We start from the raw sequence: 57,671 nt of genomic DNA on the forward strand, positions 1-57,671 counted from the left end.
ACACTAACACCTGAAGCTAGCGCGTCTACCAATTCCGCCACCTTCGCATACCATCAATTCTTAAAAAAGAATTGCTACCACGGAGGCGCATTCTAGTGGTTTTCAGTTTTTCGTCAATAGTTAATTGTCGCCTGATGTGTGATTGCTGGAAAAATGGCCATCAGTGGATTGTGGATAATTCGTTTGTCGGTCAGATCAGGCGTTCACGTCGCATCCGACATGGCTTGTGGCTGTATATGCCAGATGCGACGCTGACGCGTCTTATCTGGCCTACGGAGGGCTAACGTACAGGTTTTGTTGGTTGGATAAGGCGTTTACGCCGCATCCGACACGGCATGCGGCGACAGGTGCCAGAGACTTAACCTTTCTTCGCCTGGCGGGTCATAATGGCGCGATACACCTTGAAACGCCCGGTTTGTGCGATGACTTCATGGAAGCCAAATGTTTCATCCAGCAGATCCGGATAAGGCAGGAACGCATTCGCTACAATCCGCAACTCGCCGCCGCTATTAAGATGACGTACCGCGCCGCGAATCAACGTTTGCGCAGCATCAAGGCTGGTTTGCATTCCATCGTGGAACGGTGGGTTGGAGATAATCATGTCAAAACGACCTTTCACCTCGGAAAAGACGTTGCTGGCAAAGACTTCACCTTCAACACCGTTAGCGGAAAGTGTCGCGCGACTGGCTTCTACTGCCGGTGCGGAGACATCGCACAAGGTGAGGCGAATTTTCGGTGAATGGTGCGCAAAAGCAACCGAAAGCACGCCTGCACCGCAGCCGACATCCAGCACTTTGCCTTTCGTGTGCGGAGTAAATGTCGAAAGCAGCAACTGGCTACCGACATCCAGGCCGTCACGACTAAACACGCCCGGCAACGTTTTGACCGTCAGGCCATCAACGTTGTATTCGCCCCAGAATTTATCAGCATCAAACTCCGGCTGCTTTTCCAGACGACCAAAATAGAGGCCGCAGCGGCGGGCGCTGTCTACCTTATTCAGTGGTGCGTAGTCCGCCAACATCTGCTCGGCGCTGCGCACACCGCTGCGGTTTTCGCCCACGACGAAAATATCTGTCCCTACCGGCAGCAGTGACAGTAGGTTCATCAGTTGGAATTGCGCTTCTGGTTTGTTCTTCGGCCAGTAGTAGATCAGCGTATCGCAATCTGCGACGTCGTCCGCCGTAGCGATCAGGCTAAAACGGGCGTTATCACCCATCTGGCGACTTAACACCTGCCAATGGTGGAATTGCTGGGTATGAGCACGACTGGCCGCGGTATCTAAACGCGCGGGCAGGTCATCCTGTAAGTCACCGGCAAACAGAATACGGCTTTGTTCGAAATCATCACTGTGGCGCAGCAAGACTTCACTTGCCGGGGTAAATGCAGACATGGAATGCTCCTCAATTGATACTGGCGGCGATTATAGCCATATGTTGGCGCGGTATCGACGAATTTGCTATATTTGCGCCCCTGACAACAGGAGCGATTCGCTATGACATCCCGACGAGACTGGCAGTTACAGCAACTGGGCATTACCCAGTGGTCGCTGCGTCGCCCTGGCGCGTTGCAGGGAGAGGTAGCCATTGCGATCCCGGCACACGTTCGTCTGGTGATGGTGGCAAACGATATTCCCGCCCTGACCGATCCGCTGGTGAGTGACGTTTTGCGCGCATTAACCGTTAGCCCCGAGCAGGTACTGCAATTGACGCCCGAAAGGATCGCGATGCTACCGCAAGGTAGTCGCTGCAACAGTTGGCGGCTGGGCACTGATGAACCGCTGTCACTGGAAGGTGCCCAGATAGCATCCCCGACGCTCACTGAATTACGGGCAAACCCAACGGCACGCGCCGCGTTATGGCAACAAATTTGCACATATGAACACGATTTCTTCCCTCGAAACGACTGATTTACCAGCGGCTTTTAACATTGAACAACGCGCCCACGCCTTTCCGTGGAGCGAAAAAACCTTTGCCAGCAACCAGGGCGAACGCTATCTCAACTTTCAGTTAACGCAAAACGGCAAAATGGCGGCGTTTGCGATTACGCAAGTGGTGCTGGATGAAGCTACATTGTTCAATATTGCTGTCGATCCCGACTATCAGCGTCAGGGATTGGGAAGGGCGCTACTGGAGCATCTGATCGACGAACTGGAAAAACGCGGCGTGGCAACGCTATGGCTGGAGGTCCGCGCCTCAAACGCTGCCGCCATTGCCCTGTATGAAAGTTTAGGTTTTAACGAGGCGACGATTCGCCGCAATTACTACCCCACCACGGACGGTCGCGAAGACGCCATCATCATGGCGTTGCCAATCAGTATGTAAGACAAGGTGGAATAATGAAGTGGGACTGGATTTTCTTTGATGCCGATGAAACGCTGTTTACTTTTGACTCGTTCACCGGCCTGCAGCGGATGTTTCTTGACTACAGCGTCACCTTTACCGCTGAAGATTTTCAGGACTATCAGGCCGTTAACAAGCCACTGTGGGTGGATTATCAAAACGGCGCGATCACTTCATTACAGCTTCAGCACGGGCGTTTTGAAAGCTGGGCCGAACGACTGAACGTCGAGCCAGGTAAACTCAACGAGGCCTTTATAAATGCGATGGCGGAAATCTGCACGCCGCTGCCGGGCGCGGTTTCCCTGCTTAACGCCATTCGCGGCAACGCCAAAATCGGTATCATCACCAACGGCTTTAGCGCCTTGCAGCAGGTGCGTCTGGAACGCACGGGCCTGCGTGATTATTTCGATTTGCTAGTGATTTCCGAAGAAGTTGGTGTCGCCAAGCCGAATAAGAAAATTTTCGATTATGCCCTGGAACAGGCGGGCAATCCTGACCGTTCACGAGTGCTGATGGTCGGTGATACTGCTGAGTCCGATATTCTCGGTGGTATCAATGCCGGGCTTGCGACCTGCTGGCTGAATGCGCACAACCGTGAGCAACCAGAAGGTATCGCACCCACCTGGACCGTTTCATCGTTGCATGAACTGGAGCAACTCCTGTGTAAACACTGATTGCCTCCCCCCCGTTGATGGGTAAAATAGCCGCAATTTTTCGTTTTCAACAAGCGCGGCGCGATGCCGCTTACTCAAGAAGAAAGAATTATGACGTTGTCTCCTTATTTGCAAGAGGTGGCGAAGCGCCGCACTTTTGCCATTATTTCTCACCCGGACGCAGGTAAGACCACTATTACCGAGAAGGTGTTGCTGTTCGGACAGGCCATTCAGACCGCCGGTACAGTAAAAGGCCGTGGCTCTAACCAGCACGCGAAGTCGGACTGGATGGAGATGGAAAAGCAGCGTGGTATCTCTATTACCACTTCTGTGATGCAGTTCCCTTATAAGGATTGCCTGGTTAACCTGCTCGACACCCCGGGGCACGAAGACTTCTCGGAAGATACCTATCGTACACTGACTGCAGTGGACTGCTGCCTGATGGTGATCGACGCCGCAAAAGGTGTAGAAGATCGTACCCGCAAGCTGATGGAAGTTACCCGTCTGCGCGATACGCCGATCCTCACCTTTATGAACAAACTTGACCGTGATATCCGCGACCCGATGGAATTGCTCGATGAAGTTGAAAACGAGCTGAAAATCGGTTGTGCGCCGATCACCTGGCCGATTGGCTGCGGCAAGCTGTTTAAAGGCGTTTACCATCTTTATAAAGATGAAACGTATCTCTATCAGAGCGGTAAAGGTCACACCATTCAGGAAGTGCGCATTGTTAAAGGGCTGAACAACCCGGATCTCGATGCTGCTGTTGGTGAAGATCTGGCACAACAACTGCGTGATGAACTGGAACTGGTGAAAGGCGCATCTAACGAGTTCGACAAAGAGCTGTTCCTTGCAGGTGAAATCACCCCGGTATTTTTTGGTACTGCGCTGGGTAACTTCGGCGTGGATCATATGCTGGACGGGCTGGTGGAGTGGGCGCCTGCGCCGATGTCGCGTCAGACAGATACTCGCACTGTAGAGGCGAGCGAAGACAAATTTACCGGCTTCGTATTTAAAATTCAGGCCAACATGGACCCGAAACACCGCGACCGCGTGGCGTTTATGCGAGTCGTGTCCGGTAAATATGAAAAAGGCATGAAACTGCGCCAGGTGCGTACCGCGAAAGACGTGGTGATTTCCGACGCATTGACCTTTATGGCGGGCGACCGTTCGCACGTTGAAGAAGCTTATCCGGGCGATATCCTTGGTCTGCACAACCACGGCACTATTCAGATTGGCGACACCTTTACCCAGGGCGAGATGATGAAGTTCACCGGTATTCCGAACTTCGCACCAGAACTGTTCCGCCGTATCCGCCTGAAAGATCCGCTGAAGCAAAAACAACTGCTCAAAGGGCTGGTACAGCTTTCCGAAGAGGGCGCGGTACAGGTGTTCCGTCCGCTCTCCAACAACGACCTGATCGTAGGTGCGGTTGGTGTGCTGCAGTTTGATGTGGTGGTATCGCGCCTGAAGAGCGAATACAACGTTGAAGCCGTGTACGAGTCGGTCAACGTTGCCACCGCCCGTTGGGTAGAATGTGCGGACGCGAAGAAATTCGAAGAGTTCAAGCGTAAGAACGAAAGCCAACTGGCGCTTGATGGCGGCGACAACCTCGCTTACATCGCTACCAGCATGGTGAACTTGCGCTTAGCGCAAGAGCGTTACCCGGATGTTCAGTTCCACCAGACTCGCGAACATTAATTCTTGCCTCAAGGGCGCGGCAACCGCTGCGCCCTGTCACTTTCCCTTCCTTATTAGCCGCTTGCGGAATGTTCTTAAAACATTCGCTTTTGCTTATGTTTGCGCGTTTTTTAGCCGATGTGGCGAGCGGTTTCAAAATTGTGATCTATATTTAACAAAGTGATGACATTTGTGACGGCTTTAAATACCGTTCAATTCGTGGATATCAGTATTTAAAACCGTTAAATGTCATTCGATTGATATTAATAACTGATCCAGAGGCTGTGATGGTCGTTATTCATCACTCATCGCTTTTGTGATGGCGACCATTGACTTCTGTACAGGGTGAAGTCTCTCCCTTTCAGCAATGCAACCTCGTGTTGCCAGGCTCAAATTATGAGCAAACATACAGGAATACATCGATGACTATGACAAAACTGAAGATTTCGAAAACGCTGCTGGCCGTAATGTTGACCTCTGCCGTGGCGACAGGCTCTGCTTTTGCGGAAAACAACGCGCAGACCACCAACGAAACCGCAGGGCAAAAAGTCGATAGCTCTATGAATAAAGTCGGTAATTTCATGGATGACAGCGCTATCACTGCGAAAGTGAAGGCGGCTCTGGTGGATCATGACAACATCAAAAGCACCGATATCTCTGTTAAAACCGATCAAAAAGTCGTGACTCTGAGCGGATTTGTTGAAAGCCAGGCACAGGCTGAAGAGGCCGTGAAAGTGGCTAAAGGAGTTGAGGGTGTGGCCTCTGTCAGCGACAAACTGCACGTTCGCGACGCTAAAGAAGGCTCTGTGAAGGGTTACGCAGGTGATACCGCCACCACCAGTGAAATCAAAGCCAAACTGCTGGCAGACGATATCGTCCCTTCCCGTCATGTGAAAGTTGAAACCACCGACGGCGTGGTTCAGCTCTCCGGTACTGTTGATTCCCAGGCACAAAGCGACCGTGCTGAAAGTATCGCTAAAGCGGTAGATGGTGTGAAAAGCGTTAAAAATGATCTGAAAACTAAGTAATTCGTCGTAATTCGTCCTCCCGAACTTTGTCGGGAGGCGCGATGTGCACCACACTAAAAATATCGCATTGAGTGATTTGCACGCTCATATCAAGCGGTGACATTAACTATGGTAAAGGAGACGCTTATGTTTCGTTGGGGCATCATATTTCTGGTTATCGCGTTAATCGCCGCCGCACTTGGGTTTGGTGGTCTGGCCGGTACTGCTGCAGGTGCAGCAAAAATTGTCTTTGTCGTCGGGATTATTCTGTTCCTGGTGAGTTTGTTCATGGGCCGAAAACGACCTTAGATTTCAGACCATTAAGAAAATTTTATACAAAGCCAGTCCAGCGGACTGGCTTTTACGGTTTTAGCGAATAATAAATTGCGTTACTTTGTCAGTCTTTCACATTAAAAAAACAGGAAGGCAGAGGTGGGGCAGCGAATACCTGTAACGCTTGGTAATATTGCGCCGTTGTCGCTAAGGCCGTTCCAGCCCGGGCGTATTGCGCTGGTGTGCGAAGGCGGTGGGCAACGCGGAATCTTCACGGCTGGCGTGCTGGATGAGTTTATGCGCGCGCAGTTTAATCCTTTCGATCTTTATTTTGGCACGTCTGCCGGGGCGCAGAACCTTTCGGCGTATATTTGTAACCAGCCTGGTTACGCCCGCAAAGTCATCATGCGCTATACCACAAAACGCGAATTTTTCGATCCAGTGCGTTTTGTGCGTGGCGGAAATCTTATCGATCTGGACTGGCTGATAGAGGCGACGGCCAGCCAGATGCCGTTGCAGATGGATACCGCCGCGCGGCTGTTTGAGAGCGGCAAATCGTTTTATATGTGTGCCTGTCGTCAGGACGATTACACGCCGAACTACTTTTTGCCGACCAAACAAAACTGGCTGGATTTGATTCGCGCCTCAAGTGCGATTCCTGGTTTTTATCGCACCGGAGTTTCACTTGATGGAATTAACTATTTTGATGGTGGCGTCAGCGATGCGATCCCGGTTAAGGAAGCGGCAAGACAAGGAGCGAAAACGCTGGTGGTGATCCGCACTGTGCCGTCGCAAATGTATTACACACCGCAGTGGTTTAAACGCATGGAACGCTGGCTGGGCGACAGTAGCCTGCAACCGCTGGTGAATTTGGTGCAGCACCATGAAACCAGTTATCGTGACATCCAGCAATTTATTGAAAAACCACCGGGCAAGCTGCGGATATTCGAAATTTATCCGCCGAAGCCGCTGCATAGTATCGCCCTGGGAAGTCGGCTTCCGGCGCTGCGCGATGACTATAAACTCGGGCGTTTATGCGGTCGTTATTTTCTGGCAACCGTCGGTAAAATGCTAACCGAAAAAGCGCCGCTTACCCGCCATCTGGTGCCCGCGGCGACGCCTGAATCGATCGTCATTCCGCCTGCGCCAGTCGCCAACGATACGCTGGTTGCCGGGGTGAGTGACGCTCCGCAGGCGAATGACCCGACATTTAATAATGAGGATCTGGCTTGATTTGCCGTTTTATCGATACCCACTGTCATTTTGATTTTCCGCCGTTTCGTGGCGATGAAGAGTCCAGCCTGCAACGCGCGGCACAAGCGGGCGTAGGCAAGATCATTGTTCCGGCAACCGAGGCGGCAAACTTTGCCCGCGTGTTGGCGCTGGCGGAAAATTATCAACCGCTGTACGCCGCGTTAGGGCTACACCCAGGGATGTTGGATCAACACACCGATGAGTCGCTGGAACAGTTACAGCAGGCGCTGGAAAGACGTCCCGCAAAGGTGGTGGCAGTGGGGGAGATCGGTCTGGATCTCTTTGGCGATGATCCACAATTCGATCACCAACAGTGGTTGCTCGACGAACAACTGAAACTGGCGAAACGCTATGATCTGCCGGTGATCCTCCATTCGCGCCGTACTCATGACAAACTGGCGATGCACCTTAAACGCCACGATTTGCCACGCACTGGCGTAGTCCACGGTTTTTCCGGCAGCCTGCAACAGGCCGAACGGTTTGTACAATTGAACTACAAAATCGGTGTAGGCGGCACCATCACTTATCCACGCGCCAGTAAAACTCGCGATGTAATAGCGAAACTGCCACTGGCGTCGTTGTTACTGGAAACCGACGCGCCGGATATGCCGCTCAACGGTTTTCAGGGGCAGCCCAACCGCCCGGAACAGGCCGCCCGGGTGTTTGCCGTGCTGTGCGAGTTACGTCCGGAAGCAGAAGATGAGATTGCTGAAGCGTTGCGTAATAACACATATGCGATGTTTAACGTGCCGTAGGACGGGTAAGGCGTTCACGCCGTATCTGGCAGTTGGCGCACAATGCCGGATGCGACGCTGACGCGTCTTGTCATGCCTACTGGCCTGTGCCACCGGCATGTCACAAATACAGCGCCGGAAATATCAATCGACTCACCTCACGCTCCTTTAACGCGCCAGCCAACTGCTCAACATCTTCCGGCGTGGCGCTCGGCCAGTTTTGCGCTTCTCCATACACACCGTGCGCATGAAACGCGTTCAGCCGTACAGGAACGTCACCAAGTTGCCTGATAAACGCTGCCAATTCATCAATATGCTGCAAATAATCCACCTGATTGGGGATTACCAGCAAACGCAGTTCCGCCAGTTTACCGCGCTCTGCAAGCAAACAGATGCTGTGCTTAATCTGTTGATTATCGCGTCCGGTTAACTGTTGATGGCAGGCGCTATCCCACGCTTTAAGATCGAGCATCGCGCCGTCGCACACCGGGAGTAATTTTTCCCAGCCGGTTTCGCTCAACATGCCGTTGCTGTCCACCAGACAGGTAAGGTGGTGCAGTTGTGGATCGCTTTTGATGGCAGTAAACAGTGCCACCACAAACGGGAGCTGGGTCGTGGCTTCGCCGCCGCTCACCGTTATCCCTTCGATAAACAGCACCACTTTGCGGATATGACTAAGCACTTCGTCCACACTCATCGATTGTGCCATCGGCGTGGCGTGTTGTGGGCACATCTTCAGGCAGGTATCGCACTGCTCACAGACCGCAACGCTCCACACCACTTTGCTGTCGACAATCTGCAACGCCTGATGTGGACACTGCGGCACGCACTCCCCGCAATCATTACAGCGCCCCATCGTCCACGGATTGTGGCAATTTTTGCAGCGCAGATTACAGCCCTGTAAAAACAGAGCCAGACGACTGCCTGGCCCGTCAACGCAGGAGAAGGGGATGATCTTACTGACTAAAGCGCATCTGCTGTTCATGGCTTATCACGCGCGGTTGGCGTTCCAGAATACGAGTGTTACGTGCAGCTTCTTCGCCCAGCCATGTGGTGTTGGTACGTGAGCCTTCGGCGCGATATTTTTCTAAATCTGACAAACGCACCATATAACCGGTAACACGAACCAAATCGTTACCGCTGACGTTGGCAGTAAATTCGCGCATTCCGGCTTTAAAGGCACCGAGGCAAAGCTGCACCAGTGCCTGCGGATTACGCTTGATGGTTTCGTCGAGCGTCAGAATGTCGCTGATCCCGGAGTAGTAATATGCATGATGTGGAGCGACGGTTTGCAGATGGGTGATCGGATCTGGCTCATCGCCATACGGCAAGCGCGCCCCCGGTGTGGTGCCGACATCAGAACTGATCCCCGACTGTGCGTGTAACATGGCGCGTTTTTGCCAGCCATATTTTACGGGAGTATTGGCGACAAACTCCGCCAGTTGCGCGCTGATGCGATAACCCACTTCATTTGCGGCGGCTTCTTTACCGTAGCGCGCGGCAATCCCTTCTTTCTCGCACAGCAAGTTAACCGCTTCTGCCAGCCCGTACATGCCAAACATCGGCACAAAACGTTCAGGATCAATCAACCCTTCTTTCACCAGGAAGCTATTCTCAAAGAAGTGTGATTGTTGATAGAGGAATTCACACCGCGCATCGATGATGGCGATCTGCTGCTGGCAGTAGTGCGGTAGAGTGCGCGTAAAAAAGTCATCCAGCGACTCACTACGTTCAGCAATGGCCTTCAGGTTAAGGCGCACCAGCGTGCTGCCACCACCGGCCAGCGGCAGTGAGTTGTAGCAGCTCACAATCCCGTAGCCCCCTTTTGTGAAAATTTTATCATGTACCGGACCGTTGGCGATGTGCGGTTTGCTACATTCACAGATGTTCTTCGCCACTTCCAGCAGCAGGTCATCAGGAGTGATTTCGGGATCGTAGATAAAGGTCAGATTCGGTGAAACCTGCTTCAAATCGGCATCTGCGCGCAGTATTGCACGAGTGATGGGGGAATCGAACGGGCCGATATTGGCGTGCATAAAGGCGTCTGGCAGGGTTCTGTCGAGATAACGCCAGAAACGTTTTATTCGAATATCAATCTCGTCCTGTGTTAGAATTTTCACATATGGTTGCAACAACGCATCCAATTGCCCAAGGTAGACCGGCATCGATGTGACTGACGGGACATGGTGATAAAGAATGGTCAGCAGGGAGAGCGCATCATCAAGATCTTTGGCGCCTTCCAGCTCCAGCCATTCAGAACCGTTGGCCAGAAAACGGGCGTAATCGGGTAAGACATAGCGCGGTTTGTACGGCGCATGACCTTCAAACATATCGCAGATTATACCTTCATCCAGCGCACGGCGGGCTTCGGCAGGCAGCTCCGGGTAAGGCAGATTGTTTTCTGCTTCCAGCGCCAGAAAATGGCGCTTCTGCTCCGGGCTAAGTACCGGGCTGGTGACAATTTGCTGGCAACGTTGTTGCAGTGCAATTTCATGAGAAGTGGGCATCTTCTTTTCCTTTTATGCCGAAGGTGATGCGCCATTGTAAGAAGTTTCGTGATGTTCACTTTGATCCTGATGCGTTTGCCGCCACTGACGCATTCATTTGAAAGTGAATTATTTGAACCAGATCGCATTACCGTAATGCAAATTTGTAAGTAGATTTTCTTAATTGTGATGTATATCGAAGTGCGTTGCGAAGTCGATGTTAGAATACTAACAAACTCGCAAGGTGAATTTTATTGGCGACAAGCCAGGAGAATGAAATGACTGATCTGAAAGCAAGCAGCCTGCGTGCACTGAAATTGATGGACCTGACTACCCTGAATGACGACGACACCGACGAGAAAGTGATCGCCCTGTGTCATCAGGCCAAAACTCCGGTCGGCAATACCGCCGCTATCTGTATCTATCCTCGCTTTATCCCAATTGCTCGCAAAACGCTGAAAGAGCAGGGTACCCCGGAAATCCGTATTGCTACGGTAACCAACTTCCCACACGGTAACGACGACATCGAAATCGCACTGGCAGAAACCCGTGCGGCAATTGCTTACGGTGCCGATGAAGTTGACGTGGTGTTCCCGTACCGCGCGCTGATGGCGGGTAACGAGCAGGTTGGTTTTGACCTGGTGAAAGCCTGTAAAGAGGCTTGCGCAGCGGCGAATGTGCTGCTGAAAGTGATCATCGAAACCGGTGAACTGAAAGACGAAGCGCTGATCCGCAAAGCGTCTGAAATCTCCATTAAAGCGGGTGCTGACTTCATCAAAACCTCTACCGGTAAAGTGGCAGTGAACGCGACGCCGGAAAGCGCGCGCATCATGATGGAAGTGATCCGTGATATGGGCGTAGAGAAAACCGTTGGTTTCAAACCGGCGGGCGGCGTGCGTACTGCGGAAGATGCGCAGAAATATCTCGCGATTGCCGATGAACTGTTCGGTGCTGACTGGGCAGATGCGCGTCACTATCGCTTTGGCGCTTCCAGCCTGCTGGCAAGCCTGCTGAAAGCGCTGGGTCACGGCGACGGTAAGAGCGCCAGCAGCTACTAAGCTGCCTTGTGCCAGAGAGTGGATGCCGGATGCCCCTGTAGGCCTGATAAGACGCGTCAGCGTCGCATCAGGCTGTCAGCAGTGATGCCGGATGCGGCGTGAACGCCTTATCCGGCCTACGGGGCGAGTGCCATGCAGGCTTGATAAGAAGCTGCCAGCATCAGGCAATAACAACATCCACCATCTGGCAACAACGCCTTCAAACTTATTCCACGGGAGGTTACCTTGTTTCTCGCACAAGAAATTATTCGTAAAAAACGTGATGGTCATGCGCTGAGCGATGAAGAAATTCGTTTCTTTATCAACGGCATTCGCGACAACACTATCTCCGAAGGGCAGATTGCCGCCCTCGCGATGACCATTTTCTTCCACGATATGACAATGCCGGAGCGTGTCTCGCTGACCATGGCGATGCGAGATTCAGGAACCGTTCTCGACTGGAAAAGCCTGCATCTGAATGGCCCGATTGTTGATAAACACTCCACCGGTGGCGTCGGTGATGTCACTTCGCTGATGCTTGGGCCAATGGTCGCTGCCTGCGGCGGCTACATTCCGATGATCTCCGGTCGTGGCCTCGGTCATACTGGCGGCACGCTCGACAAACTGGAGTCAATCCCTGGCTTCGATATCTTCCCGGATGACAACCGTTTCCGCGAAATCATTAAAGATGTTGGCGTAGCAATTATCGGCCAGACCAGCTCACTGGCTCCGGCGGATAAACGTTTCTACGCGACCCGCGACATTACCGCTACTGTTGACTCAATCCCGCTGATCACTGCCTCGATCCTGGCGAAGAAACTGGCGGAAGGTCTGGACGCACTGGTGATGGACGTGAAAGTGGGTAGCGGCGCGTTTATGCCGACCTATGAACTCTCTGAAGCCCTTGCCGAAGCGATTGTTGGCGTGGCAAATGGCGCAGGCGTACGCACCACCGCGCTGCTGACCGACATGAACCAGGTGCTGGCATCCAGCGCTGGTAACGCGGTCGAAGTGCGTGAAGCGGTACAGTTCCTGACAGGTGAATACCGTAACCCGCGACTGTTTGACGTCACAATGGCGCTGTGCGTGGAGATGCTTACCTCCGGCAAACTGGCGAAAGATGATGCCGAAGCGCGCGCGAAATTGCAGGCTGTGCTGGACAACGGTAAAGCGGCAGAAGTCTTCGGACGTATGGTAGCGGCACAAAAAGGCCCGACCGACTTCGTTGAGAACTACGCGAAGTATCTGCCGACAGCGATGCTGACGAAAGCAGTCTATGCTGATACCGAAGGTTTTGTCAGTGAAATGGATACCCGTGCGCTGGGGATGGCAGTGGTTGCGATGGGCGGTGGCCGCCGTCAGGCATCTGACACCATTGATTACAGCGTCGGCTTTACTGATATGGCGCGTCTGGGCGACCAGGTTGACGGTCAGCGCCCACTGGCGGTGATCCACGCGAAAGACGAAACCACCTGGCAGGAAGCGGCGAAAGCGGTGAAAGCGGCAATTAAACTTGCCGATAAAGCCCCGGAAAGCACTCCAACTGTCTATCGTCGTATCAGTGAATAACGGTATACTGATCTGATCATTTAAATTTGAAGCACTGAGTACGGAGAACATATGAAACGTGCATTTATTATGGTGCTGGACTCATTCGGCATCGGCGCTACAGAAGATGCAGAACGCTTTGGTGACGTCGGGGCTGACACCCTGGGTCATATCGCAGAAGCTTGTGCCAAAGGCGAAGCTGACCACGGTCGTAAAGGTCCGCTCAATCTGCCAAATCTGACCCGTCTGGGGCTGGCGAAAGCACACGAAGGTTCTACCGGTTTCATTCCGGCAGGAATGGACGGCAACGCTGAAGTTATTGGCGCGTATGCATGGGCGCACGAAATGTCATCCGGTAAAGATACCCCGTCGGGGCACTGGGAAATCGCCGGTGTACCGGTTCTGTTTGAGTGGGGATACTTCTCCGATCACGAAAACAGCTTCCCGCAAGAACTGCTGGATAAACTGGTTGAACGCGCTAACCTGCCGGGTTACCTCGGTAACTGCCACTCTTCTGGTACGGTCATTCTGGATCAACTGGGCGAAGAGCACATGAAAACCGGCAAGCCGATTTTCTATACCTCCGCTGACTCAGTGTTCCAGATTGCCTGCCACGAAGAAACGTTTGGTCTGGATAAACTCTACGAACTGTGCGAAATCGCCCGTGAAGAGCTGACCAACGGCGGCTACAACATCGGTCGCGTTATTGCCCGTCCGTTTATCGGTGACAAAGCCGGTAACTTCCAGCGTACTGGCAACCGCCACGACCTGGCAGTTGAACCGCCAGCACCGACCGTGCTGCAAAAACTGGTTGATGAAAAACACGGCCAGGTTGTTTCTGTGGGTAAAATTGCTGACATCTACGCTAACTGCGGTATCACCAAGAAAGTGAAAGCGACCGGCCTGGATGCGCTGTTTGACGCCACCATCAAAGAGATGAAGGAAGCGGGTGATAACACCATCGTCTTCACCAACTTTGTTGACTTTGACTCTTCCTGGGGCCACCGTCGCGACGTCGCAGGCTATGCCGCGGGTCTGGAACTGTTCGACCGCCGTCTGCCGGAACTGATGTCTCTGCTGCGCGACGACGACATCCTGATCCTCACCGCCGACCACGGTTGTGACCCGACCTGGACTGGTACTGACCACACGCGTGAACACATTCCGGTACTGGTTTACGGCCCGAAAGTGAAACCGGGTTCGCTGGGGCACCGCGAAACCTTCGCAGATATCGGTCAGACTCTGGCAAAATATTTTGGTACTTCTGATATGGAATATGGCAAAGCCATGTTCTGATGGATTTGGGCGGAGCAGTGACTCCGCCTTTAATATGTCACAAAAAGGATAAAACGATGGCTACTCCACACATTAATGCAGAAATGGGCGATTTTGCTGACGTAGTTTTGATGCCCGGCGACCCGCTGCGTGCGAAGTATATTGCTGAAACTTTCCTTGAAGATGCCCGTGAAGTGAACAACGTTCGCGGTATGCTGGGCTTCACCGGTACTTACAAAGGCCGCAAAATTTCCGTAATGGGACACGGTATGGGTATCCCGTCCTGCTCCATCTACACCAAAGAACTGATCACCGATTTCGGCGTGAAGAAAATTATCCGCGTAGGTTCCTGTGGTGCAGTTCTGCCGCACGTAAAACTGCGTGATGTAGTTATCGGTATGGGTGCCTGCACCGATTCCAAAGTTAACCGCATCCGTTTTAAAGACCATGATTTTGCAGCTATCGCTGATTTCGACATGGTGCGTAACGCAGTAGACGCAGCTAAAGCACTGGGCGTTGATGCACGTGTTGGTAACCTGTTCTCCGCTGACCTGTTCTACTCTCCGGACGGCGAAATGTTCGACGTGATGGAAAAATACGGCATCCTCGGCGTGGAAATGGAAGCGGCTGGTATCTACGGCGTGGCTGCAGAGTTTGGTGCCAAAGCACTGGCTATCTGCACCGTGTCTGACCACATCCGCACTCACGAGCAGACCACTGCCGAAGAGCGTCAGACCACCTTCAACGACATGATCAAAATCGCGCTGGAATCTGTTCTTCTGGGCGATAAAGAGTAATTGTGTTTTGCTGAAAGGCGATTGTCGTGTGAAGCCGGAGTGGGAGACTGCTCCGGCTTTTTAGTATTTATTCATCAATAGCAACTGATTTATAGATTTACTATTATTTTTCATATGGATAGAAAATAAAATCCATTCAAGTATCTATTCACGAATCTATTCATTTATGTTCAGCCGTCATCCAGGAAGGGCATATCAGCAACTCTGGTGGACAACCATAAATTCCTGCCATTTTGCTTTTGATGTTTGAACTAAGCCGTTCCGTCTTTTCGATCTGTTTTAGAGAATTAATGGAGATACCTAACATTTTACTTACTTCAGCAAGTGATAGTTTATGCCTGATACGCACGGCGGTTAGCCAGGATATACCCTGGCTGAACATTAAATTGATAATCTCCCGTTCCTGGTTTTCCAGATCGATCATATTTCCTTCCCTGGATATTTTAATCAGCGAGTTACCTTACCGCCCCTGCCATCCACGCTGACAACTCCCGTAGCTCTTTTTCCTGTTCCGGGAAGTCAACCAGCAGCGCTTCGCACTCCTGTTGCAGCATATCCGCGCGGTACAGACAGCCTTGCAGTCGCCCGGCGAGGGCTTCCAGCGGCGCAGGGTTGAGGCTGTCGGTAAACACCTGGGCACGGGTGATATGGCCTTTTTCGACGTCGAAGTGCAGTTCCACGCCGCCCCAGGTGAAGCGTTCATCCAGCAGATGCGAAAACGCCGGAGCCTGACCGAAGTTCCACTCCCAGCTACTCTGGCGGGCAAAGGTTTCGATGAAGTTTGGCAAGTCTGGCGTTTTGTCCGGGGAGATGATTTCCGCTGCTACGCGCTCGCCATAATGGGCGAAAAAGGCCTCGGTTATGGCCTCGCAAACATGCTCATGGGTAATTCCCGGTAGCAATTCGGTCAGATTGGTCACGCGGGAACGTACCGATGTGATGCCTTTCGCCGCCAGTTTCTTTTTATCCGGGTTGAGGTAGTTTGCCAGGCGACTCAGGTCGGCATTGAGCAGCAAAGTGCCGTGGTGGAAGCCGCGATCTTTGGTTTCGCGATAGGCCGAGCCAGAGACTTTACGGTCTCCCTCGGTTGTTTTCACCACCAGATCGTTACGTCCGGAGGCTTCGGCGCTGACGCCGAGCGCGTTCAGTGCATTGAGTACAATTGACGTAGAGATGGTTTTATCGTACTCCGGCTTGCCAGCCATAAAGGTAAAGCAGGTATTACCGAGATCGTGGAACACCGCGCCGCCGCCACTACTGCGCCGCGCCAGGCGGACATTATCTTCTTCCATCCGCCGGGTATTACACTCTTTCCACGGGTTTTGTGCGCGGCCAATCACTACCGTGTCGGCGTTACGCCAGAGAAACAGAACGCGCTGCGTGGCGGGCATCTGGCGAAAAATACACTCTTCCACCGCCAGGTTAAACCACGGGTCGTAAGAGTCAGAGATAAGCAGGCGTAATGTATTCATAACGATTTCCTTTCTTGTTGTAATGGGTCACTCTTTTTTCTCGCCTTCTTCCTCTTCCGGCACCGGTTTGCTGGCGGTTAGCAGGAAGGGCGATTGTTGCCAGCGGGTGCGTTTACCCTGTAATAGCGTGCGGGTCAGCACCACGCCGATTGCCAGCGAGAGCAGCAGCATCAGGCGTAAAATGTTGGTGGTGTTATCCACCTGTTTGGCTTCGGTGGCGAGTGTGTGGGTGTCGAGCGTCAGGCGCAGATAGCCGAGCGGACCATTTTTCCCCGCAATGGGTTCGACAATTTGCTGGTTAAAATAGCCACCTGCTTTTTTACCGTCGAGTGCCAGACGGTCGCGTACTTCTACGCTTTCGCCTGCGCGGGCAATAAGATCGCCTTGTTCGTCATATACGCCTGCGTCAAGGATGCGGCTTTCATCTGTTAACTGGTTGAGTATTGACTGAATGCGCTTTTCATCCGGCGAGTCGGTACGCATCAGCGGCGCAACGTTCAGCGTCACCTGACGTGCCAGGGTGCGGGCCAGCTCTTCAAGCTGCGGATTACGCTGGCGCTGGTGGTTTTGACTGAACCAGGAAGCACCTTGCATCAACGCGACCAACAAAGCGAGACAGAACAGGACAATCACTGCCCGATGCAGCCGGAATTTTAGTTTTGTGCGAGCCATATTCCACCCGTTGAAAATTTGAGACTTAATGTTGCCAGAAGCAATGGATACAAGGTAGCCTCATGCGTTATTTTCCCTGCTTCGAACGATTTTACAGGAGCCTTAATGCCTAACATTACCTGGTGCGACCTGCCTGAAGATGTCTCTTTATGGCCAGGTCTGCCTCTTTCATTAAGTGGTGATGAAGTGATGCCACTGGATTACCACGCAGGTCGTAGCGGCTGGCTGCTGTATGGTCGTGGGCTGGATAAACAACGACTGACCCAGTATCAGAGCAAACTGGGCGCGGCGATGGTGATTGTTGCCGCCTGGTGCGTGGAAGATTATCAGGTGATTCGTCTGGCAGGTTCGCTCACCGCGCGTGCTACGCGCCTGGCCCATGAAGCACAACTGGATGTCGCGCCACTGGGGAAAATTCCACATTTGCGTACGCCGGGGCTGCTGGTAATGGACATGGACTCTACAGCCATCCAGATTGAATGTATTGATGAGATCGCCAAACTGGCCGGGACAGGTGAGATGGTGGCGGAAGTGACCGAACGGGCGATGCGCGGAGAACTCGATTTTACCGCCAGCCTGCGTAGCCGCGTGGCGACGCTGAAAGGCGCTGATGCGAACATTTTGCTTCAGGTTCGGGAAAATCTGCCGTTGATGCCAGGCTTAACGCAACTGGTGCTGAAGCTGGAAACGCTGGGCTGGAAAGTGGCAATTGCCTCCGGTGGCTTTACCTTCTTTGCCGAATATCTGCGTGACAAACTGCGACTCACTGCCGTGGTAGCCAATGAACTGGAGATCATGGACGGTAAATTTACCGGCAATGTGATCGGTGACATCGTCGATGCACAGTACAAAGCGAAAACCCTGACCCGTCTGGCGCAGGAGTATGAAATCCCACTGGCGCAGACCGTGGCGATTGGCGATGGTGCCAACGACCTGCCGATGATCAAAGCGGCAGGGCTGGGGATTGCCTACCATGCCAAACCAAAAGTGAATGAAAAGACGGAAGTCACCATCCGTCACGCTGATCTGATGGGAGTGTTCTGCATCCTCTCTGGCAGCCTGAATCAGAAGTAATTGCCCGCCCGTCATCCTGCGGGCGGCACAGCATTAACGAGGTACACCGTGGCAAAAGCTCCAAAACGCGCCTTTGTTTGTAATGAATGCGGGGCCGATTATCCGCGCTGGCAGGGGCAGTGCAGTGCCTGTCATGCCTGGAACACCATCACCGAGGTGCGTCTTGCTGCGTCGCCAACGGTGGCGCGTAACGAGCGTCTCAGTGGCTATGCCGGTAGCGCCGGGGTGGCAAAAGTCCAGAAACTCTCCGATATCAGCCTTGAAGAGCTGCCGCGTTTTTCAACCGGATTTAAAGAGTTTGACCGCGTATTAGGCGGCGGCGTGGTGCCGGGAAGCGCCATTCTGATTGGCGGTAACCCAGGTGCCGGGAAATCCACGCTGTTGCTGCAAACGCTGTGCAAACTGGCCCAGCAGATGAAAACGCTGTATGTCACCGGCGAAGAGTCGCTGCAACAGGTGGCAATGCGCGCTCATCGCCTTGGCCTGCCGACTGACAATCTCAATATGTTGTCGGAAACCAGCATCGAGCAGATCTGCCTGATTGCCGAAGAAGAGCAACCGAAGCTGATGGTAATTGACTCCATCCAGGTGATGCATATGGCGGATGTACAGTCATCGCCTGGCAGCGTGGCGCAGGTGCGTGAAACGGCAGCTTACCTGACGCGCTTCGCCAAAACGCGCGGGGTGGCAATCGTCATGGTTGGTCACGTAACCAAAGATGGTTCGCTGGCTGGCCCTAAAGTGCTGGAACACTGTATTGACTGTTCGGTGCTGCTGGACGGCGATGCTGATTCCCGTTTTCGCACCTTACGCAGCCATAAAAACCGCTTCGGCGCGGTAAATGAGCTGGGCGTATTCGCGATGACTGAACAGGGGCTACGCGAAGTCAGCAACCCTTCAGCAATCTTCTTAAGTCGTGGCGATGAAGTGACGTCCGGCAGTTCAGTGATGGTTGTGTGGGAAGGAACGCGTCCGCTGCTGGTGGAGATTCAGGCGCTGGTCGATCACTCGATGATGGCGAATCCACGCCGCGTGGCGGTGGGGCTGGAACAAAACCGTCTGGCAATCCTGCTGGCGGTGCTGCACCGTCACGGTGGTCTGCAAATGGCCGATCAGGATGTGTTTGTAAACGTGGTCGGCGGCGTGAAGGTGACTGAAACCAGCGCCGACTTAGCGTTACTGCTGGCGATGGTTTCCAGCCTGCGTGACAGACCGCTGCCGCAGGATCTGGTTGTGTTTGGTGAAGTTGGGCTGGCAGGAGAGATCCGCCCGGTGCCCAGCGGTCAGGAGCGAATTTCAGAAGCGGCGAAACACGGCTTTCGGCGGGCGATTGTACCGGCGGCCAACGTACCGAAAAAAGTGCCGGAAGGGATGCAGATTTTTGGCGTTAAAAAACTCTCCGACGCGCTTAGCGTGTTCGACGACTTATAATGAGAGATACGGAGGGAGATATGTCGTCATTTGATTACCTGAAAACTGCCATCAAGCAACAGGGCTGCACGCTACAGCAGGTGGCCGATGCCAGCGGTATGACCAAAGGGTATTTAAGCCAGTTACTGAATGCCAAAATTAAAAGCCCCAGCGCGCAAAAGCTGGAGGCGTTGCACCGTTTCCTCGGGCTGGAATTTCCCCGGCAGAAGAAAACCATCGGTGTCGTATTCGGTAAATTTTATCCGCTACATACCGGACATATCTATCTTATCCAGCGTGCCTGTAGTCAGGTTGATGAGCTGCATATCATTATGGGGTTTGACGACACCCGTGACCGCGCGTTGTTTGAAGATAGCGCCATGTCGCAGCAACCAACGGTGCCGGATCGTCTGCGCTGGTTATTGCAGACTTTTAAATATCAGAAAAATATCCGCATTCATTCCTTCAATGAAGAGGGCATGGAACCGTATCCGCACGGATGGGATGTGTGGAGCAACGGCATCAAAAAGTTTATGGCCGAAAAGGGCATTCAGCCGGATCTGATCTACACCTCGGAAGAAGCCGACGCGCCGCAGTATATGGAACATCTGGGGATCGAAACGGTGCTGATCGATCCGAAACGCACCTTTATGAGTATCAGTGGTGCGCAGATCCGCGAAAACCCGTTCCGCTACTGGGAATATATTCCTACCGAAGTGAAGCCGTTCTTTGTGCGTACTGTAGCGATCCTCGGTGGCGAGTCGAGCGGTAAATCCACTCTGGTAAATAAACTCGCTAACATTTTCAACACCACCAGTGCGTGGGAGTTTGGTCGTGATTATGTTTTTTCGCATCTTGGCGGTGACGAGATTGCGTTACAGTATTCTGACTACGATAAAATCGCGCTGGGACACGCACAATATATTGATTTTGCAGTAAAATACGCCAATAAAGTGGCGTTTATCGACACCGATTTTGTCACTACTCAGGCGTTCTGCAAAAAGTACGAAGGGCGTGAGCATCCGTTCGTGCAGGCGCTGATTGATGAATACCGTTTTGATCTGGTGATCCTGCTTGAGAATAACACCCCGTGGGTGGCGGATGGTTTACGTAGCCTTGGCAGTTCGGTGGATCGCAAAGAGTTCCAGAACCTGCTGGTGGAGATGCTTGAAGAGAACAATATCGAATTCGTGCGGGTCGAAGAGGACGATTACGACAGCCGTTTCCTGCGCTGTGTGGAGCTGGTGCGGGAGATGATGGGGGAGCAGGGATAAGACCCAATGCCTGATGAGACGCTTACCGCGTCTTATCAGGCCTGGAGTTTCACAACGTATTGAAATCGCTGTGTTTGTAGGCCGGATAAGGCGTTCACGCCGCACCCGGCATTTTACGCATTACTTCGCAATACGCTTGTACTTGATACGCTTCGGCTCCAGCGCGTCTGCGCCCAGCGTGCGTTTCTTGTACTCTTCGTACTCGGTAAAGTTACCTTCGAAGAACTCAACCTTACCTTCATCCTGGTAATCCAGAATGTGCGTGGCAATACGGTCGAGGAACCAACGGTCGTGCGAGATAACCATCGCGCAGCCAGGGAACTCCAGCAGGGCGTTTTCCAGCGCGCGCAGGGTTTCGATATCCAGATCGTTGGTCGGTTCGTCGAGCAGCAACATGTTGCCGCCAACCTGCAGCAGCTTCGCCAGATGCAGACGACCACGCTCACCGCCAGAGAGTTCGCCAACACGTTTACCCTGATCAACCCCTTTAAAGTTAAAGCGGCCAACGTAGGCGCGGCTTGGCATCTCGGTGTTACCGATCTTCATGATATCCAGCCCGCCGGAAACTTCTTCCCAAACGGTTTTGCTGTTATCCATTGAGTCACGGAACTGATCAACCGACGCCAGTTTCACCGTTTCACCTAAAGTGATGGTGCCGCTGTCCGGCTGTTCCTGACCGGAGATCATGCGGAACAGGGTCGATTTACCCGCGCCGTTCGGCCCGATGATCCCGACGATCGCCCCTTTCGGGATCGAGAAGGTCAGATCATCAATCAGCAGGCGATCGCCGTAGGATTTACGCAGATTGCTGACTTCCAACACTTTATCGCCCAGACGTGGTCCAGGTGGAATAAACAGTTCGTTGGTTTCGTTACGTTTCTGGTATTCGGTGCTGTTCAGCTCTTCAAAGCGTGCCAGACGTGCTTTACCTTTCGACTGACGGCCTTTCGTGCCCTGACGTACCCACTCCAGCTCTTTTTCAATCGACTTACGACGCGCCGCTTCTTGCGAAGCTTCCTGCGCCAGACGCTGATCTTTTTGCTCCAGCCAGGAGGAGTAGTTACCTTCCCACGGAATACCTTCACCGCGGTCAAGTTCGAGGATCCAGCCCGCGACGTTATCGAGGAAGTAACGGTCGTGGGTAATCGCCACAACGGTCCCTTCGAAGTCATGCAGGAAGCGTTCCAGCCACGCTACGGATTCCGCATCCAGGTGGTTGGTCGGTTCGTCGAGCAGCAGCATGTCTGGTTTTTCCAGCAGCAGGCGGCACAACGCTACGCGACGACGCTCACCACCGGAGAGGTTAGCAATTTTCGCGTCCCAGTCCGGCAGACGCAGCGCATCCGCCGCACGCTCCAACTGAACATTCAGGTTGTGACCGTCGTGAGCCTGGATGATCTCTTCCAGACGGCCTTGCTCTGCGGCCAGCTTGTCAAAGTCTGCATCTGGATCGGCGTACAGCGCATACACTTCGTCCAGACGTTTCAGGGCATTAACTACTTCGGAAACCGCTTCTTCAACGGACTCACGTACAGTGTGTTCCGGGTTTAGCTGCGGTTCCTGCGGCAGATAGCCAATCTTGATATCTGGTTGTGGACGCGCTTCACCTTCGATGTCTTTATCAATGCCCGCCATAATGCGTAGCAGGGTAGACTTACCCGCGCCGTTCAGACCCAGAACGCCGATTTTTGCCCCGGGGAAGAAACTCAGAGAGATGTTTTTCAAAATATGACGTTTCGGCGGAACAACTTTGCCGACACGATGCATGGTATAAACGAATTGAGCCACGTTGGACTTCGCCTCTATGTTTATCGTGATGATGAGTTTTCAAAGGCGAAGTGTAGCCTGTTTCCCTGCCTAATCCCAGCCGGTCGATCACCCTCGCAGTAAAAGTAAAAAAGTGTCCATAACGTGGCGGAAACGGCAATGACTGGTTAGCATAAATCTATTACGCGGCATGACGCTGCATTGATGTATTTACACTTAGAGGAAGCGCTTGTGGAAAAAGCCAAACACGTTACCTGGCGGCTGTTGGCTGCCGGTGTCTGTCTGCTGACGGTCAGCAGCGTGGCGCGAGCCGACTCACTGGATGAGCAGCGTAGCCGCTACGCGCAAATCAAGCAGGCCTGGGATAATCGACAAATGGATGTGGTTGAGCAGATGATGCCATCCCTGAAGGATTATCCTCTTTATCCCTACCTGGAATACCGCCAGATTACCGATGACCTGATGAATCAACCGGCGGTCACGGTCACTAACTTTGTTCGCGCTAACCCCACGCTTCCTCCGGCTCGCACGCTGCAATCTCGTTTCGTCAATGAACTGGCGCGACGTGAAGACTGGCGCGGCCTGTTAGCTTTTAGTCCGGAAAAGCCAGGCACAACCGAAGCGCAATGTAATTACTACTATGCAAAATGGAATACCGGGCAGAGCGAAGAAGCCTGGCAGGGGGCGAAAGAGCTGTGGCTGACAGGAAAGAGCCAGCCTAACGCTTGTGACAAGTTATTTAGCGTCTGGCGCGCGTCCGGCAAACAAGATCCGCGGGCGTATTTAGAGCGTATCCGCCTGGCGATGAAGGCGGGTAATACCGGCCTGGTGACGGTGCTGGCAGGGCAGATGCCCGCCGATTACCAGACTATTTCTACGGCAATTATTTCACTGGCAAACAATCCCAATACGGTGCTGACTTTTGCACGAACGACCGGCGCGACTGATTTTACCCGTCAGATGGCCGCGGTGGCGTTTGCCAGTGTGGCGCGGCAGGATGTAGAAAACGCACGACTGATGATCCCTTCACTTGCCCAGGCACAACAGCTTAATGAAGATCAGATTCAGGAGCTACGTGATATCGTTGCCTGGCGTTTGATGGGCAACGATGTCACCGACGAACAGGCGAAGTGGCGTGATGATGCAATTATGCGTTCGCAATCCACGTCGTTGATTGAACGCCGTATAAGGATGGCGCTTGGCACCGGCGACCGTTCGGGGCTGAATACATGGCTAGCGCGCTTGCCGATGGAAGCGAAAGAGAAAGATGAATGGCGCTACTGGCAGGCGGATTTGCTGCTGGAACGTGGGCGTGAAGCTGAAGCAAAAGAGATTTTGCATCAACTCATGCAACAGCGTGGCTTCTACCCAATGGTTGCTGCGCAGCGCATAGGCGAAGAGTATCAACTGAAGATTGATAAAGTGCCGCAGAACGTCGATAGCGCCCTGACTCAGGGGGCGGAAATGGCGCGCGTGCGCGAGTTGATGTACTGGAACCTCGATAATACCGCCCGTAGCGAGTGGGCCAATCTGGTGAAGAGCAAGTCGAAAGCAGAGCAAGCGCAACTGGCGCGTTATGCTTTTAACAACCACTGGTGGGATCTCAGCGTTCAGGCGACGATTGCCGGGAAACTTTGGGATCATCTGGAAGAACGATTCCCACTGGCCTATAACGATCTCTTCGCACGTTACACTAACGACAAAGATATCCCGCAAAGCTATGCAATGGCGATTGCCCGTCAGGAGAGTGCCTGGAATCCGAAAGTGAAATCACCGGTAGGGGCCAGCGGGCTGATGCAGATTATGCCTGGTACGGCGACTCATACGGTGAAGATGTTCTCTATTCCTGGTTACAGCAGCCCGGCACAATTGCTTGATCCGGAAACGAACATCAACATTGGCACCAGCTATCTGCAATATGTTTATCAACAGTTCGGCAATAACCGTATTTTCTCATCCGCAGCATACAACGCCGGGCCGGGGCGGGTGCGCACCTGGCTTGGTAACAGCGCCGGGCGTATCGATGCGGTGGCATTTGTCGAGAGTATCCCATTCTCCGAGACGCGTGGTTATGTGAAGAACGTATTGGCTTATGACGCGTACTATCGCTATTTCATGGGCGATAAACCGACGTTGATGAGCGCCACGGAATGGGGGCGTCGTTACTGAACTGATCTGCACGTTTATGATATGCTATCGTACTCTTTAGCGAGTACAACCGGGGGAGGCATCAGGCTTCCCCCGCTAACAATGGCGACACACTATGGCCCAACAATCACCCTATTCAGCAGCGATGGCAGAACAGCGTCACCAGGAGTGGTTACGTTTTGTCGACCTGCTTAAGAATGCCTACGAAAACGATCTCCATTTACCGTTGTTAAACCTGATGCTGACGCCGGATGAGCGCGAAGCGTTAGGGACTCGTGTGCGTATTGTCGAAGAGTTATTGCGCGGTGAAATGAGTCAGCGCGAGTTAAAAAATGAACTCGGTGCGGGCATCGCGACGATTACGCGTGGATCTAACAGCCTGAAAGCGGCACCCGTCGAGCTACGTCAGTGGCTGGAAGGCGTGTTGCTGAAAAGCGATTGATTTTGTAGGCCTGATAAGACGCATCAGCGTCGCATCAGGCATCGTGCACCGAATGCCGGATGCGGCGTGAACGCCTTATCCGTCCTGCAATGGCTGATACACGGCATTATGAAACGGACTTAGCGCCAGGATCACCGCCTGGTGATAGACACTGGCGCGGGTGAGTTTCCCGGCGGTAAACACGCCGATCGCCCCTTCTTTACGACCAATCTCATCAATGCCGGTATAGCGCGACATTACTGGCCCAAGCGCCTCGCCCTCACGCACTTTTTCCAGAATCACCTCAGGCAACGGCAAGGTTGCCGAACGTGCTTCACCACGCTGGCTGGCGTTTTCAATTACCACCCAACTGAAGGTGCTGTCACCATCTATACCCGCTTCAATGGCCACCCAAAAATCAGCCTCTGGACGTAAACGGCGGGCATTTGCTACCCGATTTCGTGCGCCAGCGCGCGTTTCCTCACTACCAAAAGGCTGTTCCGGTACGCCGCTCTCGACGACAACGGATTCAATATGGCAGGATCCTTCGTCGAAGATCTCGTGAAATGCCTGCAAAATGGCCTGAATCTTAGCGGGGTTAGTGGTCGCACAGACAACATGGTGCATAATCAGGATTACTCAAAAAATTAACGTTAAAGCAGTATACGGAAAAAAAGCATGTTACAGGTATACCTTGTCCGCCACGGCGAAACGCAGTGGAACGCCGAGCGGCGTATTCAGGGCCAGTCTGACAGCCCGCTAACCGCAAAAGGTGAGCAACAGGCAATGCAGGTGGCGAACCGTGCCAAAGAACTTGGCATCACCCACATTATCAGTAGCGATTTAGGTCGCACCCGGCGTACAGCGGAAATCATCGCCCAGGCTTGCGGTTGTGACATCATCCTTGATCCCCGCCTGCGTGAGTTAAATATGGGGGTGCTGGAAAAAAGACATATTGATTCTCTGACCGAAGAAGAAGAGAACTGGCGTCGCCAGTTAGTGAATGGCACCGTTGACGGGCGTATTCCTGAAGGCGAGTCAATGCAGGAACTGAGCGATCGCGTCAATGCCGCACTGGAATCTTGTCGGGATTTACCGCAGGGAAGTCGACCGCTGCTGGTGAGTCACGGTATCGCGCTGGGGTGTCTGGTGAGTACCATTCTGGGCTTACCGGCGTGGGCAGAACGCCGTTTACGCCTGCGTAACTGTTCTATTTCGCGCGTGGATTATCAGGAAAGCCTGTGGCTGGCGTCTGGCTGGGTTGTTGAAACTGCAGGGGACATCTCGCATCTGGACGCCCCTGCATTAGATGAGTTACAGCGTTAACGACGCACTGGAATCAGCAGTTCGCAGCGCAGATTAATTGGGCGATCTCCCGCTTTGGCATCTTCTGCCGGGTAGTATCGCTCAATATCCTGACCTTTACGGCGTGTCAGGTTGAGCATTGGCATGCATGTTCCGTATACCGTCAGGATAAACTCCTGCACGCCTGTTCCCAGACCTTCGTAGGTAAACATCACATATTCGCCGCCTTGCAACATCACTGGATGCCCGGTTAATACATAGCCGTCAGCCTGATCCTGGGCTAACGCAGTGGTGTAGAACACCTCTTGTTCGTCGTCTTTATCCTGGCTTGGGCGCGTTTCATTCAGACCGTAAAGTACTGGCGGAATAGAAGGCGAGTTGCCGAGAAAATCATGCCAGAACTGGTAGCGCATTTCGTGGCGGAAATCAGAGATTTGCTCCAGCGAGCAGGAGTAGCTCTGGGTAACACCAATCAGCGGCGTATCTTCCAGGGTGACAAATTTGTGTTCTGGCATAGTGAATTCACCCAGACGTAGCGGTGGGCGAATGCCAAAAGCACTCCATTCCGGGGAACGACGGTACAGCGCAGGTGTTTGAGCAAATTGCTTTTTAAATGCGCGGGTAAATGTCTGTTGAGAGTCGAAGCGGTACTGCAGCGCAATATCCAGAATCGGGCGCGCGGTCAGGCGTAGTGCTACCGCTGATTTCGACAAACGACGAGCACGAATATACGCGCCAATAGCATGGCCAGTGACATCTTTAAACATTCTCTGTAAGTGCCACTTGGAATAACCTGCTTTCGCCGCTACATTGTCGAGCGACAGGGGCTGATCCAGATGACCTTCCAGCCAGATTAAAAGGTCGCGAATAATGCCGGCCTGATCCATAAAATTTCCTCATCCTTTCAACAACGAGCACCTGACATCAGGTAATTGGATAATAGCATTTTTTGTTGTTTTAGCATTCAGTGTTTTTTTCTTAGTAGAGTATGTTTCAGGTCTTTACGGGAATAAAAGTATTGAGATTTTGTTCTTAATCAATATGTTATTTACCGTGACGAACTAATTGCTTAATGTAACTTATAAAAATGGTAACAATATGAAATACAAGCATTTGATCCTATCTTTAAGCCTGATAATGCTGGGGCCGTTGGCACATGCGGAAGAAATTGGTTCGGTTGATACCGTATTTAAAATGATCGGCCCGGATCACAAAATTGTCGTAGAAGCCTTCGACGATCCCGATGTAAAAAATGTCACCTGCTATGTGAGCCGGGCGAAAACGGGCGGTATTAAAGGCGGATTGGGGCTGGCGGAAGATACTTCCGACGCGGCTATTTCCTGCCAGCAAGTCGGACCGATTGAACTGTCAGAACGCATTAAAAACGGCAAAGCCCAGGGCGAAGTGGTATTCAAGAAACGTACATCGCTGGTCTTTAAGTCGTTACAGGTCGTGCGCTTCTATGATGCCAAACGCAATGCGCTCGCCTATCTGGCTTACTCCGACAAAGTTGTCGATGGTTCACCGAAAAATGCCATCAGCGCCGTCCCTGTCATGCCGTGGCGACAATAACAGAGGCGATTTATGCAACGGGAAACGGTCTGGTTAGTAGAAGACGAGCAAGGGATAGCCGACACGCTGGTCTACATGTTGCAGCAGGAAGGTTTTGCCGTCGACGTTTTTGAGCGGGGCTTGCCGGTGCTCGATAAAGCGCGCCAGCGGGTTCCCGACGTTATTATTCTCGATGTTGGTCTGCCTGATATCAGCGGCTTTGAATTATGCCGCCAGTTGCTGGCGATCCATCCGGCGTTGCCTGTGCTGTTCCTGACGGCCCGTAGTGAAGAGGTCGATCGTCTGCTTGGGCTGGAAATTGGTGCTGACGACTACGTGGCTAAACCGTTTTCACCTCGCGAAGTGTGCGCCAGAGTGCGCACCTTGCTGCGTCGGGTGAAGAAATTTTCTACGCCGCCTCCCGTCATCCGTATTGGTCATTTTGAACTGAATGAACCTGCGGCGCAGATAAGCTGGTTTGACACGCCATTAACGCTGACGCGATACGAGTTTTTATTGCTGAAAACGTTACTCAAGTCGCCAGGCCGCGTCTGGTCACGCCAGCAATTGATGGATAGTGTCTGGGAAGACGCGCAGGACACTTACGATCGCACCGTCGATACCCACATTAAAACGCTGCGTGCCAAGCTGCGCTGCATCAATCCCGAGCTTTCACCGATTAATACCCACCGCGGCATGGGATACAGCCTGAGGAGTCTGTAATGCGCATCGGCATGCGACTGTTGCTGGGCTATTTTTTACTGGTAGCAGTGGCTGCCTGGTTCGTGCTGGCTATTTTTGTCAAAGAAGTTAAACCGGGCGTGCGAAGGGCGACGGAAGGGACGTTGATCGACACCGCAACGTTGCTGGCGGAGCTGGCGCGCCCTGATTTGCTCTCTGGCGATCCTGCGCATGGGCAATTGGCACAGGCGTTTGACCAACTACAAAATCGCCCGTTTCGCGCCAATATCGGCGGCATTCACAAAGTGCGCAACGAATACCATGTTTATATGACTGATGCACAGGGCAAAGTTTTGTTCGACTCGGCAAATAAAGCCGTTGGGCAGGATTACTCACGCTGGAATGATGTCTGGCTAACGTTGCGCGGTCAGTATGGCGCGCGCAGTACGTTGCAAAATCCCGCCGATCCCGAAAGTTCTGTGATGTATGTTGCTGCTCCCATTATGGACGGCTCGCGGCTTATTGGTGTTTTGAGCGTAGGCAAACCGAACGCGGCGATGGCGCCAGTGATTAAACGCAGCGAGCGGCGAATATTATGGGCGAGCGGCATTTTGCTGGGAATTGCACTGGTGATTGGTGCCGGAATGGTTTGGTGGATCAACCGCTCCATTGCCCGACTCACCCGTTATGCTGATTCCGTCACCGATAATAAACCCGTTCCGCTCCCTGATCTTGGCAGCAGCGAGTTGCGTAAGTTAGCGCAGGCGTTGGAAAGTATGCGCGTGAAGCTGGAAGGGAAAAACTATATTGAGCAGTATGTCTACGCGTTAACCCATGAGCTGAAAAGTCCGTTGGCAGCAATTCGTGGCGCGGCGGAAATCTTACGCGAAGGACCGCCACCGGAAGTGGTAGCCCGTTTTACCGACAATATTTTGACACAAAACGCGAGAATGCAGGCGCTGGTTGAAACGCTACTACGCCAGGCAAGACTGGAAAATCGTCAGGAGGTCGTTCTTTCTGCGGTTGATGTGGCGGCATTATTTCTCCGCGTCAGCGAAGCGCGCACCGTACAGTTGGCAGAAAAAAATATCACTCTGAATGTTATGCCCATCGAGGTTAACGTTGTTGCTGAACCGGCGTTGCTGGAACAGGCGCTGGGGAATTTACTGGATAACGCCATCGATTTTACCCCCGAGCATGGCTGTATAACGCTTAGTGCTGGGGTGGATCAGGAGCAAGTTACGCTTAACGTGCAGGATACCGGTAGCGGCATTCCTGACTACGCGCTGTCGCGTATTTTTGAACGCTTTTACTCTTTGCCGCGCGAGAATGGACAAAAAAGCAGTGGGTTGGGACTGGCGTTTGTCAGCGAAGTTGCCCGTTTGCTTAATGGTGAAGTCACACTGCGCAACGTGCCGCAAGGCGGCGTGCTGGCCTCGCTCCGACTTCACCTGCACTTCACATAACTTCAAATTCTTCCCACATAGTCTTCATACACTGCAGCCATTGCAAAGGAGAAGACTATGTTGAAATCCCCCCTGTTCTGGAAAATGGCCACTTTGTTTGGTGCCGTGTTGCTGCTGTTAATTCCATTAATGTTGATTCGGCAGGTGATTGTCGAACGTGCCGATTACCGTAGTGATGTTGAGGATGCAATTCGTCAAAGCACCAGTGGGTCGCAAAAGTTGGTCGGGCCGCTCATCGCTATCCCTGTAACTGAGCTTTATACGGTGCAGGAAGAAGAAAAAACCGTGGAGCGGAAACGAAGTTTTATCCATTTCTGGTTACCTGAGTCGTTGATGGTTGATGGCAATCAGAACGTGGAAGAACGGAAGATAGGCATTTATACCGGTCAGGTCTGGCACAGTGATTTAACGCTAAAAGCCGATTTTGACGTTTCGCGTCTTAGCGAACTCAACGCGCCCAATATCACCTTAGGCAAGCCGTTTATTGTGATTAGTGTAGGTGATGCGCGTGGTATTGGGGTGGTGAAAGCACCTGAACTTAACGGAACGACGCTGACCATTGAACCCGGAACAGGGTTAGAGCAAGGCGGGCAGGGCGTGCATATTCCTTTAACCGAAGGGAACTGGCTGAAGCAGAACCTGAAGCTGAATATGGCGCTGAATTTAAGCGGAACAGGGAGCCTTTCCGTGGTGCCGACGGGGCGTAATAGCGAATTGACCTTAACCAGTAACTGGCCGCACCCCAGTTTTTTAGGTGATTTTTTGCCCGCAAAACGGGAGGTCAGCGAGACCGGTTTTCAGGCGCAATGGCAAAGTAGTTGGTTTGCCAATAACCTCGGTGAGCGTTTTGCTTCAGGCAATAATACCCGTTGGGACAATTTCCCGGCGTTTAGCGTCGCAGTCACTACGCCAGCCGATCAGTATCAATTAACGGACCGGGCGACCAAATACGCCATTTTGCTCATTGCGCTGACTTTTATGGCCTTCTTTGTTTTTGAAATGCTAACCGCACAACGTTTACACCCAATGCAATATTTGCTGGTGGGGCTGTCATTGGTGATGTTTTATTTACTCTTGCTGGCGTTTTCTGAACATACCGGTTTTACCGTGGCCTGGATAATCGCCAGCCTGATAGGGGCGTTAATGAACGGTGTTTACTTGCAGGCGGTATTAAAAGGTTGGCGCAACAGCATGTTGTTTACCCTGGCTTTGTTGTTGCTGGATGGCGTGATGTGGGGACTGCTGAATTCTGCCGATAGCGCGCTGTTGTTGGGGACGAGTGTGCTGGTGGTGGCGCTGGCAGGTATGATGTTTGTGACTCGCAATATCGACTGGTATGCGTTTTCAATGCCGAAAATGAAAATCAGTAAAGAAGTCACAACGGACGATGAGTTACGTATCTGGAAATAATATTGGCTAATAAAAACGGCGCTAAAAAGCGCCGTTTTTTTGACGGTGGTAAAGCCGATTAATCTTCCAGATCACCGCAGAAGCGATAACCTTCACCGTGAATGGTGGCGATGATTTCCGGCGTATCCGGCGTAGATTCGAAATGTTTACGAATACGACGGATCGTCACGTCTACAGTACGGTCGTGTGGTTTCAGCTCACGGCCGGTCATTTTCTTCAGCAGTTCAGCACGGGACTGAATTTTGCCAGGGTTTTCACAGAAGTGAAGCATGGCGCGGAACTCGCTGCGCGGCAGTTTGTACTGCTCGCCATCAGGGCCGATCAACGAACGGCTGTTGATGTCCAGTTCCCAACCATTGAACTTGTAGCTTTCAACGCTACGGCGTTCTTCGCTGACAGTACCCAGATTCATGGTACGAGACAGCAGGTTGCGTGCACGGATAGTCAGTTCACGCGGGTTAAACGGTTTGGTGATGTAGTCATCTGCACCGATTTCGAGGCCGAGAATTTTATCGACTTCGTTGTCACGGCCAGTCAGGAACATCAACGCAACATTCGCCTGCTCGCGCAGTTCACGCGCTAACAGAAGACCGTTCTTACCCGGCAGATTGATATCCATGATCACCAGGTTGATGTCATATTCAGAGAGGATCTGATGCATTTCCGCGCCATCTGTCGCTTCGAAAACATCATAGCCTTCCGCTTCGAAAATACTTTTCAACGTGTTGCGTGTTACCAACTCGTCTTCAACGATAAGAATGTGCGGGGTCTGCATGTTTGCTACCTAAATTGCCAACTAAATCGAAACAGGAAGTACAAAAGTCCCTGACCTGCCTGATACATGCTGCAAATTAACATGATCGGCGTAACATGACTAAAGTACGTAATTGCGTTCTTGATGCACTTTCCATCAACGTCAACAACATCATTAGCTTGGTCGTGGGTACTTTCCCTCAGGACCCGACAGTGTCAAAAACGGCTGTCATCCTAACCATTTTAACAGCGACATAACAGGCTAAGACGTGCCGGACACCCAATAAAACTACGCTTCGTTGACATATATCAAGTTCAATTGTAGCACGTTAACAGTTTGATGAAATCATCGTATCCAAATGCTAGCTTTCGTCACATTATTTTAATAATCCAACTAGTTGCATCATACAACTAATAAACGTGGTGAATCCAATTGTCGAGATTTATTTTTTATAAAATTATCCTAAGTAAACAGAAAGATATGTAGCGTTTTTTAACAATTAAACGGTTAGTACAGTCAGGAAATAGTTTAGCTTTTTTTAAGCTAAGTAAAGGGCTTTTTCTGCGACTTGCGTTAATATTTTGTAAATTCTCTCCGCGCAGTAAGTTGACATTCATCACCCTGTTCGCGGTTATTTGGTCAAGAAGAGTAGCAACATGCGTATAACGATTATTCTGGTCGCACCCGCCAGAGCAGAAAATATAGGTGCAGCGGCGCGGGCAATGAAAACAATGGGATTTAGCGAACTGCGCATTGTCGATAGCCAGGCCCATCTGGAGCCCGCCACCCGCTGGGTTGCACATGGCTCTGGTGATGTTATTGATAATATTAAAATTTTTCCAACACTGGCTGAATCTTTACACGATGTCGACTTTACTGTCGCCACCACTGCGCGTAGCCGGGCGAAATATCATTACTATGCGACGCCGGTGGAACTGGTGCCGTTGTTGGAGGAAAAATCGACGTGGATGAATCATGTGGCGTTGGTATTTGGCCGGGAAGATTCCGGTCTGACAAACGAAGAACTGGCGCTGGCTGATATTCTTACTGGCGTGCCGATGGTGGCAGATTACCCTTCGCTTAATCTGGGGCAGGCGGTGATGGTTTATTGCTATCAATTAGCAACATTAATACAACAACCGACGAAAAGTGACGCAACGGCAGACCAACATCAACTGCGTGCTTTACGCGAACGAGTCATGTCATTGTTAACGACGTTAGCGGTGGCAGATGACACAAAACTGATCGACTGGTTACAACAACGCCTGGGACTTTTAGAGCAACGAGACACCGCAATGTTGCACCGTTTGCTGCATGATATTGAAAAAAATATCACCAAATAAAAAACTGTAGGGAATGTTATCTTTAGGTTTTAATTCTGACTGCAACGGGAAATATGTCTCAGTGTGGATTAAAAAAAGAGCACTTGCCAGCAGCTTATGGACGGGTAGCCTTCCGTGAGTAAATTAAAATTTTATTGACTTAGGTCACTAAATACTTTAACCAATATAGGCATAGCGCACAGACAGATAAAAATTACAGAGTACACAACATCCATGAAACGCATCAGCACCACCATTACCACCACCATCACCATTACCACAGGTAACGGTGCGGGCTGACGCGTACAGGAAACACAGAAAAAAGCCCGCACCTGACAGTGCGGGCTTTTTTTTCGACCAAAGGTAACGAGGTAACAACCATGCGAGTGTTGAAGTTCGGCGGTACATCAGTGGCAAATGCAGAACGTTTTCTGCGGGTTGCCGATATTCTGGAGAGCAATGCCAGGCAGGGGCAGGTGGCTACCGTCCTCTCTGCCCCCGCCAAAATTACCAACCATCTGGTGGCGATGATTGAAAAAACCATTAGCGGCCAGGATGCTTTACCCAATATCAGCGATGCCGAACGTATTTTTGCCGAACTTCTGACTGGACTCGCCGCCGCCCAGCCGGGATTCCCGCTGGCGCAACTGAAAACGTTTGTCGATCAAGAATTTGCCCAAATTAAGCATGTCCTGCACGGTATTAGCCTGCTGGGACAATGTCCGGACAGCATCAACGCTGCGCTTATCTGCCGTGGTGAAAAAATGTCGATCGCTATTATGGCCGGTGTACTGGAAGCGCGCGGTCACAACGTTACCGTTATCGATCCGGTCGAAAAACTGCTGGCAGTCGGTCATTACCTCGAATCTACCGTCGATATTGCCGAATCTACCCGCCGTATTGCTGCAAGCCGCATTCCGGCTGACCACATGGTGCTGATGGCTGGTTTCACCGCCGGTAATGAAAAAGGCGAACTGGTGGTGCTGGGGCGCAATGGTTCCGACTACTCCGCTGCGGTACTGGCTGCTTGTTTACGCGCCGATTGCTGCGAGATCTGGACGGACGTTGACGGTGTTTATACCTGCGACCCGCGTCAGGTGCCCGATGCGAGGTTGTTGAAGTCGATGTCCTATCAGGAAGCGATGGAGCTTTCTTACTTCGGCGCTAAAGTTCTTCATCCTCGCACCATTACCCCTATCGCCCAGTTCCAGATCCCTTGCCTGATTAAAAACACCGGAAACCCACAAGCGCCCGGTACGCTTATTGGCGCCAGCCGTGACGAAGACGAACTACCGGTAAAAGGGATTTCCAATCTGAATAATATGGCGATGTTCAGCGTTTCCGGTCCAGGAATGAAGGGGATGGTTGGCATGGCGGCGCGTGTGTTTGCTGCAATGTCACGTGCCAGAATTTCGGTGGTGCTGATTACCCAATCGTCTTCCGAATACAGTATCAGTTTCTGCGTTCCACAAAGCGACTGTGCACGCGCTGAACGGGCGATGCAGGAAGAGTTCTACCTTGAACTAAAAGAAGGTTTACTGGAGCCGCTGGCGGTCACTGAACGACTGGCAATAATTTCGGTGGTGGGTGATGGTATGCGCACTTTTCGCGGGATCTCAGCGAAATTCTTTGCCGCGCTGGCTCGCGCCAATATCAATATTGTCGCCATTGCCCAAGGGTCTTCTGAACGCTCAATCTCCGTGGTGGTAAATAACGATGACGCGACGACGGGGGTGCGTGTAACCCACCAGATGCTGTTCAATACCGATCAGGTTATCGAAGTCTTTGTGATTGGCGTCGGTGGCGTTGGCGGTGCGCTGCTGGAGCAACTGAAGCGTCAGCAAAGCTGGCTGAAGAACAAACATATCGACTTACGTGTCTGCGGCGTTGCCAACTCGAAGGCGTTGCTGACCAATGTGCATGGCCTTAACCTGGAAAACTGGCAGGAAGAACTGGCGCAAGCCAAAGAGCCGTTTAATCTCGGGCGTTTAATTCGCCTGGTGAAAGAATATCATCTGTTGAACCCGGTGATTGTCGACTGCACCTCCAGCCAGGCGGTGGCGGATCAATATGCCGACTTCCTGCGTGAAGGTTTCCACGTGGTGACGCCGAATAAAAAGGCCAACACCTCGTCGATGGATTACTACCATCAGTTGCGTTACGCGGCGGAAAAATCACGGCGTAAATTCCTCTACGACACCAATGTCGGTGCGGGACTGCCGGTTATTGAGAACCTGCAAAACTTGCTCAGCGCTGGCGATGAATTGATGAAATTCTCCGGCATTCTTTCTGGCTCGCTCTCGTTTATCTTCGGCAAGTTAGATGAAGGTATGAGCTTCTCTGAAGCGACCACGCTGGCGCGGGAAATGGGTTATACCGAACCGGATCCGCGAGATGACCTGTCCGGTATGGATGTGGCGCGTAAGCTGTTGATTCTCGCCCGTGAAACCGGGCGTGAACTGGAACTGGCGGATATTGAAATCGAACCTGTGCTGCCAGCCGGGTTTAACGCTGAGGGTGATGTTGCGGCTTTTATGGCGAACCTGTCACAGCTTGACGATCTCTTTGCCGCACGCGTGGCGAAGGCTCGTGATGAAGGCAAAGTTTTGCGCTATGTTGGCAACATTGGTGAAGATGGTGTCTGCCGCGTGAAGATTGCTGAAGTGGATGGTAACGATCCGCTGTTCAAAGTAAAAAACGGCGAAAACGCATTAGCCTTCTATAGCCACTATTATCAGCCGCTGCCGCTGGTTTTGCGCGGTTACGGCGCGGGCAATGATGTTACGGCTGCCGGTGTCTTTGCCGATCTGCTACGCACCCTCTCATGGAAGTTAGGAGTCTGAAATGGTTAAAGTTTATGCTCCGGCTTCCAGTGCCAATATGAGCGTCGGGTTTGATGTACTCGGCGCGGCGGTAACGCCTGTTGATGGCGAATTGCTTGGGGATGTGGTGACGGTTGAGGCGGCAGAGGCATTCAGTCTCAACAACCTCGGACAGTTTGCCGACAAACTACCGTCAGAACCGCGAGAAAATATCGTTTATCAGTGCTGGGAGCGTTTTTGCCAGGAACTGGGCAAGCAAATTCCAGTGGCGATGACCCTGGAAAAGAATATGCCGATCGGTTCTGGCTTAGGTTCCAGCGCCTGTTCAGTGGTCGCGGCACTGGTCGCGATGAATGAGCACTGTGGCAAGCCGCTCAACGATACCCGCCTGTTGGCCTTGATGGGCGAGCTGGAAGGGCGTATTTCTGGCAGCATTCATTACGACAATGTGGCTCCGTGCTTTCTTGGCGGTATGCAGTTGATGATCGAAGAAAACGGCATCATCAGCCAGCAGGTGCCGGGGTTTGATGAGTGGTTGTGGGTGCTGGCGTATCCGGGGATTAAAGTCTCGACGGCAGAAGCTCGGGCTATTTTACCGGCGCAGTACCGCCGTCAGGATTGCATTGCTCACGGGCGGCATCTGGCGGGCTTCATTCACGCCTGCTATTCCCGTCAGCCTGAGCTTGCCGCGAAGCTGATGAAAGATGTTATCGCTGAACCCTACCGTGAACGTTTACTGCCGGGCTTCAGGCAGGCACGGCAGGCGGTAGCGGAAATCGGCGCAGTAGCGAGCGGTATCTCCGGCTCTGGCCCGACCTTGTTCGCTCTGTGTGACAAGCTGGATACCGCCCAACGCGTTGCTGACTGGTTGGGTAAGAACTACCTGCAAAATCAGGAAGGTTTTGTTCATATTTGCCGGCTGGATACGGCGGGCGCACGAGTACTGGAAAACTAAATGAAACTCTACAATCTGAAAGATCACAACGAACAGGTCAGCTTTGCGCAAGCCGTAACGCAGGGGTTGGGTAAAAATCAGGGGCTATTTTTTCCGCACGATCTACCGGAATTTAGTCTGACCGAAATTGATGAGATGCTGAAGCTGGATTTCGTTACCCGCAGCGCGAAGATCCTCTCAGCGTTTATTGGCGATGAGATCCCGCAGGACGCACTGGAAGAGCGCGTGTGTGCAGCGTTTGCATTCCCGGCTCCGGTTGCCAAAGTTACAAGCGATGTCGGTTGCCTGGAACTGTTCCACGGGCCAACGCTGGCATTTAAAGATTTCGGCGGTCGCTTTATGGCGCAAATGCTGACTCATATTGCGGGCGATAAACCGGTGACTATTCTGACCGCGACCTCCGGCGATACCGGGGCGGCAGTGGCTCACGCGTTCTATGGTTTACCGAATGTAAAAGTGGTTATCCTCTATCCGCGCGGCAAAATCAGCCCACTGCAAGAAAAACTGTTCTGTACATTAGGCGGCAACATTGAAACTGTCGCTATCGACGGCGATTTCGATGCCTGTCAGGCACTGGTGAAGCAGGCGTTTGATGATGAAGAGCTGAAAGTGGCGCTTGGGCTGAACTCAGCTAACTCCATTAATATCAGCCGGTTGCTGGCGCAGATTTGCTACTACTTTGAGGCTGTGGCGCAGTTGCCGCAGGAGGCGCGGAACCAGTTGGTTGTCTCGGTGCCAAGCGGTAACTTCGGTGATTTAACTGCAGGCCTGCTGGCAAAATCTCTCGGTCTGCCGGTGAAGCGTTTTATCGCTGCCACTAACGTTAACGATACAGTGCCGCGTTTCCTGCACGACGGGCAGTGGTCGCCAAAAGCCACCCAGGCGACATTATCCAATGCGATGGATGTTAGCCAGCCGAATAACTGGCCGCGTGTAGAAGAGTTGTTCCGCCGCAAAATTTGGCAATTGAAGGAGTTGGGCTATGCGGCGGTGGATGATGAATCGACCCGGCAGACGATGCGCGAATTAAAAGATCTGGGATATACCTCAGAACCGCATGCTGCCGTGGCTTACCGTGCGCTGCGTGACCAGCTTCACCCAGGCGAATATGGTCTGTTCCTCGGCACCGCGCATCCGGCGAAATTTAAAGAGAGCGTGGAGGTAATTCTTGGTGAAACGCTGGAGCTGCCAAAAGAGCTGGCAGAACGTGCTGATTTACCGCTGCTTTCTCATAATCTGCCCGCTGATTTTGCCGCGCTGCGCAAGCTGATGATGAATCATAAGTAGTATCCATTAATTTCCTGAAAATGGCCGGGCTTGCGTTTATGCAGTTCGGCTTTTTTGTGGAGAAAATATGAGAAAAATCGACAGAAAAAAAGGAGAAATTTTCAATAAATGCGGTAACTTAGCTCTTTTAATTGTAGAGAATGACAACGGGGATTCTTTTACCGTAAGCTCCGGATATCGGCCCATAACTGGCAATGATAAAAGGAGTCACCTGTGAAAAAGATGCAATCTATCCTGCTCGCACTTTCCCTGATTCTGGTCGCTCCTATGGCAGCGCAGGCAGAGGAAATAATGCTAGTACCATCAGTGAAATTACAGATTGGCGATCGCGATCATCGCGGTTACTACTGGGATGGCGGTTACTGGCGTGACCATAACTGGTGGTATAGAAATTACGAATGGCGAGATAATCGCTGGCACTCACACGGATCGCAGCCGCACCATAATTGGTATAATGATCATCGAAATGATCACCGCGGAGATCATCGAAACGATCACGGCGGCGATCATCGTCCAGGTCCGGACAGACACCATCGGTAAACATAACTGCCGGATGACCTCCGGCATTTGAGCCTGATGGCAAACGCAAAATTGCCTGATGCGCTACACTTATCAGGCCTACGTGATCTCTACAATATATTGAATCTGCATGCTTTTGTAGGCCGGATAAGGCGTTTACGCCGTATCCGGCATTTACCGCAAACTTAACGCAGCTCGTAGCGTTTAAACACCAGTTCGCTATTGCTGGAGGTGGCTTCATCAAAGAAGTAACCTTCACGATTAAAGCCAGTCAGTTGTTCTGGTTTGGTCAGGCGATTCTCAATAATAAAACGACTCATCAGGCCGCGCGCTTTCTTAGCGTAGAAACTAATAACCTTAAACTTGCCGTTCTTCTCATCGAGGAACACCGGCTTGATAATCTCAGCATTCAGTTTCTTCGGTTTCACTGATTTAAAATACTCATCTGACGCCAGGTTAATTACTACCTGATCGCCTTGCGCTTCGAGCGCCTCGTTCAGCTTGTTGGTGATCACATCACCCCAGAATTGGTACAGATCTTTGCCCCGGGCGTTCTCAAGACGGATCCCCATTTCCAGACGGTATGGCTGCATTAAATCGAGTGGACGCAGTACGCCATACAAACCGGAAAGCATACGCAGATGCTGCTGGGCAAAAGCGAAATCTTCTTCGCTGAAGGTTTCGGCCTGCAAACCGGTGTAGACATCGCCTTTGAACGCCAGAATCGCCTGCCGGGCATTCTCCGGCGTGAAATCTGGCTGCCAGTCATGAAAGCGAGCGGCGTTGATACCCGCCAGTTTGTCGCTGATATGCATCAGCGTGCTAATCTGCGGGGGTGTCAGCTTCCGCGCTTCGTGAATAAGCTGCTGTGAGTGATCTAACAGCTCCGGCAACGTATAGCGCGTGGTAGCCAACGGGCTTTGATAATCAAGCGTTTTCGCAGGTGAAATCAGAATCAGCATATCCAGTCCTTGCAGGAAATTTACAGCGACTGTAGCAAAAAATGCGGATGAATTGATCGATAGTTGTGATTAGTCCTGCGAAACATCATCCCACGTATCAGGTGCGAGTTGCTGGCCGATGTCCGGGTAGCGCAGCGGATCAAACATCGGGCGTATGCCGAGTTTACGCTGGCGCAGATAATCACTGGCAATGGTATGCACTACCGGAGAGAGCAGCAAAATAGCGGTCAGATTAGTGATCGCCATACACGCCATAATAATATCAGCCAGTTGCCACATCATGGGGAGGCTAAGTAGCGTGCCACCAATCACGGTGGCAAAGATGCAGATACGCAGACACCAGATCGCTTTAGTGTTGTTCATACGTAAAAAGAAAAGGTTATTTTCCGCATAAATGTAATTGGCGACGATAGAGCTGAAGGCAAACAGAATCACCACTATTGTGACAAACTCTGCCCCCCAGGAACCCATTAGTGCTCGCATCGCTTTCTGGAGAAGCTGAATACCCTCCAGCGGCATATAGGTTGTACCGTTTCCGGCCAGCAATATTAGCATGGCGCTTGCCGTGCAGATGACCAGGGTGTCGATAAAAATGCCGATCATCTGAACAATACCTTGTGCTGCCGGATGCGGCGGCCAGGATGCTGCCGCCGCCGCTGCATTTGGTGTCGACCCCATTCCCGCCTCATTAGAAAACATACTGCGCTGAAAGCCGTTCGTAACTGCCTGGCTCAGGGTGTAACCCGCGGTGCCGCCTGCCGCTTCCTGCCAGCCAAAGGCGCTGTCAAAAATAGACCAAATGATGTGAGGAAGTTGCTCGATATTCATCGCACAAATAATCAGACTGGCGAGTACCCAAATTAATGCCATTACAGGGACAAACCATTGCATCAGTCGGGCGACACCATAAATACCGTGGGTTATCGCCAACAGGGCAAAGACAGCGAGTATGATGCCCGTTACTAATGGTGGGACATCAAACGCAAAATGCATCGCGCGGGCGACGGCGTTTGCCTGAACACCGCTGAAAATCAATCCGTAGGCGATGAGCAAAAAGATAGCGAATAGCACGCCCATCCAGCGCATCCCCAATCCACGCGCCATATACCATGCCGGACCACCGCGAAACTGCCCATTAGCGTCACGTTCTTTATAAAGTTGGGCAAGGGAACATTCGGCAAAAGAGGTCGCCATGCCGATAAACGCGGCAATCCACATCCAGAAGATGGCACCGGGTCCACCGGCAGTAATGGCCAGCGCAACACCGGCGAGGTTACCGCTGCCGACGCGCGCGGCAAGACTGGTACACAGTGACTGAAAAGACGTTAAGCCCCCCGGTTGTGGATGAACGCTATTTTTGAGACTTTTGCCAAACTGGCGAATGTAGCGAAACTGAACGAATCTGGTGCGAAAAGTGAACCAGCAACCTGCGCCGAAGAGCAGGTAGATCATCACTGATCCCCATAGAACACTGTTAATAAAAGAGAAAAAGTCAGGCATTCGTATCCCTCTTGTCGCCGGCACGCGGTTACATTCCTGTGTAAACGTTACCAATTGATTAAGAATTATATACGATGTGCATTGGTAGATAACGCTTGTGTAGCATACTTGAGTTTTTGCTTAAAAATGGCGAGCGATATCAACGCAGTGTCAGAAAACCTAAACAGTCTCGCCTGGCGATAACCCTCTCGTCTGCGGTTGCGCTGTCGTTGCGTCGTGATATCATCAGGGCAGACCGGTTACATCCCCCTAACAAGCTGTTTAAAGAGAAATACTATCATGACGGACAAATTGACCTCCCTTCGTCAGTACACCACTGTAGTGGCCGACACTGGGGACATCGCGGCAATGAAGCTGTATCAACCGCAGGATGCCACAACCAACCCTTCTCTCATTCTTAACGCAGCGCAGATTCCGGAATACCGCAAGTTGATTGATGATGCTGTCGCATGGGCGAAACAGCAGAGCAACGATCGCGCACAGCAAATCGTGGACGCGACTGACAAACTGGCAGTAAACATTGGTCTGGAAATCCTGAAACTGGTTCCTGGCCGTATCTCAACTGAAGTTGATGCGCGTCTTTCCTATGACACCGAAGCGTCAATTGCAAAAGCAAAACGTCTGATCAAGCTCTACAACGATGCGGGTATCAGCAACGATCGTATTCTGATCAAACTGGCGTCTACCTGGCAGGGTATCCGTGCTGCTGAACAGCTAGAAAAAGAAGGTATCAACTGTAACCTGACTCTGCTGTTTTCCTTCGCCCAGGCGCGTGCTTGTGCAGAAGCTGGCGTATTCCTGATCTCTCCGTTTGTTGGCCGTATTCTTGACTGGTACAAAGCCAATACCGACAAGAAAGAGTACGCTCCGGCAGAAGATCCTGGCGTGGTTTCTGTATCGGAAATCTACCAGTACTACAAAGAGCATGGTTATGAAACCGTGGTTATGGGCGCAAGCTTCCGTAACATCGGTGAAATTCTGGAACTGGCAGGTTGCGACCGTCTGACCATTGCTCCGGCACTGCTGAAAGAACTGGCAGAGAGCGAAGGGGCTATTGAACGTAAACTGTCCTACACTGGCGAAGTGAAAGCGCGTCCGGCACGTATCACTGAGTCCGAGTTCCTGTGGCAGCACAACCAGGATCCAATGGCTGTAGATAAACTGGCGGAAGGTATCCGTAAGTTTGCTGTTGACCAGGAAAAACTGGAAAAAATGATCGGCGCTCTGCTGTAATCATTCTTAGCGTGGCCGGGAAGTCGGTCACGCTACCTCTTCTGAAGCCTGTCTGTCACTCCCTTCGCAGTGTATCATTCTGTTTAACGAGACTGTTTAAACGGAAAAATCTTGATGAATACTTTACGTATCGGCTTAGTTTCCATTTCTGATCGCGCGTCCAGCGGCGTTTATCAGGATAAAGGCATTCCTGCACTGGAAGAGTGGCTGGCATCGGCGCTGACGACGCCATTTGAGCTGGAAACCCGTTTAATCCCTGATGAGCAGGCGATCATTGAGCAAACCTTGTGTGAGCTGGTGGACGAAATGAGTTGCCATCTGGTGCTGACAACCGGCGGTACTGGCCCCGCGCGCCGTGACGTGACACCCGATGCAACGTTGGCAGTAGCCGATCGCGAGATGCCGGGTTTTGGCGAACAGATGCGCCAGATTAGCCTGCATTTTGTTCCAACCGCGATCCTTTCGCGGCAGGTGGGCGTGATTCGTAAACAGGCATTGATTCTTAATTTGCCTGGTCAGCCGAAGTCCATCAAAGAGACGCTGGAAGGCGTGAAGGATGGCGAGGGCAATGTCGTGGTGCACGGTATTTTTGCCAGTGTGCCGTACTGCATTCAGTTGCTGGAAGGACCATACGTTGAAACGGCACCTGAAGTGGTAGCGGCATTCAGACCGAAGAGTGCAAGACGTGAAGTTAGCGAATAAAAAAATCCCCCCAGGCGGGGGGATCAGACTGATGACAAACGCAAAACTGCCAGATGCGCTACGCTTATCAGGCCTACGATCTTCCTGCAATATATTGAATTTGCATGATTATGTAGGCCGGATAAGGCGTTCACGCCGCATCCGGCATGAATAAAGCGCACGCTGATATCCCCCGTGCGGGGGATATCAAGCAATTAGTGGGATTCACCAATTGGCAGAACGGTGCGACCAAACTGCTCGTTCAGCACTTCACCCATTGCCAGGTAGATCGCGCTGGCACCGCAGATCAGACCTATCCAGCCCGCGAAGTGGATGATCGCAGCGTTACCGGCAATGTTACCGATAGCCAGTAGGGCAAACAGCACGGTCAGGCTGAAGAAAACGAATTGCAGAACGCGTGCACCTTTCAGCGTGCCGAAGAACATAAACAGCGTAAACACGCCCCACAGCCCCAGATAAACACCGAGGAACTGCGCATTCGGCGCGTCGGTCAGACCCAGTTTCGGCATCAGCAGAATCGCAACCAGCGTCAGCCAAAAAGAGCCGTAAGAAGTGAAGGCAGTTAAGCCGAAAGTGTTGCCTTTTTTATACTCCAGCAGACCGGCAAAAATTTGCGCGATACCGCCGTAGAAGATGCCCATGGCGAGAATAATACCGTCCAGAGCGAAATAACCCACGTTGTGCAGGTTAAGCAGAATGGTGGTCATGCCGAAGCCCATCAGGCCCAGCGGTGCCGGGTTAGCCAACTTAGTGTTGCCCATAATTCCTCAAAAATCATCATCGAATGAATGGTGAAATAATTTCCCTGAATAACTGTAGTGTTTTCGGGGCGCGGCATAATAATCAGCCAGTGGGGCAGTGTCTATGATCTTTTGATGGGAAAATGAAAATTTTCCCCGGTATCAGGTATCACACTTGAGTGGTGTTAACTATTCGCCGCAGGAAGGCGATTTGTAGTAGTGCCGGGATCGTGACGCGAAGGACGCTACCGCTGACGGCTTTAACCCCATTTAATGCGGCGCCACAGGCCTCCCTGACTCGCTTTAAAAGTCGCTTAACTGTAAATCGCCATGATCGGCGGTGAGTTGTATGTGTTTTACAACGCGGCAAACGGGGCATTGCAGTGCGGGATCGTTAGTTTCATTACGCGTCATGGCAATGACGTCGAGGATTTTATGGTCGTTAGCCTGCGCGGCACAGCACAACATAAGGCCAATAGCCAGGCTGACAGAAATCGTAAAAACAGATTTCATAAGGATTCTCCTTGTGGGGAGCACCAGGAGGACAAATAGCGACTGGTTTGTTGGCAGAGAAAACATGACGCATGAACGTAATATGTTATTTTTATTACAATTTTTTGGTGATAATTTTGTGTTGAATTCATCCTTTATAGGAATTAAATTCCAGTCCGTTTCTCGTCTTCTTCCGCCATATCGCGAAATTTCTGCGCAAAAGCACAAAAAATTTTTGCATCTCCCCCTTGATGACGTGGGTTACGACCCCATTTAGTAGTCAACCGCAGTGAGTGAGTCTGCAAAAAAATGAAATTGGGCAGTTGAAACCAGACGTTTCGCCCCTATTACAGACTCACAACCACATGATGACCGAATATATAGTGGAGACGTTTAGATGGGTAAAATAATTGGTATCGACCTGGGTACTACCAACTCTTGTGTAGCGATTATGGATGGCACCACTCCTCGTGTGCTGGAGAACGCCGAAGGCGATCGCACCACGCCTTCTATCATTGCCTATACCCAGGATGGTGAAACTCTGGTTGGTCAGCCGGCTAAACGTCAGGCAGTGACGAACCCGCAAAACACCCTGTTTGCGATTAAACGCCTGATTGGCCGCCGCTTCCAGGACGAAGAAGTACAGCGTGATGTTTCCATCATGCCGTTCAAAATTATTGCTGCTGATAACGGCGACGCATGGGTCGAAGTTAAAGGCCAGAAAATGGCACCGCCGCAGATTTCTGCCGAAGTGCTGAAAAAAATGAAGAAAACTGCAGAAGATTACCTGGGTGAACCGGTAACTGAAGCAGTTATCACCGTACCGGCATACTTTAACGATGCTCAGCGTCAGGCAACGAAAGACGCAGGCCGTATCGCTGGTCTGGAAGTAAAACGTATCATCAACGAACCGACCGCCGCTGCACTGGCTTACGGTCTGGACAAAGGTACAGGCAACCGTACTATCGCTGTTTATGACCTTGGTGGTGGTACTTTCGATATTTCCATTATCGAAATCGACGAAGTTGACGGTGAAAAAACCTTCGAAGTTCTGGCAACCAACGGTGATACCCACCTGGGTGGTGAAGACTTCGACAGCCGCCTGATCAACTACCTGGTTGAAGAATTCAAGAAAGATCAGGGCATTGACCTGCGTAACGATCCGCTGGCAATGCAGCGTCTGAAAGAAGCGGCAGAAAAAGCGAAAATCGAGCTGTCTTCTGCTCAGCAGACCGACGTTAACCTGCCGTACATCACTGCAGACGCGACCGGTCCGAAACACATGAACATCAAAGTGACTCGTGCAAAACTGGAAAGCCTGGTAGAAGACCTGGTGAACCGTTCCATCGAGCCGCTGAAAGTTGCTCTGCAGGACGCTGGCCTGTCCGTATCTGATATCGACGATGTTATCCTCGTTGGTGGTCAGACTCGTATGCCAATGGTTCAGAAGAAAGTTGCTGAGTTCTTTGGTAAAGAGCCGCGTAAAGACGTTAACCCGGACGAAGCTGTGGCAATCGGTGCTGCCGTTCAGGGTGGTGTACTGACTGGCGACGTGAAAGACGTACTGCTGCTGGACGTTACCCCGCTGTCTCTGGGTATCGAAACCATGGGCGGTGTGATGACGACGCTGATCGCGAAAAACACCACTATCCCGACCAAGCACAGCCAGGTGTTCTCTACCGCTGAAGACAACCAGTCTGCAGTAACCATCCACGTGCTGCAGGGTGAACGTAAACGTGCGGCTGATAACAAATCTCTGGGTCAGTTCAACCTGGATGGTATCAACCCGGCACCGCGCGGTATGCCGCAGATCGAAGTTACCTTCGATATCGATGCTGACGGTATCCTGCACGTTTCTGCGAAAGACAAAAACAGCGGTAAAGAGCAGAAGATCACCATTAAGGCTTCTTCTGGTCTGAACGAAGATGAAATCCAGAAAATGGTACGCGACGCTGAAGCTAACGCCGAAGCAGACCGTAAGTTTGAAGAGCTGGTACAGACTCGCAACCAGGGCGACCATCTGCTGCACAGCACCCGTAAGCAGGTTGAAGAAGCAGGCGACAAACTGCCGGCTGACGACAAAACTGCCATCGAGTCTGCGCTGACTGCGCTGGAAACTGCTCTGAAAGGTGAAGACAAAGCCGCTATCGAAGCGAAAATGCAGGAACTGGCACAGGTTTCCCAGAAACTGATGGAAATCGCCCAACAGCAACATGCCCAGCAGCAGACTGCCGGTGCTGATGCTTCTGCAAACAACGCGAAAGATGACGATGTTGTCGACGCTGAATTCGAAGAAGTCAAAGACAAAAAATAATCGCCCTATAAACGGGTAATTATACTGACACGGGCGAAGGGGATTTTCCTCTCCGCCCGTGCATTCATCTAGGGGCAAATTAAAAAAGATGGCTAAGCAAGATTATTACGAGATTTTAGGCGTTTCCAAAACTGCGGAAGAGCGTGAAATCAAAAAGGCCTATAAACGCCTGGCCATGAAATATCACCCGGACCGTAACCAGGGTGACAAAGAGGCCGAGGCGAAATTTAAAGAGATCAAGGAAGCTTATGAAGTTCTGACCGATTCGCAAAAACGCGCGGCATACGATCAGTATGGTCATGCGGCGTTTGAGCAAGGCGGCATGGGCGGCGGCGGTTTTGGCGGCGGCGCAGACTTCAGCGATATTTTTGGTGACGTTTTTGGCGATATTTTTGGCGGCGGACGTGGTCGTCAACGTGCGGCGCGTGGTGCTGATTTACGCTATAACATGGAGCTCACCCTCGAAGAAGCTGTACGTGGCGTGACCAAAGAGATCCGCATTCCGACTCTGGAAGAGTGTGACGTTTGCCACGGTAGCGGTGCAAAACCGGGTACGCAACCGCAGACCTGTCCGACCTGTCATGGTTCTGGTCAAGTGCAGATGCGCCAGGGGTTCTTTGCCGTACAGCAGACCTGTCCACACTGTCAGGGCCGAGGTACGCTGATCAAAGATCCGTGCAACAAATGTCATGGTCATGGTCGTGTTGAGCGTAGCAAAACGCTGTCCGTTAAAATCCCGGCAGGGGTGGACACTGGAGACCGCATCCGTCTTGCGGGCGAAGGTGAAGCGGGCGAGCACGGCGCACCAGCAGGCGATCTGTACGTCCAGGTTCAGGTTAAACAGCACCCGATTTTCGAACGTGAAGGTAACAACCTGTATTGCGAAGTGCCGATCAACTTCGCGATGGCCGCACTTGGTGGTGAAATCGAAGTGCCGACCCTCGATGGCCGCGTCAAACTGAAAGTGCCTGGAGAAACCCAGACCGGTAAGCTGTTCCGCATGCGTGGTAAAGGCGTGAAGTCTGTCCGCGGCGGTGCGCAGGGGGATTTACTGTGCCGCGTCGTGGTCGAAACACCGGTAGGTCTGAACGAGAAGCAGAAACAACTGCTGCAAGATCTGCAAGAAAGCTTCGGAGGCCCAACCGGCGAGCACAACAGCCCGCGTTCGAAGAGTTTCTTCGACGGCGTGAAGAAGTTTTTTGACGACCTGACTCGCTAATTTCCTGAAAAGCCTACCCGTGGGCAGGCTTGGGTAAAAACAAGGGTGTGTTGAAGATATGCGAGCACCTGTAAAGTGGCGGGGATCACTCCCCGCCGTTGCTCTTACTCGGATTCGTAAGCCGTGAAAACAGCAACCTCCGTCTGGCCAGTTCGGATGTGAACCTCACAGAGGTCTTTTCTCGTTACCAGCGCGCCACTACGGCGGTGATACAGATGACGATCAGGGCGACAATCATCGCCTTATGCTGCTTCATTGCTCTCTTCTCCTTGACCTTACGGTCAGTAAGAGGCACTCTACATATGTTCAGCATATAGGGGGCCTCGGGTTGATGGTAAAATATCACTCGGGGCTTTTCTCTATCTGCCATCCAGCTAATGCCTGAGACAGACAGCCTCAAGCACCCGCCGCTATTATACTATTCACTTTAATCCATTTGATTATATCAACCCCAATCCTGAAGACGCCTCGCATTTTTATGGCGTAATTTTTTAAGGATTCAATTAGTTAACGTTGATTTGTCCCTTTATTGCAATTATTGAGGACAAGTTGGATATATTTGAAATATCGCCCTAACAAACAGCTCTGGCTTACCACAAATTAATTATTACTTTTCCGAATAAATCCTTCAGAAATTGTGACCTTAAGCTATGATTATTGAGTTTTGAGGTCATCAGCCACCGCTTTCGGGCGTCAAAAAATCTTCCTCCGCTGGTGACGCAACCTCCTTTATAGATCGTAAAAAGCGAACTATTCCTACATTATAATCTGATTTTAACGATGATTCTTGCGGGGTAAAATAGTAAAAACGATCTATTCACCTGAAAGAGAAATAAAAAGTGAAACATCTGCATCGATTCTTTAGTAGTGATGCCTCGGGAGGCATTATTCTCATTATTGCCGCTGTTCTGGCGATGATTATGGCCAACAGCGGCGCAACCAGTGGATGGTATCATGACTTTCTTGAAACGCCGGTTCAGCTTCGGGTTGGTTCACTTGAGATCAACAAAAACATGCTGTTATGGATAAATGACGCACTGATGGCGATATTTTTCCTGTTAGTTGGTCTGGAAGTTAAACGCGAACTGATGCAAGGATCGCTGGCCAGCCTGCGGCAGGCTGCGTTTCCGGTCATTGCCGCTATCGGCGGGATGATTGTCCCGGCATTGCTCTATCTGGCTTTTAACTATGCTGATCCTATCACTCGTGAAGGGTGGGCGATCCCGGCGGCTACTGACATTGCCTTTGCGCTTGGTGTACTGGCGTTATTGGGAAGCCGTGTGCCGTTAGCGCTGAAGATCTTTTTGATGGCGCTGGCTATTATCGATGATCTTGGTGCCATCATTATCATCGCCTTGTTTTACACCAATGACTTGTCGATGGCTTCTCTTGGCGTTGCTGCAGTGGCGATTGCTGTACTCGCTGTGTTGAACATGTGTGGCGTGCGCCGTACAGGGGTTTATATTCTGGTTGGTGTGGTGCTGTGGACGGCCGTGCTGAAATCAGGCGTCCATGCAACGCTGGCTGGGGTTATTGTTGGCTTCTTTATTCCGTTAAAAGAGAAACATGGGCGTTCTCCGGCGAAGCGCCTGGAGCATGTATTGCATCCGTGGGTGGCTTATCTGATCTTGCCGCTATTTGCTTTTGCCAATGCTGGTGTTTCTCTGCAAGGCGTGACGCTGGATGGCCTGACCTCCATTCTGCCATTAGGGATCATCGCCGGTTTGCTGATTGGCAAGCCGCTGGGTATTAGTCTGTTCTGCTGGCTGGCGCTGCGTTTGAAGCTGGCACATCTGCCAGAGGGAACGACTTATCAGCAAATTATGGCTGTTGGGATCTTGTGCGGTATCGGTTTTACTATGTCTATTTTTATCGCCAGCCTGGCCTTTGGTAGCGTAGATCCAGAACTGATTAACTGGGCGAAATTAGGCATTCTGGTCGGTTCAATCTCTTCGGCGGTAATTGGATATAGCTGGCTACGCATTCGTCTACGTCCATCTGTTTGATCGGGCGATGTACCGGGGAGCCATAAATGGCTCCCTTTTCATTGTTATCAGGGAGAGAAATGAGCATGTCTCATATCAATTACAACCACTTGTATTACTTCTGGCATGTCTACAAAGAAGGTTCTGTGGTTGGCGCAGCGGAGGCGCTTTATTTAACACCACAAACGATTACCGGGCAGATCAGGGCGCTGGAAGAGCGTCTGCAAGGGAAACTATTTAAGCGCAAAGGACGTGGCCTGGAACCCAGTGAACTGGGGGAACTGGTTTATCGCTATGCCGATAAAATGTTCACGTTAAGCCAGGAAATGCTGGATATCGTCAACTATCGCAAAGAGTCTAACTTATTGTTTGATGTTGGCGTTGCAGATGCACTTTCGAAACGCCTGGTCAGCAGTGTTCTGGATGCCGCAGTTGTAGAAGACGAGCAGATCCATCTACGCTGCTTTGAATCGACGCACGAGATGCTGTTGGAGCAACTGAGTCAGCATAAGTTGGATATGATCATCTCTGACTGTCCGATCGACTCCACCCAGCAGGAGGGGCTATTTTCCATAAAAATTGGCGAGTGTGGTGTCAGTTTCTGGTGCACTAACCCGCTGCCAGAAAAACCGTTTCCAGCCTGTCTGGAGCAACGTCGCTTACTTATACCGGGGCGGCGCTCAATGTTGGGACGCAAGCTATTAAACTGGTTTAACTCCCAGGGATTGAATGTTGAAATTCTGGGGGAGTTTGATGATGCGGCGTTGATGAAAGCCTTTGGTGCGACGCACAATGCTATTTTTGTTGCACCTTCACTTTACGCCAATGATTTTTATACCGATAACTCGGTTGTGGAGATTGGTCGCGTTGAGAACGTCATGGAAGAGTACCATGCGATTTTTGCCGAAAGGATGATCCAGCACCCTGCGGTACAGCGTATTTGCAATACAGATTACTCTGCGCTGTTTACTTCAGCCGCGAAATAGCCATTCGTACTTTGCAGGCTACAGTGTTGGCCTGCTTTTGCTCGTTGGCATAAAAAAACCCGCTTGCGCGGGTTTTTTTACAAAGCTGACAACAAAAGGCGATTAAGCCAGTTTGTTGATCTGTGCAGCCAGGTTAGCCTTATGACGTGCAGCTTTGTTTTTGTGGATCAGACCTTTAGCAGCCTGACGGTCCACGATCGGTTGCATTTCGTTAAATGCTTTCAGTGCAGCAGCTTTGTCGCCAGCTTCGATAGCTGCGTATACTTTCTTGATGAAAGTACGCATCATAGAGCGACGGCTTGCGTTGTGCTTACGAGCCTTTTCAGACTGAATGGCGCGCTTCTTAGCTGATTTGATATTAGCCAAGGTCCAACTCCCAAATGTGTTCTATATGGACAATTCAAAGGCCGAGGAATATGCCCTTTTAGCCTTCTTTTGTCAATGGATTTGTGCAAATAAGCGCCGTTAATATGGCAGCGCTCGTTGCGTAGTGATGGCGCAGGATTCTACCAGCTTGCAGGGTGTGAATACAGCTTTTCCGCGAGAAAAATTGCAGCAGGCCGTTAGTTTCTTACCGTGATTTGCGCCATGGCAATGAAAAGCCACTTCTTTCTAATTTCAGTACTCAATCGCCGGTTAACCTTGACCGCTGTACAAGGTATACTCGGACGATTTTCACTGTTTTGAGCCAGACATGAAGCTGATACGCGGCATACATAATCTCAGCCAGGCCCCGCAAGAAGGGTGTGTGCTGACTATTGGTAATTTCGACGGCGTGCATCGCGGTCATCGCGCGCTGTTGCAGGGCTTGCAGGAAGAAGGGCGCAGGCGCAACTTACCGGTGATGGTGATGATTTTTGAGCCTCAACCACTGGAACTGTTTGCCACCGACAAAGCCCCGGCACGCCTGACCCGGCTGCGGGAAAAACTGCGTTATCTTGCCGAGTGCGGCGTAGATTACGTGCTGTGCGTGCGTTTTGACAGGCGCTTTGCGGCGCTGACGGCGCAAAATTTTATCAGCGATCTACTGGTGAAGCAGTTGCGGGTAAAATTTCTTGCTGTGGGTGATGATTTCCGCTTTGGCGCTGGTCGTGAAGGCGATTTCTTGTTATTACAGAAAGCTGGCGCAGAATACGGCTTCGACATCACCAGTACGCAAACTTTCTGTGAAGGTGGCGTGCGTATCAGTAGTACTGCCGTGCGTCAGGCCCTGGCGGATGACAACCTGGCTCTGGCTGAAAGTTTACTGGGGCACCCGTTTGCCATCTCCGGGCGTGTTGTCCACGGTGATGAGTTAGGGCGCACTATTGGTTTCCCGACGGCGAATGTACCGCTGCGTCGTCAGGTTTCCCCGGTGAAAGGGGTTTATGCGGTGGAAGTGCTGGGCCTCGGTGAAAAACCGTTGCCTGGCGTCGCGAACATCGGCACGCGCCCAACGGTAGCAGGCATTCGCCAGCAACTGGAAGTGCATGTTCTGGATGTTGCAATGGACCTTTACGGTCGCCATATACAAGTAGTGCTGCGTAAAAAAATACGCAGTGAGCAGCGATTTGCGTCGCTGGACGAACTGAAAGCGCAGATTGCGCGTGATGAATTAACCGCCCGCGAATTTTTTGGGCTAACAAAACCGGCTTAAGCCTGTTATGTAATCAAACCGAAATACGGAACCGAGAATCTGATGAGTGACTATAAATCAACCCTGAATTTGCCGGAAACAGGGTTCCCGATGCGTGGCGACCTCGCCAAGCGCGAACCGGGAATGCTGGCGCGTTGGACTGATGATGATCTGTACGGCATCATCCGTGCGGCTAAAAAAGGCAAAAAAACCTTCATTCTGCATGATGGCCCTCCTTATGCGAATGGCAGCATTCATATTGGTCACTCGGTTAACAAGATTCTGAAAGACATAATCATCAAGTCCAAAGGGCTTTCTGGATATGACTCGCCGTATGTGCCTGGTTGGGACTGTCACGGTCTGCCGATCGAGCTGAAAGTAGAGCAAGAGTTCGGTAAGCCGGGTGAGAAATTCACCGCAGCCGAGTTTCGCGCCAAGTGTCGCGAATATGCAGCGACCCAGGTTGATGGTCAGCGCAAAGACTTTATCCGTCTGGGGGTGCTGGGCGACTGGTCACATCCGTACCTGACTATGGACTTCAAAACCGAAGCCAACATCATCCGTGCGCTGGGCAAAATTATCGGCAACGGCCATCTGCACAAAGGCGCTAAACCGGTGCACTGGTGCGTAGACTGTCGTTCCGCGCTGGCGGAAGCGGAAGTTGAGTATTACGACAAAACCTCCCCGTCCATCGACGTCGCGTTCCACGCCGCCGATCAGGATGCGCTGAAAGCGAAATTTGGCGTTTCTGACGTTAATGGCCCGATCTCTCTGGTTATCTGGACCACAACGCCGTGGACCCTGCCTGCGAACCGCGCAATCTCCATTGCACCGGATTTCGACTATGCGCTGGTGCAGATCGACGGTCAGGCCGTGATCCTTGCGAAAGATTTGGTTGAAAGTGTGATGCAGCGTATCGGCGTTACCGAATACACCATCCTCGGCACGGTGAAAGGTGCGGAGCTGGAACTGCTGCGCTTTACCCATCCGTTTATGGGCTTCGATGTTCCGGCAATTCTTGGCGATCACGTCACGCTGGATGCCGGTACTGGTGCTGTTCACACCGCGCCTGGCCACGGCCCTGACGACTATGTTATCGGTCAGAAATACGGTCTGGAAACCGCTAATCCGGTTGGCCCGGACGGTACTTATCTGCCGGGAACTTACCCGACGTTAGACGGTGTGAACGTCTTCAAAGCGAACGATATTGTCGTTGCACTGTTGCAGGAAAAAGGCTCGCTGCTGCATGTTGAGAAGCTGCAGCACAGCTATCCGTGCTGCTGGCGTCACAAAACCCCAATCATCTTCCGTGCGACGCCACAGTGGTTCGTCAGCATGGATCAGAAAGGTCTGCGTGCGCAGTCACTGAAAGAGATCAAAGGCGTGCAGTGGATCCCGGACTGGGGCCAGGCGCGTATTGAGTCGATGGTCGCTAACCGTCCTGACTGGTGTATCTCCCGTCAGCGTACCTGGGGCGTACCGATGTCACTGTTCGTGCACAAAGACACTGAAGAGCTGCATCCGCGTACCCTTGAACTGATGGAAGAAGTGGCAAAACGCGTTGAAGTTGACGGCATCCAGGCGTGGTGGGATCTCGATGCAAAAGAGATCCTCGGTGACGACGCTGACCAGTACGTGAAAGTGCCGGATACGCTGGACGTATGGTTTGACTCCGGATCTACGCACTCTTCCGTTGTTGACGTGCGTCCGGAATTTGCCGGTCACGCTGCGGACATGTATCTGGAAGGTTCTGACCAACACCGTGGTTGGTTCATGTCTTCCCTGATGATCTCCACTGCGATGAAAGGCAAAGCGCCATATCGTCAGGTACTGACTCACGGCTTTACCGTGGATGGTCAGGGTCGCAAGATGTCTAAATCCATCGGCAACACCGTTTCGCCGCAGGATGTGATGAACAAGCTTGGCGCGGATATTCTGCGTCTGTGGGTGGCATCAACTGACTACACCGGCGAAATGGCCGTTTCTGACGAGATCCTGAAACGTGCTGCTGACAGCTATCGTCGTATCCGTAACACCGCACGCTTCCTGCTGGCAAACCTCAATGGTTTCGATCCGGCAAAAGATATGGTGAAACCGGAAGAGATGGTGGTACTGGACAGATGGGCCGTGGGTTGTGCGAAAGCGGCTCAGGAAGACATCATCAAGGCTTACGAAGCATACGATTTCCACGAAGTGGTACAGCGTCTGATGCGCTTCTGCTCTGTTGAGATGGGCTCTTTCTACCTCGACATCATCAAAGACCGTCAGTACACCGCCAAAGCAGATAGCGTGGCGCGTCGTAGCTGCCAGACTGCGCTGTATCACATCGCAGAAGCGCTGGTTCGCTGGATGGCACCGATCCTCTCCTTCACTGCGGATGAAGTGTGGGGTTACCTGCCGGGCGAACGTGAAAAATACGTCTTTACCGGTGAGTGGTACGGAGGTCTGTTTGGTCTGGCTGACAGCGAAGCGATGAACGATGCGTTCTGGGACGAGTTGCTGCAAGTGCGTGGCGAAGTGAACAAAGTCATTGAGCAAGCGCGTGCTGACAAGAAAGTGGGTGGCTCGCTGGAAGCGGCAGTAACCTTGTACGCAGAACCGGAACTGGCAGCGAAACTGAACGCGTTGGGCGATGAATTACGATTTGTCCTGTTGACCTCCGGCGCTACCGTTGCAGACTATAACAACGCACCTGCTGATGCTCAGCAGAGCGAAGTACTCAAAGGGCTGAAAGTCGCGTTGAGTAAAGCCGAAGGTGAGAAGTGCCCACGCTGCTGGCATTACACCCAGGATGTCGGCAAGGTGGCGGAGCATGCAGAAATCTGCGGCCGCTGTGTCAGCAACGTCGCCGGTGACGGTGAAAAACGTAAGTTTGCCTGATGAGTCAATCGATCTGTTCAACAGGGCTACGCTGGCTGTGGCTGGTAGTAGTCGTGCTGATTATCGATCTGGGCAGCAAATACCTTATCCTCCAGAATTTTGCTCTGGGGGATACGGTTCCGCTGTTCCCGTCGCTTAATCTGCATTATGCGCGTAACTATGGCGCGGCGTTTAGTTTCCTTGCCGATAGCGGCGGCTGGCAGCGTTGGTTCTTTGCCGGTATTGCAATTGGTATTAGCGTGATCCTGACGGTGATGATGTATCGCTCGAAGGCCACGCAGAAACTGAACAACATTGCTTACGCGCTGATTATTGGCGGTGCGCTGGGCAACCTGTTCGACCGCCTGTGGCACGGCTTTGTGGTCGATATGATCGACTTCTACGTTGGCGACTGGCACTTCGCCACCTTCAACCTCGCTGATACTGCCATCTGTGTCGGCGCGGCACTGATTGTGCTGGAAGGTTTTTTGCCTTCGAAAGCGAAAAAACAATAATAAACCCTGCCGGATGCGATGCTGACGCATCTTATCCGGCCTACAGATTGCTGCGAAATCGTAGGCCGCATCCGGCAAACATCCTCAAAATACAAGAGCAAACCTGCATGTCTGAATCTGTACAGAGCAATAGCGCCGTCCTGGTGCACTTCACGCTAAAACTCGACGATGGCACCACCGCTGAGTCTACCCGCAACAACGGTAAACCGGCGCTGTTCCGCCTTGGTGACGCTTCTCTTTCCGAAGGGCTGGAGCAACACCTGCTGGGGCTGAAAGTGGGCGATAAAACCACCTTCTCGCTGGAGCCTGATGCGGCGTTTGGCGTACCGTCACCGGACCTGATTCAGTACTTCTCCCGCCGTGAGTTTATGGATGCAGGCGAGCCAGAAATTGGCGCAATAATGCTTTTTACCGCAATGGATGGCAGTGAGATGCCTGGCGTGATCCGCGAGATTAACGGCGACTCTATTACCGTTGATTTCAACCATCCGCTGGCCGGGCAGACCGTTCATTTTGATATTGAAGTGCTGGAAATCGATCCGGCACTGGAGGCGTAACATGCAGATCCTGTTGGCCAACCCACGTGGTTTTTGTGCCGGGGTAGACCGCGCTATCAGCATTGTTGAAAACGCGCTGGCCATTTACGGCGCACCGATTTATGTCCGCCACGAAGTGGTGCATAACCGCTACGTGGTCGATAGCCTGCGCGAGCGTGGCGCTATCTTTATTGAGCAGATCAGCGAAGTGCCGGATGGCGCAATCCTGATTTTCTCTGCGCACGGTGTTTCCCAGGCTGTACGCAATGAAGCGAAAAGCCGCGATCTGACGGTATTCGACGCAACTTGTCCGCTGGTGACCAAAGTGCATATGGAAGTCGCCCGCGCCAGCCGTCGTGGCGAAGAATCTATTCTCATTGGCCATGCCGGGCACCCGGAAGTGGAAGGTACGATGGGGCAGTACAGTAACCCGGAAGGGGGAATGTATCTGGTCGAGTCACCGGACGACGTGTGGAAACTGACGGTCAAAAACGAAGATAAACTCTCCTTTATGACCCAGACCACGCTGTCGGTGGATGACACTTCGGATGTTATCGATGCGCTGCGTAAACGTTTTCCGAAGATTGTCGGGCCGCGCAAAGATGACATCTGTTACGCCA

54 protein-coding genes, 4 pseudogenes and 1 other annotated feature (1 of these 59 running past the window's edge) are annotated in these 57,671 nt (G+C 52.0%); of the genes and pseudogenes, 41 read left to right on the forward strand and 17 right to left on the reverse strand.

Going from position 1 to position 57,671, the window contains the following annotated elements:
• Positions 1-358: 358 nt before the first annotated feature.
• A complete protein-coding gene (gene rsmC, locus A1SC_RS03335) occupies positions 359-1,390 on the reverse strand; it encodes a 16S rRNA (guanine(1207)-N(2))-methyltransferase RsmC (protein WP_001272304.1) in 1,032 nt (343 codons plus the stop codon).
• 102 nt (positions 1,391-1,492) lie between these two features.
• Here rsmC and holD point away from each other — a divergent pair, with 102 nt between their 5' ends.
• The 8 genes from holD to A1SC_RS03295 all read left to right on the forward strand — a co-directional run bounded on the left by holD (position 1,493) and on the right by A1SC_RS03295 (position 7,961).
• Positions 1,493-1,906, forward strand: a complete 414-nt coding sequence (gene holD / locus A1SC_RS03330; protein ID WP_000204034.1) for a DNA polymerase III subunit psi — start codon at positions 1,493-1,495, stop codon at positions 1,904-1,906.
• Positions 1,875-2,321, forward strand: a complete 447-nt coding sequence (gene rimI, locus A1SC_RS03325) for a ribosomal protein S18-alanine N-acetyltransferase (protein ID WP_001092453.1) — start codon at positions 1,875-1,877, stop codon at positions 2,319-2,321. The genes holD and rimI overlap by 32 nt, the downstream gene beginning before the upstream one ends.
• Positions 2,322-2,335: 14 nt before the next feature.
• A complete protein-coding gene (gene yjjG, locus A1SC_RS03320) occupies positions 2,336-3,013 on the forward strand; it encodes a pyrimidine 5'-nucleotidase (RefSeq protein ID WP_000870712.1) in 678 nt (225 codons plus the stop codon).
• A gap of 90 nt (positions 3,014-3,103) precedes the next feature.
• Positions 3,104-4,693, forward strand: coding sequence for a peptide chain release factor 3 (gene prfC, locus A1SC_RS03315; RefSeq protein WP_000175960.1), 1,590 nt, complete (start codon positions 3,104-3,106; stop codon positions 4,691-4,693).
• A gap of 401 nt (positions 4,694-5,094) precedes the next feature.
• Complete coding sequence (gene osmY, locus A1SC_RS03310; protein ID WP_016262843.1) at positions 5,095-5,700, forward strand: molecular chaperone OsmY; 606 nt, start codon at positions 5,095-5,097, stop codon at positions 5,698-5,700.
• Positions 5,701-5,826: 126 nt separating this feature from the next.
• Positions 5,827-5,988, forward strand: a complete 162-nt coding sequence (locus A1SC_RS03305; RefSeq protein WP_000490275.1) for a DUF1328 domain-containing protein — start codon at positions 5,827-5,829, stop codon at positions 5,986-5,988.
• Positions 5,989-6,111: 123 nt separating this feature from the next.
• A complete protein-coding gene (locus A1SC_RS03300) occupies positions 6,112-7,185 on the forward strand; it encodes a patatin-like phospholipase family protein (protein WP_000531526.1) in 1,074 nt (357 codons plus the stop codon).
• A complete protein-coding gene (locus A1SC_RS03295; RefSeq protein WP_000563020.1) occupies positions 7,182-7,961 on the forward strand; it encodes a metal-dependent hydrolase in 780 nt (259 codons plus the stop codon). The genes A1SC_RS03300 and A1SC_RS03295 overlap by 4 nt, the downstream gene beginning before the upstream one ends.
• 100 nt (positions 7,962-8,061) lie before the next feature.
• On the opposite strand, the gene A1SC_RS03290 is transcribed toward A1SC_RS03295, so the two are convergent.
• Complete coding sequence (locus tag A1SC_RS03290) at positions 8,062-8,925, reverse strand: YjjW family glycine radical enzyme activase (protein WP_001088424.1); 864 nt, start codon at positions 8,923-8,925, stop codon at positions 8,062-8,064.
• Positions 8,897-10,447 (reverse strand): YjjI family glycine radical enzyme, encoded by a 1,551-nt coding sequence (locus tag A1SC_RS03285; protein WP_016262844.1) that lies wholly within the window; start codon positions 10,445-10,447, stop codon positions 8,897-8,899. Before A1SC_RS03285 ends, A1SC_RS03290 begins: the two co-directional genes overlap by 29 nt.
• A 257-nt stretch (positions 10,448-10,704) precedes the next feature.
• Between A1SC_RS03285 and deoC the strand changes: the two genes are divergently transcribed.
• From deoC to deoD, 4 genes are all read left to right on the forward strand, one after another.
• Positions 10,705-11,484 carry a deoxyribose-phosphate aldolase gene (deoC, locus tag A1SC_RS03280; RefSeq protein ID WP_001295412.1) on the forward strand — a complete coding sequence of 260 codons (780 nt, stop codon included), beginning with the start codon at positions 10,705-10,707 and terminating at the stop codon, positions 11,482-11,484.
• Positions 11,485-11,709: 225 nt separating this feature from the next.
• Entirely contained in the window at positions 11,710-13,032 is a 1,323-nt protein-coding gene (gene deoA, locus A1SC_RS03275) for a thymidine phosphorylase (protein WP_000477830.1), read from the forward strand.
• Positions 13,033-13,083: 51 nt separating this feature from the next.
• Entirely contained in the window at positions 13,084-14,307 is a 1,224-nt protein-coding gene (gene deoB, locus A1SC_RS03270) for a phosphopentomutase (protein WP_000816460.1), read from the forward strand.
• A gap of 56 nt (positions 14,308-14,363) precedes the next feature.
• A complete protein-coding gene (gene deoD, locus A1SC_RS03265; protein ID WP_000224878.1) occupies positions 14,364-15,083 on the forward strand; it encodes a purine-nucleoside phosphorylase in 720 nt (239 codons plus the stop codon).
• 160 nt (positions 15,084-15,243) lie between these two features.
• Here the strand turns inward: deoD and A1SC_RS03260 are convergent, their stop codons facing one another.
• Genes A1SC_RS03260 through A1SC_RS25290 form a run of 3 tightly spaced genes read right to left on the reverse strand, consistent with a single transcriptional unit; the run spans position 15,244 to position 17,227 of the window.
• Positions 15,244-15,507, reverse strand: coding sequence for a helix-turn-helix domain-containing protein (locus tag A1SC_RS03260; RefSeq protein ID WP_000566145.1), 264 nt, complete (start codon positions 15,505-15,507; stop codon positions 15,244-15,246).
• A 31-nt stretch (positions 15,508-15,538) separates the two neighbouring features.
• The gene (gene lplA, locus A1SC_RS25285) at positions 15,539-16,555 is read right to left on the reverse strand and encodes a lipoate--protein ligase (RefSeq protein WP_001094692.1); all 1,017 of its coding nucleotides are present in this window, start codon (positions 16,553-16,555) and stop codon (positions 15,539-15,541) included.
• Positions 16,556-16,582: 27 nt separating this feature from the next.
• The gene (locus A1SC_RS25290) at positions 16,583-17,227 is read right to left on the reverse strand and encodes a YtjB family periplasmic protein (RefSeq protein ID WP_000124620.1); all 645 of its coding nucleotides are present in this window, start codon (positions 17,225-17,227) and stop codon (positions 16,583-16,585) included.
• A 105-nt stretch (positions 17,228-17,332) separates the two neighbouring features.
• Here A1SC_RS25290 and serB point away from each other — a divergent pair, with 105 nt between their 5' ends.
• From serB to nadR, 3 genes are read left to right on the forward strand one after another with little or no spacing between them, the layout of a single operon-like run.
• The gene (gene serB, locus A1SC_RS03245) at positions 17,333-18,301 is read left to right on the forward strand and encodes a phosphoserine phosphatase (protein WP_001132950.1); all 969 of its coding nucleotides are present in this window, start codon (positions 17,333-17,335) and stop codon (positions 18,299-18,301) included.
• Between the two features lie 48 nt (positions 18,302-18,349).
• Positions 18,350-19,732 carry a DNA repair protein RadA gene (gene radA / locus A1SC_RS03240; protein WP_001029699.1) on the forward strand — a complete coding sequence of 461 codons (1,383 nt, stop codon included), beginning with the start codon at positions 18,350-18,352 and terminating at the stop codon, positions 19,730-19,732.
• A gap of 20 nt (positions 19,733-19,752) precedes the next feature.
• Positions 19,753-20,985, forward strand: a complete 1,233-nt coding sequence (gene nadR / locus A1SC_RS03235; protein WP_000093824.1) for a multifunctional transcriptional regulator/nicotinamide-nucleotide adenylyltransferase/ribosylnicotinamide kinase NadR — start codon at positions 19,753-19,755, stop codon at positions 20,983-20,985.
• A gap of 120 nt (positions 20,986-21,105) precedes the next feature.
• Here nadR and ettA read toward each other — a convergent pair whose 3' ends face one another.
• Positions 21,106-22,773 (reverse strand): energy-dependent translational throttle protein EttA, encoded by a 1,668-nt coding sequence (gene ettA / locus A1SC_RS03230; RefSeq protein WP_000046765.1) that lies wholly within the window; start codon positions 22,771-22,773, stop codon positions 21,106-21,108.
• A 210-nt stretch (positions 22,774-22,983) separates the two neighbouring features.
• Between ettA and sltY the strand changes: the two genes are divergently transcribed.
• Together sltY and trpR are read left to right on the forward strand one after the other, a co-directional pair.
• Positions 22,984-24,921 carry a murein transglycosylase gene (gene sltY, locus A1SC_RS03225; RefSeq protein ID WP_000409422.1) on the forward strand — a complete coding sequence of 646 codons (1,938 nt, stop codon included), beginning with the start codon at positions 22,984-22,986 and terminating at the stop codon, positions 24,919-24,921.
• A 94-nt stretch (positions 24,922-25,015) separates the two neighbouring features.
• Entirely contained in the window at positions 25,016-25,342 is a 327-nt protein-coding gene (trpR, locus tag A1SC_RS03220) for a trp operon repressor (RefSeq protein WP_000068671.1), read from the forward strand.
• A gap of 75 nt (positions 25,343-25,417) precedes the next feature.
• On the opposite strand, the gene yjjX is transcribed toward trpR, so the two are convergent.
• Positions 25,418-25,948: an inosine/xanthosine triphosphatase gene (gene yjjX, locus A1SC_RS03215; RefSeq protein ID WP_000546619.1), complete on the reverse strand. Its 531-nt coding sequence runs from the start codon at positions 25,946-25,948 to the stop codon at positions 25,418-25,420.
• 51 nt (positions 25,949-25,999) lie between these two features.
• Between yjjX and gpmB the strand changes: the two genes are divergently transcribed.
• On the forward strand, positions 26,000-26,647 hold the full coding sequence (gpmB, locus tag A1SC_RS03210) for a 2,3-diphosphoglycerate-dependent phosphoglycerate mutase GpmB (protein WP_016249587.1): 648 nt from the start codon (positions 26,000-26,002) through the stop codon (positions 26,645-26,647).
• On the opposite strand, the gene robA is transcribed toward gpmB, so the two are convergent.
• Positions 26,644-27,513 carry an MDR efflux pump AcrAB transcriptional activator RobA gene (gene robA / locus A1SC_RS03205; RefSeq protein WP_000371670.1) on the reverse strand — a complete coding sequence of 290 codons (870 nt, stop codon included), beginning with the start codon at positions 27,511-27,513 and terminating at the stop codon, positions 26,644-26,646. The genes gpmB and robA overlap by 4 nt on opposite strands.
• A gap of 211 nt (positions 27,514-27,724) precedes the next feature.
• Here robA and creA point away from each other — a divergent pair, with 211 nt between their 5' ends.
• The 4 genes from creA to creD are packed head-to-tail and all read left to right on the forward strand — an operon-like array spanning position 27,725 to position 31,734.
• Positions 27,725-28,198: a protein CreA gene (gene creA / locus A1SC_RS03200; RefSeq protein WP_000875488.1), complete on the forward strand. Its 474-nt coding sequence runs from the start codon at positions 27,725-27,727 to the stop codon at positions 28,196-28,198.
• Positions 28,199-28,210: 12 nt separating this feature from the next.
• Positions 28,211-28,900 carry a two-component system response regulator CreB gene (creB, locus tag A1SC_RS03195; protein ID WP_001188652.1) on the forward strand — a complete coding sequence of 230 codons (690 nt, stop codon included), beginning with the start codon at positions 28,211-28,213 and terminating at the stop codon, positions 28,898-28,900.
• On the forward strand, positions 28,900-30,324 hold the full coding sequence (gene creC / locus A1SC_RS03190; protein WP_016262845.1) for a two-component system sensor histidine kinase CreC: 1,425 nt from the start codon (positions 28,900-28,902) through the stop codon (positions 30,322-30,324). The genes creB and creC overlap by 1 nt, the downstream gene beginning before the upstream one ends.
• Positions 30,325-30,381: 57 nt before the next feature.
• On the forward strand, positions 30,382-31,734 hold the full coding sequence (gene creD, locus A1SC_RS03185) for a cell envelope integrity protein CreD (protein ID WP_016249589.1): 1,353 nt from the start codon (positions 30,382-30,384) through the stop codon (positions 31,732-31,734).
• Between the two features lie 58 nt (positions 31,735-31,792).
• Here creD and arcA read toward each other — a convergent pair whose 3' ends face one another.
• A complete protein-coding gene (gene arcA, locus A1SC_RS03180; protein ID WP_001194358.1) occupies positions 31,793-32,509 on the reverse strand; it encodes a two-component system response regulator ArcA in 717 nt (238 codons plus the stop codon).
• A 95-nt stretch (positions 32,510-32,604) separates the two neighbouring features.
• Between arcA and yjjY the strand changes: the two genes are divergently transcribed.
• The 7 genes from yjjY (at position 32,605) to A1SC_RS0122475 (ending at position 39,414) form a co-directional block, all read left to right on the forward strand.
• Positions 32,605-32,745 (forward strand): YjjY family protein, encoded by a 141-nt coding sequence (yjjY, locus tag A1SC_RS0122460; RefSeq protein ID WP_001303782.1) that lies wholly within the window; start codon positions 32,605-32,607, stop codon positions 32,743-32,745.
• Positions 32,746-33,144: 399 nt separating this feature from the next.
• Positions 33,145-33,831, forward strand: coding sequence for a tRNA/rRNA methyltransferase (locus A1SC_RS03175; protein ID WP_016262846.1), 687 nt, complete (start codon positions 33,145-33,147; stop codon positions 33,829-33,831).
• Between the two features lie 213 nt (positions 33,832-34,044).
• Positions 34,045-34,110 (forward strand): thr operon leader peptide, encoded by a 66-nt coding sequence (gene thrL, locus A1SC_RS0122465; protein ID WP_001386572.1) that lies wholly within the window; start codon positions 34,045-34,047, stop codon positions 34,108-34,110.
• Positions 34,046-34,165: a sequence feature (Thr leader region), on the forward strand. (Overlaps the previous gene by 65 nt.)
• A gap of 25 nt (positions 34,166-34,190) precedes the next feature.
• On the forward strand, positions 34,191-36,653 hold the full coding sequence (gene thrA, locus A1SC_RS03170; RefSeq protein ID WP_016262847.1) for a bifunctional aspartate kinase/homoserine dehydrogenase I: 2,463 nt from the start codon (positions 34,191-34,193) through the stop codon (positions 36,651-36,653).
• A gap of 1 nt (position 36,654) precedes the next feature.
• The gene (gene thrB, locus A1SC_RS03165; protein ID WP_001517712.1) at positions 36,655-37,587 is read left to right on the forward strand and encodes a homoserine kinase; all 933 of its coding nucleotides are present in this window, start codon (positions 36,655-36,657) and stop codon (positions 37,585-37,587) included.
• Positions 37,588-38,874 (forward strand): threonine synthase, encoded by a 1,287-nt coding sequence (gene thrC, locus A1SC_RS03160; protein ID WP_016262848.1) that lies wholly within the window; start codon positions 37,588-37,590, stop codon positions 38,872-38,874.
• A 213-nt stretch (positions 38,875-39,087) separates the two neighbouring features.
• Positions 39,088-39,414 carry a DUF2502 domain-containing protein gene (locus A1SC_RS0122475; protein ID WP_032141498.1) on the forward strand — a complete coding sequence of 109 codons (327 nt, stop codon included), beginning with the start codon at positions 39,088-39,090 and terminating at the stop codon, positions 39,412-39,414.
• A gap of 164 nt (positions 39,415-39,578) precedes the next feature.
• On the opposite strand, the gene yaaA is transcribed toward A1SC_RS0122475, so the two are convergent.
• Both yaaA and A1SC_RS03150 read right to left on the reverse strand, forming a co-directional pair.
• Positions 39,579-40,355, reverse strand: a complete 777-nt coding sequence (gene yaaA, locus A1SC_RS03155) for a peroxide stress protein YaaA (protein WP_000906159.1) — start codon at positions 40,353-40,355, stop codon at positions 39,579-39,581.
• Between the two features lie 69 nt (positions 40,356-40,424).
• Positions 40,425-41,855 carry an alanine/glycine:cation symporter family protein gene (locus tag A1SC_RS03150; protein WP_016249591.1) on the reverse strand — a complete coding sequence of 477 codons (1,431 nt, stop codon included), beginning with the start codon at positions 41,853-41,855 and terminating at the stop codon, positions 40,425-40,427.
• Between the two features lie 279 nt (positions 41,856-42,134).
• Between A1SC_RS03150 and tal the strand changes: the two genes are divergently transcribed.
• Both tal and mog read left to right on the forward strand, forming a co-directional pair.
• The gene (gene tal, locus A1SC_RS03145; RefSeq protein WP_000130186.1) at positions 42,135-43,088 is read left to right on the forward strand and encodes a transaldolase; all 954 of its coding nucleotides are present in this window, start codon (positions 42,135-42,137) and stop codon (positions 43,086-43,088) included.
• Positions 43,089-43,202: 114 nt separating this feature from the next.
• Positions 43,203-43,790 carry a molybdopterin adenylyltransferase gene (gene mog / locus A1SC_RS03140; RefSeq protein ID WP_001517716.1) on the forward strand — a complete coding sequence of 196 codons (588 nt, stop codon included), beginning with the start codon at positions 43,203-43,205 and terminating at the stop codon, positions 43,788-43,790.
• Positions 43,791-43,984: 194 nt separating this feature from the next.
• Here mog and satP read toward each other — a convergent pair whose 3' ends face one another.
• The 3 genes and pseudogenes from satP to A1SC_RS03130 all read right to left on the reverse strand — a co-directional run.
• A complete protein-coding gene (satP, locus tag A1SC_RS03135; RefSeq protein WP_000528538.1) occupies positions 43,985-44,551 on the reverse strand; it encodes an acetate uptake transporter in 567 nt (188 codons plus the stop codon).
• A gap of 148 nt (positions 44,552-44,699) precedes the next feature.
• A pseudogene (locus A1SC_RS25960) lies at positions 44,700-44,813 on the reverse strand (hypothetical protein); the annotation flags it as partial.
• A 29-nt stretch (positions 44,814-44,842) separates the two neighbouring features.
• Positions 44,843-45,043: pseudogene (locus A1SC_RS03130) on the reverse strand (DUF2541 family protein); the annotation flags it as partial.
• A gap of 376 nt (positions 45,044-45,419) precedes the next feature.
• Between A1SC_RS03130 and dnaK the strand changes: the two are divergent.
• Positions 45,420-47,336 (forward strand): molecular chaperone DnaK, encoded by a 1,917-nt coding sequence (dnaK, locus tag A1SC_RS03120; protein ID WP_000516135.1) that lies wholly within the window; start codon positions 45,420-45,422, stop codon positions 47,334-47,336.
• Positions 47,337-47,424: 88 nt separating this feature from the next.
• Positions 47,425-48,555, forward strand: coding sequence for a molecular chaperone DnaJ (gene dnaJ, locus A1SC_RS03115; protein ID WP_001118463.1), 1,131 nt, complete (start codon positions 47,425-47,427; stop codon positions 48,553-48,555).
• A 104-nt stretch (positions 48,556-48,659) separates the two neighbouring features.
• Here dnaJ and mokC read toward each other — a convergent pair.
• A pseudogene (gene mokC, locus A1SC_RS0122485) lies at positions 48,660-48,811 on the reverse strand (type I toxin-antitoxin system toxin MokC).
• A 583-nt stretch (positions 48,812-49,394) separates the two neighbouring features.
• Between mokC and nhaA the strand changes: the two are divergent.
• Positions 49,395-50,561, forward strand: coding sequence for a Na+/H+ antiporter NhaA (nhaA, locus tag A1SC_RS03110; protein WP_000681378.1), 1,167 nt, complete (start codon positions 49,395-49,397; stop codon positions 50,559-50,561).
• A 59-nt stretch (positions 50,562-50,620) separates the two neighbouring features.
• Entirely contained in the window at positions 50,621-51,526 is a 906-nt protein-coding gene (gene nhaR / locus A1SC_RS03105) for a transcriptional activator NhaR (RefSeq protein ID WP_000062876.1), read from the forward strand.
• A gap of 102 nt (positions 51,527-51,628) precedes the next feature.
• Here the strand turns inward: nhaR and rpsT are convergent, their stop codons facing one another.
• Positions 51,629-51,892: a 30S ribosomal protein S20 gene (gene rpsT / locus A1SC_RS03100; protein WP_001274018.1), complete on the reverse strand. Its 264-nt coding sequence runs from the start codon at positions 51,890-51,892 to the stop codon at positions 51,629-51,631.
• A 102-nt stretch (positions 51,893-51,994) separates the two neighbouring features.
• Here rpsT and A1SC_RS25295 point away from each other — a divergent pair.
• The 6 genes and pseudogenes from A1SC_RS25295 to ispH all read left to right on the forward strand — a co-directional run.
• Positions 51,995-52,213: pseudogene (locus A1SC_RS25295) on the forward strand (DUF2575 domain-containing protein).
• Positions 52,214-52,220: 7 nt separating this feature from the next.
• Positions 52,221-53,162, forward strand: coding sequence for a bifunctional riboflavin kinase/FAD synthetase (gene ribF, locus A1SC_RS03095; protein WP_000767344.1), 942 nt, complete (start codon positions 52,221-52,223; stop codon positions 53,160-53,162).
• 42 nt (positions 53,163-53,204) lie between these two features.
• Positions 53,205-56,021, forward strand: coding sequence for an isoleucine--tRNA ligase (ileS, locus tag A1SC_RS03090; RefSeq protein WP_016262851.1), 2,817 nt, complete (start codon positions 53,205-53,207; stop codon positions 56,019-56,021).
• Positions 56,021-56,515 (forward strand): signal peptidase II, encoded by a 495-nt coding sequence (gene lspA / locus A1SC_RS03085; protein WP_000083379.1) that lies wholly within the window; start codon positions 56,021-56,023, stop codon positions 56,513-56,515. The genes ileS and lspA overlap by 1 nt, the downstream gene beginning before the upstream one ends.
• 107 nt (positions 56,516-56,622) lie before the next feature.
• Positions 56,623-57,072 (forward strand): FKBP-type peptidyl-prolyl cis-trans isomerase, encoded by a 450-nt coding sequence (fkpB, locus tag A1SC_RS03080; protein ID WP_000004655.1) that lies wholly within the window; start codon positions 56,623-56,625, stop codon positions 57,070-57,072.
• Position 57,073: 1 nt separating this feature from the next.
• Positions 57,074-57,671 carry the 5' portion of a 4-hydroxy-3-methylbut-2-enyl diphosphate reductase gene (gene ispH / locus A1SC_RS03075; RefSeq protein WP_016249593.1) on the forward strand. It continues 353 nt past the right edge of the window, so 598 of the gene's 951 nt are visible here — the first part of the coding sequence; it begins with the start codon at positions 57,074-57,076; its stop codon lies off the right edge, out of view.

It is taken from the genome of Escherichia sp. KTE52 (assembly GCF_000408325.1).
In the GTDB taxonomy this organism is placed as follows: domain Bacteria; phylum Pseudomonadota; class Gammaproteobacteria; order Enterobacterales; family Enterobacteriaceae; genus Escherichia; species Escherichia marmotae.

Bases quoted from the DNA above. Each gene is read 5' to 3' on its own strand.
- rsmC (WP_001272304.1), bottom strand. From the start codon at position 1,390: ATGTCTGCATTTACCCCGGCAAGTGAAGTCTTGCTGCGCCACAGTGAT.
- holD (WP_000204034.1), top strand. From the start codon at position 1,493: ATGACATCCCGACGAGACTGGCAGTTACAGCAACTGGGCATTACCCAG.
- rimI (WP_001092453.1), top strand. From the start codon at position 1,875: ATGAACACGATTTCTTCCCTCGAAACGACTGATTTACCAGCGGCTTTT.
- yjjG (WP_000870712.1), top strand. From the start codon at position 2,336: ATGAAGTGGGACTGGATTTTCTTTGATGCCGATGAAACGCTGTTTACT.
- prfC (WP_000175960.1), top strand. From the start codon at position 3,104: ATGACGTTGTCTCCTTATTTGCAAGAGGTGGCGAAGCGCCGCACTTTT.
- osmY (WP_016262843.1), top strand. From the start codon at position 5,095: ATGACTATGACAAAACTGAAGATTTCGAAAACGCTGCTGGCCGTAATG.
- A1SC_RS03305 (WP_000490275.1), top strand. From the start codon at position 5,827: ATGTTTCGTTGGGGCATCATATTTCTGGTTATCGCGTTAATCGCCGCC.
- A1SC_RS03290 (WP_001088424.1), bottom strand. From the start codon at position 8,925: ATGAACAGCAGATGCGCTTTAGTCAGTAAGATCATCCCCTTCTCCTGC.
- A1SC_RS03285 (WP_016262844.1), bottom strand. From the start codon at position 10,447: ATGCCCACTTCTCATGAAATTGCACTGCAACAACGTTGCCAGCAAATT.
- deoC (WP_001295412.1), top strand. From the start codon at position 10,705: ATGACTGATCTGAAAGCAAGCAGCCTGCGTGCACTGAAATTGATGGAC.
- deoB (WP_000816460.1), top strand. From the start codon at position 13,084: ATGAAACGTGCATTTATTATGGTGCTGGACTCATTCGGCATCGGCGCT.
- deoD (WP_000224878.1), top strand. From the start codon at position 14,364: ATGGCTACTCCACACATTAATGCAGAAATGGGCGATTTTGCTGACGTA.
- A1SC_RS03260 (WP_000566145.1), bottom strand. From the start codon at position 15,507: ATGATCGATCTGGAAAACCAGGAACGGGAGATTATCAATTTAATGTTC.
- lplA (WP_001094692.1), bottom strand. From the start codon at position 16,555: ATGAATACATTACGCCTGCTTATCTCTGACTCTTACGACCCGTGGTTT.
- A1SC_RS25290 (WP_000124620.1), bottom strand. From the start codon at position 17,227: ATGGCTCGCACAAAACTAAAATTCCGGCTGCATCGGGCAGTGATTGTC.
- serB (WP_001132950.1), top strand. From the start codon at position 17,333: ATGCCTAACATTACCTGGTGCGACCTGCCTGAAGATGTCTCTTTATGG.
- nadR (WP_000093824.1), top strand. From the start codon at position 19,753: ATGTCGTCATTTGATTACCTGAAAACTGCCATCAAGCAACAGGGCTGC.
- trpR (WP_000068671.1), top strand. From the start codon at position 25,016: ATGGCCCAACAATCACCCTATTCAGCAGCGATGGCAGAACAGCGTCAC.
- yjjX (WP_000546619.1), bottom strand. From the start codon at position 25,948: ATGCACCATGTTGTCTGTGCGACCACTAACCCCGCTAAGATTCAGGCC.
- gpmB (WP_016249587.1), top strand. From the start codon at position 26,000: ATGTTACAGGTATACCTTGTCCGCCACGGCGAAACGCAGTGGAACGCC.
- robA (WP_000371670.1), bottom strand. From the start codon at position 27,513: ATGGATCAGGCCGGCATTATTCGCGACCTTTTAATCTGGCTGGAAGGT.
- creA (WP_000875488.1), top strand. From the start codon at position 27,725: ATGAAATACAAGCATTTGATCCTATCTTTAAGCCTGATAATGCTGGGG.
- creB (WP_001188652.1), top strand. From the start codon at position 28,211: ATGCAACGGGAAACGGTCTGGTTAGTAGAAGACGAGCAAGGGATAGCC.
- creC (WP_016262845.1), top strand. From the start codon at position 28,900: ATGCGCATCGGCATGCGACTGTTGCTGGGCTATTTTTTACTGGTAGCA.
- creD (WP_016249589.1), top strand. From the start codon at position 30,382: ATGTTGAAATCCCCCCTGTTCTGGAAAATGGCCACTTTGTTTGGTGCC.
- arcA (WP_001194358.1), bottom strand. From the start codon at position 32,509: ATGCAGACCCCGCACATTCTTATCGTTGAAGACGAGTTGGTAACACGC.
- yjjY (WP_001303782.1), top strand. From the start codon at position 32,605: ATGACTAAAGTACGTAATTGCGTTCTTGATGCACTTTCCATCAACGTC.
- A1SC_RS03175 (WP_016262846.1), top strand. From the start codon at position 33,145: ATGCGTATAACGATTATTCTGGTCGCACCCGCCAGAGCAGAAAATATA.
- thrA (WP_016262847.1), top strand. From the start codon at position 34,191: ATGCGAGTGTTGAAGTTCGGCGGTACATCAGTGGCAAATGCAGAACGT.
- thrB (WP_001517712.1), top strand. From the start codon at position 36,655: ATGGTTAAAGTTTATGCTCCGGCTTCCAGTGCCAATATGAGCGTCGGG.
- thrC (WP_016262848.1), top strand. From the start codon at position 37,588: ATGAAACTCTACAATCTGAAAGATCACAACGAACAGGTCAGCTTTGCG.
- yaaA (WP_000906159.1), bottom strand. From the start codon at position 40,355: ATGCTGATTCTGATTTCACCTGCGAAAACGCTTGATTATCAAAGCCCG.
- A1SC_RS03150 (WP_016249591.1), bottom strand. From the start codon at position 41,855: ATGCCTGACTTTTTCTCTTTTATTAACAGTGTTCTATGGGGATCAGTG.
- tal (WP_000130186.1), top strand. From the start codon at position 42,135: ATGACGGACAAATTGACCTCCCTTCGTCAGTACACCACTGTAGTGGCC.
- mog (WP_001517716.1), top strand. From the start codon at position 43,203: ATGAATACTTTACGTATCGGCTTAGTTTCCATTTCTGATCGCGCGTCC.
- satP (WP_000528538.1), bottom strand. From the start codon at position 44,551: ATGGGCAACACTAAGTTGGCTAACCCGGCACCGCTGGGCCTGATGGGC.
- dnaK (WP_000516135.1), top strand. From the start codon at position 45,420: ATGGGTAAAATAATTGGTATCGACCTGGGTACTACCAACTCTTGTGTA.
- dnaJ (WP_001118463.1), top strand. From the start codon at position 47,425: ATGGCTAAGCAAGATTATTACGAGATTTTAGGCGTTTCCAAAACTGCG.
- nhaR (WP_000062876.1), top strand. From the start codon at position 50,621: ATGAGCATGTCTCATATCAATTACAACCACTTGTATTACTTCTGGCAT.
- ribF (WP_000767344.1), top strand. From the start codon at position 52,221: ATGAAGCTGATACGCGGCATACATAATCTCAGCCAGGCCCCGCAAGAA.
- ileS (WP_016262851.1), top strand. From the start codon at position 53,205: ATGAGTGACTATAAATCAACCCTGAATTTGCCGGAAACAGGGTTCCCG.
- lspA (WP_000083379.1), top strand. From the start codon at position 56,021: ATGAGTCAATCGATCTGTTCAACAGGGCTACGCTGGCTGTGGCTGGTA.
- fkpB (WP_000004655.1), top strand. From the start codon at position 56,623: ATGTCTGAATCTGTACAGAGCAATAGCGCCGTCCTGGTGCACTTCACG.